Genomic DNA, 56,218 nt, shown 5'->3' with positions numbered 1-56,218 from the left:
TTGCTCAATCCCGCGGGGGACCGCAAGGTGGCGTGGATGGCCGGGAAGCGCAAGAGAGATGCGCTTCCGGCCCCCAATGTTTTGACGATTAACACCCTCGTCCTGCCCCGGCGCACGCTTTGGCGCACCGGGGGGCGGGGACGCTTTACTCCTGCAGTTGGCGCTTCAGCGTTTCGACCTCGTCCTGCAAGGCCACGTCCTTGCCGACCAGCGCCTCGATCTTGCGTACGGCATGCAGAACCGTCGTGTGATCGCGGCCACCGAAGCGGCGGCCGATTTCCGGCAGCGAGCGCAGCGTCAGGGTCTTGGCCAGATACATCGCAACCTGACGGGGGCGCACGACATTGGCGGTCCGGCGCGACGACAGGAGGTCGGACCGGCTGACATTGTACTGACGTGCGACGACACGCTGGATGTCCTCGATCTTGATCCGCTTCGGCTCCTGCGGACGGATCAGGTCGCGCACTTCGCGTTCGGCCATTTCCAACGTCACCGGCGTGGCGTTCAGCTTCGAGTGCGCCAGCAGGCGGTTGATTGCGCCTTCGAGATCGCGGCCATTATGGGTAATGGTGCGGGCCAGATAGTCGAGCACCGGATCCGGCACGTCGAACGAGGCGTGATGCGCGCGAGCGGCGGCAACGCGCGACTTCAGAATGCCCAGGCGCAGCTCTTCGCCGAGCGAGCTCATTTCGACGACGAGACCGCCGGCGAGGCGCGAACGCACGCGTTCGTCGAGGCTTTCCAGATCCGACGGCGGACGATCAGCGGCGATCACCACCTGGCGGCCGGCATCGATCAGCGCATTCAGTGTGTGACAGAATTCGGCCTGCGTGGTCTTGCCCTGCAGGAACTGCATGTCGTCGATCACCAGCACGTCGATGCCGCGTAGCGCTTCCTTGAAGGCGAGCGCCGTTTGCGTCTTCAGCGCAGCGACGAAGCCGTACATGAACTTCTCGGCGGTGAGATACAGCACCTTGCGGTCGGGGCCGGAATTGCCAGCCCAGGTCACGGCCTGCAACAGATGGGTTTTGCCGAGGCCAACGCCGGCATGGATGTAAAGCGGGTTGAACATCACCGGATCGCCGCGGCGACCTTCGGCGACCTGACGCGCGGCAGCATGGGCCAGCGTGTTGGCGCGGCCGAGCACGAAGCTCGCAAAAGTCAGGCGCGGATCGAGCGGCGAGCCGCCGAGTGCTTCATGGCTTGCGGACACCGGCGCGGTGGCCGTGGCACGGAGTTCGTGTGCGGGACGGTTGTTGAACGTCTCGGTGCGCCGCGCTTCGGTCGGCGCTGCGGCTTCCTTGTTGGCGGGCGCCACGTTGCGCATTGCGGAGCGCACGGTGAGGTCGACGCGGTGAACCTGCGGCATCTCGGCCTGCCAGGCGTTCAGCACGCGCTCGGCGTAGTGGGCCTGGATCCAGCTCTTCAGGAATCGGGTGGGTACCGAAAGATGGACGCTGTCGTCCTGCACGCTTTCGAGATCCATCCGCGCGAACCAGCTGGAGTAAACGTCTTCGCCAACCGTCGACCGCAGCCGACCTTTCACGCGAGACCAGTGATCCTGTTCCATATTAGCCATTGTCAGAGAACTTTTCAGATAGAGTGAGTGTCCGGCACAACGCTGCCGATGAATGTCCGCGTATGGAGACGCGGTGCGACCTCGTGTGACGCGTCGTCTTCGGGCACAGCTCCGCCAACGGCCATCCGGCCGAGGTCAGATCAGTGATGTCGAAGAGGACCTCGTCGCGAGGTCAGCGCGTACTGGAGGGTCTGTCGGGAACGTGGGCGGAGGTGTGGGTCGCCGTATCTGAACGAGACGCAGATCGCGGTCGCTGGAATGCTGTCGTGGTCGATTTGCGCATAAAGCCTCCCCCGCTCACCGCGGTCGCTCGCGGCAAGATGTCAGTTCACATGTGGTTCAAAGTCAGTCCGCAACGCTGAACATCGAAACTCGTTCAGTCGTATTCCCGTATCGTCGTCTTGCCCGCTCGCCTGCCCGCTTACTTCCGCACCGTCAGCTTTGCTGGTTGCGATTGGCCGGTGCGCATTTCTTTTTAAAGCATCCGAATGGATACCCGAGAAATTTCGACACAGAACAACCCTTCCCATATTGCTATGGGCTGCGATCCGATCAAAGCTTGGAAGGTGTCGCTAACCTGAAGACCGTCGCTGATCCTAAGGTCCGTCCTGGTTCTTAAATCGCTCTGATCTGAAGAACCGCGGGCGCCGCGAGTGATTAAAGAAATACAGCACGCCCGGTTTCTCGCAACGGAATCATTTTTCAGGTGCCCCGCAAAAGCCTCACTTGCGCAGCCCGGAACACGTCGTGATTTTTTTGACGATGCGTCAAGGTTTTGAATCAACGCGCTGAATCGTAATGTGACAGTGCCGTTGCAGATTCGATCCAGCGAAAAAAGAAATTCATAATTCATTTACGAATGAAGGGGCCGAGTCCGCGTTTTCAAACTGGTCCGCTTCGCTATGCCGATAAGTGATTAGAGCCGCGCGTTTTTTTCTGTGCGTTGAGTCAGGGTAACCCTAGACATCGGACTCGCGCTGGCGGCGTGGCGCTGTTGCTTTTTCAGAATCACGCTGACGCAAGCGATAACGCGGATTGGCACTCGGTGTGATGCGTTGTGCGTTCCGGCTGTGCCGTTGAAGAGACATGACGAGACGCGCATCGCGCAAGCGCGCGGCGGTCTTTGCGCTTCATCAGAATTTGTGACGCGATAGCGCGAACGCATTGCGGCATAAAAAAAGCCCGGCGTGAAGCCGGGCTTTTTGGAAAGAATGTTGTCGTCAGATTACTGCGCGAGCTTCGCGATCTGATGGACGAGACGCGAGACCTTGCGGCTTGCGAGATTCTTGTGAACGAGGTTGCGCTGAGCAGCCTTCATCAGTTCGGGTTCGGCGAGCTTCATCGCCTTCAGCGCCGCTTCGCGGTCGCCGCTCTTGATCGCCGCCTCTACGGTGCGGACTGCACCGCGCATCTGGGTGCGGCGAGATTTGTTGACGATGGTGCGGCGGGCAATCTTGCGCGTCGCCTTCTTGGCGGAGGTCGTATTGGCCATATCTCACTATCCTTCAGCAGCGTCCCGTCTCGGGCGCCGGGCTGATTGACGTCTGCCGCTCGACTGCGGCCAACGCTGATCTGTTTCCGGGGTGTTCCTGAAAATGCTATCCCCGGAGCGGCAAAGCTCACGCGTTTCGAAACTCACGGGGCGCGCCGCTCAAAGAACAGCGGCGGCGGGATTGCGCCCACCGCCATTGGCGCTCCTTATAGAGTGCCCGATTTCCACCGTCAACGCCTTCCGGCTGCGCCTTTAGACGAAAAACAGCCGCAGAGTGGCGGTTAAGTTGCTGATGAGGTTGAATTTCTCGGGTTTGCCCGGTATTGCCGGGGGTGAGAGCGATGAGGGGATTCGGATGATCCGCGGGTTTTTCCGCCTGATAGGGCTGTTATTGCTGGCCGGTGGGTTCGTGTTCCTGGTCTATGATGGGGCGCGTTCGATTGCCGATCAGGCGCTGCGGCTGACCCGGCTCGGGGAGTTCTGGAACGACATCAACCAGGCCAGCCAGCGTTCCTTCCAGGCGATGGTCGATGCCAATGCGCCGTTCCTCAGCGGGCTTCTCAAATTGCTGCTCAACCAGCCGGCCTGGGCCGTCATGGGCGTGCTCGGCATCGTGCTGATGCTGTTGTTTCGGCCAAGCAAGCCGTTGATCGGCTATTCGCGGAATTGAACGGCGCTCGACGACGTAACACACCTGCCGTTTCCCTCGTAGATACCTATATTGCCACCTGAGATACGCCGCGCGGCAGGAGTGAATCCGGTTCTGCCTCGCCGGTGCTGTTGGCCCCCAGATCTGCGCGTTCGTCCAGCGAACCGGAGTCCACTTCGTTCGCGAACGCGCCGGGAGATGATCCATGCTTTTCATGCGCAAGACCGCTGCATTGCCGACCGCCGCCGAAGCACTGCCCGGTCGCGATACGCCGATCCCCACTGCCAAGCATCACTTCGTCAATGGCAGCAACATCCAGCCGCCCTATCCAGAAGGAGTTGAGCGGGCGGTGTTCGGGCTCGGTTGCTTCTGGGGAGCCGAGCGCAAGTTCTGGGAGCTCGGCGACGGCATCTATACGACCGCGGTCGGCTATGCCGGTGGCTTCACGCCGAACCCGACCTATGAAGAGACCTGCTCGGGTCGCACCGGTCATACCGAAGCGGTGCTGGTGGTGTTCGATCCGAAGAAGATTTCTTATGAGCAGCTCCTGAAGACGTTCTGGGAAAGCCACGACCCAACCCAGGGCATGCGTCAGGGCAACGACATCGGCTCGCAATATCGTTCCGCGATCTACACCTTCAGCGATGCACAGCGCGATGCCGTCGCAGCGTCGAAGGCGGCGTATCAGAAGGCACTGTCCGCGAAGGGCCTCGGCGCCATCACCACCGAGATTGCGCCGGCCGGGAAGTTCTACTTCGCCGAGGACTATCACCAGCAGTATCTGGCAAAGAATCCTGGCGGCTATTGCGGTCTTGGCGGCACCGGTGTGTCGTGCCCGATCGGGGTCGGCGTCACGGCCTGAGCTGACCACGGCTAAGTGTAGATAAACAACGTCAAAAGCCCGCTTTCGGAGCTCCCGAAGGCGGGTTTTTTGCTGCCTGATGGAAGGCTATGACAACGGAATTTTAACCATAAGAGGCCAAAACCGAGGCTGCCTCTATGAGGGATATGTCCAGTGTCGTCTGCCCGCGCGTTTCGTCTGCCCATGATTGTCGCGGTTGCCGCGCTGGCTTTGTCCGGCTGCATGCGGAGACCGGGTCCTGTTGCAGTGGTTGCGCCGGCTGCCGATCTCGACACGCTCGCTTACGGTCGCCCGGGTTACGGGCCGGCAGCAGTGCCGGTTGCTTATGCTCCCCCGGTCTCGACCTATGATGCGCAGTACAAGCTCGATGCCGGCGACAAGCTGCGCGTCGTGGTTTACGGCCAGGAAGGTCTCACCAATTCCTACGCCATCGATGCCGGTGGCGCGATCACCATGCCGCTGATCGGCCGCGTGCCGGCGCGCGGCATGACGCCCGCTGGGCTGGCTGCGAGCATCACCGGCCGCCTGCGCAATGGCTTCATTCGCGAGCCGTCGGTGGCTGTCGAAATCGAAGCCTACCGTCCGTTCTTCATCCTCGGTGAAGTTGCCGCTCCTGGGCAGTATCCCTACGTGCCCAATATGAGCGTCGAGAGCGCGATCGCCATTGCCGGCGGCTTCTCGCCCCGCGCCAAGCGTGATGAAGTCACGCTGACCCATACCACCGTCGAGGGCTCGTACCGCGCCGTGGTGCCATTGGGCACGCCGATCAATCCCGGTGATACGGTGCTGGTCAGCGAGCGCTGGTTCTGATCGCACGCATCGATCGCGGTCATCACCTCACACGCGATTTTCTCCGCTTCACGGAATAGACGCGCTTTCCCGCGATGAAATTGGCTGCGATGTATCGGCGCATTGGCGTCAGGATACGCGTTGCTCTGTATCAGAATCGTCTCCCGCCCTGTAGCAATGATCAAGCGAGGCCAACTTGCTGAAATGCGCCGCCATGTCGCACATATGGATATCAGGGGGAGAAGAGATGAGGACCAGTCCGTCGGTCAACGTGATGCGCGGCGTCACTCTGGCAGCCATCGTGGCGCTGGGAGCGGCGCTGTCTTCGCAAGCATTTGCGTAGACCGCGCAATCCTATCCCGATCGGCGCATCACTTTCGTTGTGCCCTATGCGCCCGGCGGTGCCACCGATGTCGCGGCGCGCCTATTTGCGCAGAAGCTGCAGGAGTCCTGGAAGCAGGCCGTCACCGTCGAGAACAAGCCGGGCGCCGGTGGCGTGATCGGCAACGATTTCGCTGCCAAGGCTCCGGGCGATGGCTACACGGTGCTGATCGCAATCACGCAGATCATCCAGGCGCCGAGCCTGATGTCGAAACTGCCTTACGACGCGTTCAAGGATCTCGCGCCGGTGACGCAGGTCGTGATCTCGCCGATCGTGCTCGTCGTACCCGAAGCGCAGCCGATGAAGTCCGTGAAGGAACTGGTCGATCTTGCCAAATCCAGTCCCGGAAAATATCCGTACGGCACTTTTGGCAATGCCACGACGTCGCATCTTTATGGCGAGCTTCTGAAGAAGAACACCGGCATTGATATGACCCATGTGCCGTATCGTGGCGCGGCGCCGCTCTTGAACGACTTGCTCGGCAATCAGGTCACGGCGGCCTTCCTCGACTTCACCACGGCCGGTCCGCAGCTCGAAGCCGGCAAGACCCGTCCGCTCGCAGTGGACGGCGAGAAACGCAAGCCCAAGCTGCCGAACGTGCAGATCATGGCCGAACTCGGCTATCCCGGTTTCGAGGCTGAAGGCTGGGTCGGCGTCTTCGTGCCAGCAGCGACGCCGAAGGACATTGTGAGCAAGCTGTCGGCCGAGCTCGGTCGCATCATCAATTCGCCGGAGGGGACCGCCGGCCTGCAGGCGGTCAATCTCGTTCCGGTCGGAGACAGCCCCGAATCTTTCGAGAAGAGCCTGCGCCGCGATTTCGATCGCTGGGCGACGGTGGCAAAGACAGCGGGCGTGAAGGGCGAGTGATGTTCCAATCTCTCCCGACTGGCAGGGAAAGATCGAGGCTGCTCCCTCTCAGTCGTCATACCCGGGCTTGACCCGGGTATCCAGCTTTGCCCAAGCGCTTGTTGGTGCCGCAAAGGTGGATTGCGGGGTCAAGCCCGGCAATGACGTGGAGAGGGCGGCGGCTTACTTCAGATGCTTCGCGAGGAACGCGAGGCTCCGTTCTCTCGCAACATCCGCGCTGGCCTTATTATAGCTGGCGCGCTGATCGCAATTGAAGCCATGTTCGGCGCCGTCATAGACGAAAATCTCCACATCCGGGCGCTTGGCGCGAATGGTCTCGACGTCCGAGAGCGGAATGCCGTGATCCTTTTCGCCGAAATGCAGCTGTGTCGGCACGGTCGGCTTGTCGTCGGCAAAGCGCACCACGGCGCCGCCGTAATAGCCGATGGCGGCGCTGAGGCCGGTCAGTTTCGTGGCGGCGGCGAAGGCAACGCTGCCGCCAAGGCAAAAGCCGATGATACCGACATTGCCGATATCCCCAACTGAATCGATCGCGGCCTGGGTATCGCGCAGCATCGCGGGCCAATCCGGATTAGCAACGAACTTGCGCGCGATGGCGACTTCCTCGGGCGAATAGCCGGACTGGAAGTTGGGTTCGGTGCGATCGAAGATCGACGGCGCTACCGCTACATAGCCTTGTACAGCGAAGCGATCGCAGACCGTGCGGATGTGGTCGTTTACGCCGAAGATTTCCTGGATCACGACCATGGCGCCCTTGGGCTTGCCCTCAGGCTGGGTGCGGTAGGCGCCCAGCTTGAAGCCGTCAGATGCGGTCAGCGTGATGTCTTGTCCCACGAGGTATTCCATATCGTTGTTGAAGGCTGAGGTCTGTTTGGCGCGGACGGCAGCAGTGGTCTACTCACAAAGCGGCTACTGCCACATCCAGTTCCGGCCCCAGTCGCCCTTCCAGCCGGTCAGGCGTCCCTTGCGAAACTGGAGATAGAGGCGGTCGCGGCGGTCGAAGAAGCCGCTGCCGCCGAAGGTTCGGATCGCCAGATAGATCTCATGCCCCGGCCGGCCGCTGATGTAGGTCAGCGGCGTGCCTAGTGCGTGGGCGGCATCATCCGCCGCCATGCCGAAGGCCAGCGGCGTAGTGTTCGAAAGGGTTGCCGTGAATGGCAGATCGGGCGTCGTTCCGGCGGGCTGCCCGTGGGCTGGAACCGCGATGGCGAGGGCGGTCGCTACGCCGAGGATGAACCTGATGGTCTTCATGGCGCGATTGTTTTCCGGATCGGATTCCGGCGCAAGGCGGCATTGCTTAAAGTTTTTGCGAAAGCCCTAACCGACTGATAGTGCTATCCGCCGGAATGAAACCTTCCCGGGGGCGATCAGGAAGCATTAACAATACCCATTAAGCTTCAAGAACCCTGTTCCAAGGTATGTATGTCCTGCTTGCGGCCCGTTCGCCGCAATAGATCGAGGGCATATGACCGCTTCAGTCAAACAATCGCCGGCGCGCCGCCGACTGCTTCTGGCATCGGACCGCAGCGATAGCAGCAGCGAACTCGTCGACATCCTGCAGAAGGTCGGCGAAGTGGATGTTGTCCCAACGTCAGCCATTCCGGAGATGCCGCCCAGCGAGCTGTCGGGTATCGTGGTCGATATCAATCTGCGCTCGGCAGAGGCCGTGCAGCGCGTGCGCAACAAGCTGCGCCACAAATCCTATGAAGCGATACCGCGCCTGTTCGTGCTGGCCGACTCGCTGCATCACGGATCCATGCAGGCCTGGGCGCTCGGCGCCACCGATACGATCGCGCGGCCGTTCGATGCACGTGGCATCATGCAGCGTATTCGCGCCGCGTTTCCAAACCCGCATGACGAGGACTTCTCCGCACGCGGCAAGGCGCTGAATCGTGGTGTCGAGGCGGCGCACGCGGTAATGGTCAAGATCTTCGAGAAGCTGCCCGCCGGCGTTCCGCTCACCTTCAACGACGTGATGCAGGCGGAGAACCAGATTCTGAAGGCCATCAAGCGCACGTCGCTGCGCGAATGGCTGGCCGCCGTGGGCCGTCATCATAATCACAGCTATCGTCACTGCCTATTCGTGACGGGGTTCGCGGTGGCCTTTGCGCAGCATCTGGGCATGCGCGACGAAGATCAGCGCCGCCTCACGCGCGCAGCCCTCGTCCATGATGTGGGCAAGGCCTTCATCCCGGTCTCGATCCTGGACAAGCCGGGTAAGCTCACCGAGGACGAGACGCTCGAGATGCGCAAACATCCGCGTCTCGGCTTCGAAGCGCTGGTGGCGCAGGGCAGTTTTCCGCGCGAGATGCTCGACGTGGTGCTGCATCACCACGAATTCCTGGATGGCAGCGGCTACCCCGATGCGCTGGCCGGCGACCAGATCAGCGACATCGTTCGCCTTATGACCATCGTCGACATCCACGCGGCTCTGGTGGAGCGGCGTGCGTATCGCATGGCCTTCACGCATGCCAAGGCGTTCGAGATCATGGAGCAGATGGGCGACAAGATCGACCAGCAACTGCTACAGGTGTTCCGCCCGGTGGCGCTCGGCGCGTAAGCGCCGTTCGCCTCAGGCCAGTAGCTTGCGCAGCTCGGCCTTGGCGACCTTCTCCAGCGTCGAACGCGGCATCTCGTCCACGAAGTGGATTTCGCGCGGCACCTTGAAATCCGCCAGCCCGCTCTTGCAAGCCGCCATGACATTGTCATGCAGCGCCGGGGGCGCCTGGGCCACGCCGGCATGGGGAATGATGAAGACCACCGGCACTTCATCCAGCATGGGATGTTTCTTGCCGACGACGGCCGCCTCGCGAACGCCCGGCACAGTGATGACCACCTGCTCGATCTCGGACGCTGCGACGTTCTCGCCGCCGACCTTCAGCATGTCCTTGGCGCGATCGCCGAACTTGATATAGCCACGCTCCAGCAGCGTGACACGGTCGCCGGTGATGAAGAAGCCGTTGGTGTCGAAACTGTCTGAGGTCGCAGCTTCGTTGTGCAGATACTCCTTGAACAGCGACAGGCCGGGAATGCCCTTGATCGTGAGATTGCCAGTCTCACCCACAGCAGTCGGCGTGCCGTCGTCGTTGGTGACGCGGATGCCATATTCGGTTGCGGCGCGGCCGATGGCCATCGGCGTGTTGGGCTGATCGACCTCGCCGATGATGCCGTGAGTAATGGTTTCGGTCATACCCCACCAGCCGATGATCTTGACGCCGAATTTGGCGAAGGCCGGCGGATCGCAGAACGACGCACCCCACAGCCGGAAATGATGCTTCGGCACGTCGTGCTCGAGCAGCGCCTTCATGCAGAACGGGATGGTCGACAGCCAGGTGGCGCGATGTTCGAGCGCCACGTTCCAGAACCGGCGCGCGGAAAAACGCGGCTGAAGCACGAGGGAGGCACCGACCCACAACGTCGCCAGCATCGAATAGGCCAGTGCGTTGGTGTGGAACAGCGGCAGATAGGTCATATGCGTATCGAACGCATGCAGGTCCTGATGCGCAGCATTCACCTTGCCGCCCCACAGCGCATTGGCATGGGTCCACAGCACCGCTTTGGGCCGCGATGTGGTGCCTGACGTATACTGGACGCTACAATGCGCCCAAGGGTCGACCGGGCGTCGCGGACGATCGGCGCTGTCAGCGAACAGGGATTCGAACCGCTCAGCCTTGCCCACCGCATGGCCGTCGGCCGACGCGCCGGCGTTGTGCGACGTCACCGCGATCCAGCGCAGTTTGCGGCAATTTGCGACGACGAGCTCGGCATAGGATGGCTGGGTGATGGCGGCGACGGCGCCGCAATGATCGGCGAAATATTCGATCTCCGCAGCCGACGAGCGGGTATTCGTGGTGACGGCGATGGCGCCGAGTTCGACGCAGGCGAACCAGGCCAGCAGCATCTCGACGCAGTTGTCGAGATGGATCAGCACATAGTCACCCTGGACGATGCCGCGTTGGGCAAGGCCTGCGGAAAGTGCCCCGACGCGCTCGTGAAACTCGCCATAGGTCCATGGCCGCGCCGGCGCATCGAATGGCGACCAGATGATGAAAGGGCGATCGCGACGCGTCTCGGCGTGCATGCGCAGCAGCCACGGCACGTCCATGCCGTCGAACGGGCCGATCGAACCGGGAATCATGGCGGGATTCGTCACGGGGTGGGGCATGCATCCTCCGTCGAAAGCCGCCGGAGCGACCGCTTACGCGGGTGCGGCTTTCTTATTCTTGTTTTTACGGAAGATGTTGTGCCATCAGCGGCGGCGGTGCGCAAACCGCAACGCGTGCAGGATCAGCCTATTTCGTAAGACGAAATTTCAATCAGGCTGCCATCGGGATCCCGGCAATAGACCGAGCGCAAGGTGCCGCGCGCGCCCTGTTTGGCCACCGGGCCTTCCTCGATAGCAACATCGCAAGCGCCGAGATGCGCAACCACGGCGTCGGGCGGTGATGCAGTGAGAAAACAGAGGTCGTCGCTGCCGGCCATCTCATGATCCGCCGTGAACCACTCGACCTTATCGGCGCCGATCGGCCGCAGATTGATCTTTTGCGCGCCAAAACTCACCGATGTGCGCGGCAACTTGCCCGGACCGGGATCGAACACCTTCACCTCCATGCCCAGGACGCGTTGATACCAGGTGGCGGAGCGCCGGACGTCAGTGACATTCAGGACGAGATGGTCGAGGGCCGTGACGGTGAGGGACATGAAATGGTCCTTGGCGTTGCCTTGACGTTTCTTTGGGCTGGTGCCGCAGTAGTGTCGCACTGGTCGATAGTTGAATTGTTTGGTAGATACGGCCGTTGTCAATTCAACACACGCTGACCGCGCGCAAAGTTGCGGCAGCCGGAGGGAATAAAATATGGCTTCTCGTCGTGCCGCGATCAGTCTGATTGCGCTTGGCTTTTCTGCTTTCGTTTCGTCGGCTTTCGTTCCTGCCAGCTCGGCGCTTGCTCTGGATTATCCGACGCGGCCGGTGCGTTTCGTGGTTGGCTATCCGCCCGGCGGCGCCACCGATATTCTGGCCCGCCTGATCGGGCAGCGGCTGTCGGAAAAGCTCGGCCAGCAGTTCATCATCGAGAACAAGCCTGGCGCCGGCAACAATATCGCCACGGAATCGGTCATTAACGCCGAACCGGATGGCTACACTATTCTGCTGGTCAATCCGGCGAACTACATCAATGCCACGCTGTATCCGAAGCTGAACTTCAACGTAGTGCGTGACGTCGCGCCGGTCGCCGCCTTCCATCGCACGGCGAATGTGATGACCGTCAACAAGGACATCACCGCAAAGACCGTTGCCGAATTCATCGCCTATGTGAAGGCCAATCCGGGCAAGGTGAATCTGGCCTCGTCGGGCAACGGCACTTCGGTGCATCTCTCGGGTGAGATGTTCATGATGATGTCGGGCGCCAAGATGCAGCATGTGCCCTATCGCGGTGCCGCGCCAGCGATCACCGACATGATGGGCGGTCAGGTGCAGTTGATCTTCGACAATATGCCGTCGATCATTCAGCACATCCGTTCCGGCAATCTGCGTGCACTGGCGGTAACGACCACCGAGAAGTCGTCGCTGTTGCCCGATGTCCCGACCGTTGCGGAAACCGTGCCGGGTTATGAGGCCAGCGCCTTGTTCGGTGTGGGCGCGCCGAAGAAGACTCCGCCGGAGATCATCGCGAAGCTCAACACCGCGGTGAACGAGGTGTTGGCTGAGCCGGCAATCAAGGCGAAGCTGATTGATCTCGGCGGCGATCCGCTGATCGGGCCGCCGGAAGCGTTCGGCAAGATGATCGTCGCGGAGACCGAGAAGTGGGAGAAAGTGGTCAAGGCCGCCGGCCTTAAGGTCGAATGAACCCATGCGGCACTATGGTGTCTAACCCTTGTGATGACGCCAGCGTAAGCGCGTGATCACAAGACCGGGATGTACCGGAGCTTGCGGGAACGTTCATCCGCAGGCTCTGTTGCTTTCTGGGGATGTCACAGGACCGCTGCCGCGGAGGAGAAGACGTGATGCGCAATCTGATGCTGGCCGTGTTGGCTGTTGGTGGTGTTTCGGCCATGGCTTCCAGCCCTGCAGCTACCGCCCCGACCTATCCCTATTGCATCCAGTCGCAGGCTTTCGGGACCGATTGCTCCTATCCGAGCTATGAAGCGTGCCAAGCTACCGCATCCGGCCGCGGCGTCGACTGCATCGTCAATCCGCGTCTGGCGTTCAGCCCGCAGCCTTATGCCGAACCGCGCCGCAGTCGGCGTTCGATTGCCTATTAAGATCCATCTTCATGGCGGCGACGGCTATGTTTTTGGCTTCGTCGCCAGCCAGATGACATGACGGGCGCCGCCGCGTGTGCCGGTGGCGCGGATCTTGATTTCCTCGGCGTTGAAGCCTGCTTTGCCGAGGAGTGTAGTGAATTTGTCATATGGAAATGACGACCAGACGGCCAGCACGCCGCCCGGACTGAGCGCGGCCTGGGCCGCGCGCAGCCCTTTCAGGTCATAGAGCGCATCGTTCGATTTTCGCGTCAGGCCTTCGGGCCCGTTATCGACGTCGAGCAGGATCGCATCATATTTGCTGCGTGCACCAGCGATGGCTTTAACGACATCGCCCTCGACAATCTCCACGCGCTCATCACTCAGGCTGTCGCCAGACAGCTCGGCCATTGGGCCACGCGCCCAGGCGACGATCGCGGGCACCAGTTCGACCACGGTGATCTTCGCCTTCGGGCCGAGCACCTTTAGCGCAGCGCGCAATGTAAAGCCCATGCCATAGCCGCCGATCAAAAGCCGCGGCGCCTTCATGTCCTTGAGGCGAAAGCAGGTGAGCGTCGCCAGCGCTTCCTCGGAGCCGAACAGCCGACTGCTCATCAACTCGTTCTGGCCGAGCTTGATGGTGAACTCTTGCCCGCGCTGCATCAGGCGCAGCGGTACGCCGCCGCCGGGGACTTCGGTCGTATCGATCAGTTTCCAGGGAAGCACAGGTGTCTTTCGTCAAGCGATTGCACGGCGGCCGGTGGTAGCGCGAGAACCGAGCTCCACGCAACTCGGCTATCATGCAAAGGCCTTACAGCAACTGAAGTCGTTCGTGTCGCAGCACTTCGAGCGGGATCAGATGTAGGGTTCCAGTCTCTGGAACAGCTCCAACACGTCGCTGCAGCTTTGTTTAAAGAGAACTACACTGATGACGTACTTCGCTCGGCAGCTCCGTTCGCCGTTCTTAACGGGCGGATAACTAACCGAACGGGTTGTGCCGGTGCATTGATAGAACGGAATTGCAAACGGTATCTGGTGCCTCTAAGCAGAATGAAGACCAACGCATCTTCGGGTTGCGCATCGCGCGGCAAGGCGAAGACGCTTTCGTCGGGGCCGAGTGATCTTCAACTCATCGAGAGGAATAGAATGACCAAAATTCTGCAGATGATGGCGGCATGTCTCGTCGCCATGTTCATCGTCTCGACGCAGGCAAGTGCTGCGCCGATGATGGGCCAGAGCATCGCCGTCGAAGCGCACGTGATCCCGGTTGCGGGGGGCTGCGGTCCGAACGGCTGGCGCGGTCCTTATGGTGGCTGCCGCTATACGCCCTATTACGGCCCGCTCCCGGGTGGCTACTATCAGGAAGCTCCCGTGATGGGGAACGGCTGCCCTCCCGGTTACTGGCGCGGTCCGTGGGGCCACTGCCGCAACACGCCCTATCACGGCAATCTGCCGGGCGGCGGCTGGAAGCCATAAGCCAAACGTGACGCTGCGTCGCACGTCGCAGCCCACGGTCTGACTGTCGATCAGCTGAAAGGCCAGCCGCAAGGCTGGCCTTTTTGTTGCACGCAAACATTGAAGCGCAGCGTTGGATGTGTTGCCTTGGGCCGTCTACAGGATGGCTTGGAGTTACTTTTATGACGATGCGGTTCACACCGGGTGCGGTGACGCTGGCAGACTGGCGGTCGATCTATCGGGGGGCAGTACCAGTTCTCGATGAGAGCTGTGTTCCCCGCATCAATGCCAGTGTTGAGGCAGTTGCCCGGATCGTCGACAAGGGCGAACCCGTCTATGGCATCAATACCGGCTTCGGAAAGCTTGCTCATGTCGGCATAGAAGCCGAAAGCATCACGGCCCTGCAGAAAAACATCGTGCTGTCGCATTGCGTGGGCGTCGGCGACCCGGCGCCGGCGCCGGTGGTGCGGCTGATGATGTGCCTCAAGCTTGCGAGCCTGGCGCAGGGTTTCTCCGGCGTCCGCATGGAGACAGTCCAGTTGCTTAGCGCCATGATCGCGCATGACATCACGCCCATCGTGCCCGCGCAGGGATCGGTCGGCGCCTCGGGCGATCTGGCCCCGCTCGCGCATATGGCGTCGGTCATGATCGGCGTCGGCGAGGCGCTGACGACGTCCGGGCGACTGCCGGCGACGGAGGCGCTCGCCAGTGCGGGTCTGCAGCCGATCGAGCTGCAGGCCAAGGAAGGGCTGGCGCTGCTGAATGGCACGCAGTTCTCGACGGCCTATGCTTTGGCAGCATTGTTCGAGGCTGAAATTCTTTTCAAGACCGCACTCGTCAGTGGTGCCTTGTCTACCGACGCCGCGCGTGGCTCGGATACGCCGTTCGATCCGCGCATCCATCAACTGCGCAAGCATGAAGGGCAGATCGTCTCGGCCCAGGCATTGAAGGAACTTCTCGTCGGCAGCGCGATTCGCGAGTCGCACCGCACCGGCGACGTCCGTGTTCAGGATCCTTATTGCCTCCGCTGTCAGCCGCAGGTGATGGGCGCAGCGCTGGACGTTTTGCGACAGGTGGCCACCACGCTTCTCACCGAAGCGAATGGCGTCTCTGACAATCCTCTGGTCTTTGCCGACGACGATATCGCGATCTCCGGCGGTAACTTCCATGCGGCACCGGTTGCTTTTGCTGCAGATATGATGGCGCTTGCGATCTGCGAGATCGGATCGATCTCTGAGCGCCGGATCGCCATGCTGGTGGATCCGGTGCTATCCGGTGTGCCCGCGTTCCTGACACCGAAGCCGGGGCTCAATTCCGGCTTCATGATCGCGCAAGTGACGGCCGCGGCGCTGGTGTCTGAGAACAAGCAGCGGGCTTATCCGGCCAGCGTCGATTCGATCCCGACATCGGCCAATCAGGAAGACCACGTTTCGATGGCGGCGCATGCGGCACGGCGGCTGTTGCCGATGATCGAGAATGCGATGGCCGTCATTGCCATCGAGCTCCTGGCGGGTGCTCAAGGTTGCGATTTTCATGCGCCGCTGAAGTCCAGCGATCGTCTGGAAAGCGTTCGAGCACGGATCCGGGCAGACGTCGCCCATCTCGACGAAGATCGATATTTTCACGACGACATTCAGAAGTCGCTGCGTCTCGTGCGATCTGGTGCGATCGTCGCGGCAGCGAATCTCGACACGATCCCGGGCGTCTAGAGCGCAGTTAGCCGATTGCGGTCTTGATCACGCTCAGCAATTCCTGGAATGGCTCGGCGCAGGACGGGTCGGTTGGATGTTGTTGCAGCACGTCATAGATCTTGGGCACGAGCTGGACGGCCTGATCGAGTTCACTGTCGCGGCCGGGCTGATAGCCGCCCATCAGGCGAAGGTCGCGGGTGTCCTCAAAGCGGGCGATCATGGCGCGCAGCTTGCGCACCAGGTTGGCTTCTTCCGGCGACCACACATGCTGGCCGAGGCGCGACACCGATGACAGCACATTGACGGCCGGATAGCGGCCCTGATCGGCGACGTCGCGATCGAGCATGATGTGCCCGTCCAGTGTACCACGCACCGTATCCGCCACGGGCTCGTTGTGATCGTCACCATCGACCAGCACGGCAAAGACGCCGGTAATGGAGCCCTGGCCTTCGAGGCCCGGTCCCGAACGCTCCAGCAGTCGCGGAAGTTCGCTGAAGACACTCGGCGCATAGCCGCGTGCGATCGCCGGCTCGCCGGTAGCGAGCGCGACTTCACGGGATGCGTGGGCGAAGCGCGTTACCGAATCGACGATCAACAGCACCGATTCGCCGCGATCGCGGAAATATTCGGCGATGGTCATCGCCGTCTTCGGCGCCAGTCGACGCATCATCGGGCTTTCGTCGCTCGTCGAGACGACTGTGATCGCGCGGGTCTTGTGATGGACCAGCGATTCTTCGAGAAATTCACGTACTTCTCGTCCACGCTCGCCGACCAGTGCAGTGACTACCGTGTCGAAGCCGGCGCTGCGTGCCAGCATCGAAAGAAGGGTGGTCTTGCCGACGCCGGAACCGGCGAAAATGCCGATGCGCTGGCCGATACAGAGCGGTGTGAAGAGATCCACGACGCGGACGCCGGTGCGGAGCGGCTTGCTCACGCGGGAGCGGCTCATCGCCGGTGGGGGATTGGCATCCGTTTGCATCTCGCGCTCGCCGACCGGCATGTCGCCGGCGCCATCCAGTGGCTCACCAAGCGCATTGATGACGCGACCTTTCCAGGCCGGATGTGGAGACAGCGTCTTGGGAGGCATTCGGAAGGCGGGAACGCCGAGGCCGGCAGCAAAGTGGGAATCGAACGGTTTGGCCGTTACGCCGTCAGTATCGATCCGCACGACCTCACCGAGATGAACCTGCTTGTCGATTTCCAGTCCGATCAATTCACCGAGCCTGACATAGCGCGACAGGCCGGAGACGCGAAAATGCGTCGGCGTCACCTCGGACACCATGCCACCGACACGAACCGTGGGCACGTCCCGGCGCAGGGTTGCGATGGTCGATTCGAGTTTTTCAAGCGCGTTCATCGAGCTCTCCCGCCGGTCACATCAGGCATCAGGCTTTTGGATCGCCCAGCGTGCGAATGGCGTTCTGCATGGTACTTTCGGAATTGTCGATCAATGAGCTGACGCTCTGGAAAGTGCGCTGTGCGGTCATCATCTGCGTGAGTTCTGTCAGAGGATCGACATTCGATCCTTCCACATAGCCCTGCTGAAAGCCGACCGTGACAAAATCGAGCGCGGTGGTCGCCGGCTTGCTCGGAATCACGCCCGACGTTCCGAATCGTTCCAGCTTTGCGTCCGGAGCGATGTCAAACAGGCCAAGCTGACCGACCTGGATTCGGCCCTGCGAAATGGTGCCGTCGCGCACGATCGTCAGCGGACCGGCATCGGGATCGACGATGATCGGCGTGCCGCCTGAATCGAGGATTGGATAGCCGGTGAGGGTCTGAAGCTGCCCGTTGATGTCGATCTGCATGCGGCCATCGCGCGTATAAACGGGGCCGTTCGGGCCGGCAAACGCCATCCACGTCGTGTTGCCGGGATCGGGGCCGCCGGGGTAGGCGGCCATGCTGTTTCCGGTGACCGCGACGTCCAGCGTGTTGCCGGTCTGGGTAATAGCGCCTTCCTTGCGCGAGATGAAGTTTTCGCCGGGCGAGGAGAACGCGACCGCCTGCGTTGCTGCGCGCGACATTGCAGTCTCGAACTTCACCGCGTCGGCGCGGAACGCGGCGGTTTTCATATTGGCCATGTTGTTGGCAATGGTTTCGAGTCGCTTCTCGAGCGAGACCTGGGCCGAGAGGCTGACATAGAGCGCTGATTGCATTTTATCGTCCGATTTTCAGGTTCTGCAGGGTGGTCAGCACATCCGTGCTGAGGCCCATTTCGAGCGGCTGCGTGATGAGGGTACTTGAAGCCGACTGGGCGGTGGACGTTCCGTTCTCCATCTCCCACATCACCGAAAAACGCTGCAGGAACTTCTGCAGCTTTTCGGGGGTCTGGAAATCCGCGATGTCGACTTTCGCGCTGAGCATATTCGCCTGTTTGTCGACATCCGCCATCGAGGTCATCGGTGAGATGCCAAGCGTGATCTGGGCGACCTTGATCAACGCCGGATCAGCGAGAATCTGATAGATGCTGGTGATCTTGGGCGCCTTGCGCTCGAAATAGAGTGCCAGACGAACGCCTTCATTCTGCGATCCGGCGTCTTCCTCGAGTTGTTGCCGGACGTATTTCTCGACGGTGCCGACCTGCGCGGCGGTCGTGCTCGTCGCCTGGTCACCCAGCTTCGCGAAGTCGAATGCGGTGGCGAATTCGCGGTAGCGGGCGTCGGAAAGCTTGTTGGCGAACGTGGTCGAGCTGGCAACGCCTTCCGTGAGAACCTTGCGCATGAACGCCTTGGCATAGGTCATGTCGCTCAACCCGTAAGCCTTCATGGCATAGCTGAACAACCGATAGTCGCCGATGAATTCGTCGATCGTCTTCACATCGCGGATGTGTGACAGGTAGTATTCCGTGTCCTTCGACACGTCCGGCTTCTCCATCGTCTGCTGCAACGATTTGACAATATTCTTGGAGATCAGCTGGTAGCTTGCGATTGTCGAGACCATCGGCAGTGGGTTCCCAGTCTGCGGGCGCATGCGGCGAGACTGGCCTCAAACTCCCCGCACAAGCTTGCGCGGGGCTGGCCGCTGCAGGCCGATGTCAGCCTCGTGCAAGCATCGTTGCCTAAGTGAATCGTATCCTCAATTTGGAGCGGTGCGCTTGAGCATTCTCTTTGGCGTCATTATCACACTCGCCAGTCTGATCGGCGGCTTCACCGCGATGGGCGGGCATCTCAGCGTGATATGGCAGCCCTGGGAGTTCGTCATCATCATGGGGATGTCGCTGGGCACCTATGTCATTGCGAATCCCTGGAAAACCGTGGTCGACACCGGCCGCGCCACCGTGCAGGCGTTGACGGTCGCGGTGCCAAAACAGCGTCACTACCTTGATCTGTTGGGGCTTCTGCATTCGCTGATGCGCGAAGTGCGGAACAAGGGCCGCAACGAGGTGGAGGCCCATATCGACGATCCATCATCGTCAGAAATATTCACCGCCTTCCCGACCGTTCTCGCCAATGAGCCGCTTCTGCACTTCATCTGCGACTACTTCCGCCTGATCATCATGGGCAGCGCGCGGCCGCATGAGATCGAGGCGCTGATGGACGAGGAAATCGAAACCATCATTCGCAGCAAGATGAAGCCGTATGGCTCGTTGATGATGGTCGCCGAAGGACTTCCGGCGCTCGGTATCGTCGCCGCGGTGCTCGGCGTCATCAAGGCGATGGGCGCTCTCGACCAATCCCCGAAACTGCTCGGCGGCTTCATCGGCGCGGCTCTGGTCGGCACATTCGCCGGCATTTTCTTGTCCTACGGTCTTGTCGCGCCGCTGGCCCACAAGATCAAGCTGGTGCGCGAGCAGCGCGCGCGGATGTATGTGATCGTCAAGCAGTCACTGCTCGCCTTCATGAATGGGGCTCTGCCGCAGATCGCGATCGAACACGGCCGCAAGATGATCGGCCCCGGTGAACGCCCGTCGATCGATGTCGTCGAAAGCGAAACCATCTCCGGCGGGTCTGCAAAAGCAGCACCTGCTGAACCCTCGGCGAAAGCGGGAGCACGGGCCTGATGTCAGAAGTAAAGTCAGGCCGCGTAGATCAAGGATCAGATCAACTTTTAGGGGCTGCCGGAATTTCCGTCGAGCGCATGCCGATGCTGCATGTGATTTTCGACCAGATGACGAATCTTTGCGCCGAAAGCCTGCGATCCATGTCGCCCTCGCAGTCGTATTTCTCGCTAAGCAGCGTGGGCAGTGATCGCCTCTCCGATATCCTCGATCGCTATGAGGGCGAAGCCATTGCCGCGGTTTTCTATGCACAAGCATGGGACGCCCGTATCCTGATCGGGTTTGATCGCGATTTCGTCTACACGATGATCGAGCTCCTGTTCGGCGCCGACGGTGCGGAGCCGCCACTGGACATGCCGCGGGTATTCTCGAATGTGGAGCTGCATGTCGCGCAATCGCTGTTCGAGCGCTTTGGCAAGGCGTTGCAGGCATCATTCGATCGTGCTTCCGACGTGACGTTCAACCTGGAACGTGTCGAGACGCGCATGGACTATCTCGCGATCGGGCGCCTTAACAATATGGCTGTATGCGCGAAGATTCTGTTGCAGGGTCTCGATCGCGGCGGCGAGATGTTCATCGTCATTCCGCACGCAGCGCTCAATCCGATCCGGCAGGCGCTGTCGCAGATCGTATCCGGTGAGTCGGCATCCACCGATCCGAACTGGAGCCGTCAGTTGCACAGCGAGATCAAGCGGACCGAAGTGGTGCTGAAGGCGGTTCTCGAAGAGCGACAGTTTACTCTCGGCGAGGTCGCGAAATTTCACGTCGGCCAGGTGCTCAAGCTCAACGCCACGCCGGACACGATGGTTCGCCTCGAATGCAATGATCAGCGCCTGTTCTGGTGCCAGCTCGGCCAGATGAATGGCGTCTATTCACTGCAGGTCAAGGAATCGGCCGACCAAAAACGGGAATTTATCGATGGTATCCTCGCTCGTTGACATCATCCTTTTTGCGGCTCTGCTCTTCACGAGCATCCGCGTTACCAAGATGCATCGTGAACTCGTGAAGTTGCGCGCACATCAAGGGGAGTTCACTGCGGTGGTCGGCAAGACCAATGAGACGGTGGACGACATGGTATTGATGGTACGCGAATTCAGTTCGGACGGACGGCAAATGGTTCAGGCGCTTGGCGACAAAATAGATGAGGCGCGCAAGGCTATCGCGGAAATCGATACTCGCACTGCGGCACAAAATCCGGCTTAGGCCACGATCTGAGTTTTCAAGAAGGCAGGGGATATGAAGCAACCATTCGATATCGATCCAGTAAGCGCAGCGACCGCTACAGGTGTAGACCCGCTCAAGGCTGACGGCGCGTCGTTCGGCAAACTGGCAGATCTCGCGGCTCGCGCTGCCGAGGAAACCAGCCGACTGACAAATCTTGAACCTATCCTGCGCATCCCGGTCACGGTGCAGGTGCTGCTCGGCTCAGCCACCATGCCGGTCGCCGATCTGATGAAGCTTGGCCGCGGCGCAGTGATCCCGCTCGATCACCGTGTGGGTGAACCTGTCGAAGTCGTCGTCAACGGGCGCATCGTTGCGCGCGGTGCGGTCGTGGTCGTGGAAGACGAAAATTCGCGTTTCGGTGTATCGCTGACGGAAATCGTCGGAGGAGCGGCCGGGGATCCGGACGCTTAAAGAGATTTTCCCAAAGAGATATTCCTAATGGCATTCAATGCACCTGCTAAGCGCGCCGGCACCAGCATCAAACCGCTGGGTGGCACCGAGAAGGCGGCGGCTCTTTTGCTGGCCATGGGGCGTGAGCTCTCGGGCGGCCTGCTTCGGGAGTTCGATCCCGAAGAGATCAAACTGGTCACGCGCGCGGCGGCCGAGCTCAAGCCCATCTCGGGGCCTGAGCTCGAGGCGATCATCGAGGAATTCGCGCAGAATTTCTCGGAAGGTCCGAATATCTTCGGCACCGTCGGTGAGCTGGAGAAGCTGCTGAATGGCGTGCTGCCGCCGGAACAGATTACTGACATTATCTCCGAAGTTCTGGGCAACAAGACGAAGTCGGTGTGGGAACGCATCTCACTCGTGTCCGAAAGCCTGCTCGCCAACTATCTCCTCAAGGAGCATCCGCAAACGGCTGCACTCATTCTCTCGCGGGTGAAGCCGGCATGTGCTGCCCGCGTGATGAGTCATCTTCCGCCGGATATCCGGCACGACTTGATGCGGCGTATGCTCAGCCTCAAGCCTGTTGTCGAGGATGCCATGGGCATTATCGAGAAAACGATGCACGAAGACTTCATGATCAACTTCGCTCGGAACCTGGCATCCGACACCTATCCGCGCATGGCTGACATCATTAACAAGATGGAGCGGACGCAGATGGAGGAATCGCTGAAGAACCTCACCGAATCGCGGCCGAAGTCGGCCGAGATTCTGAAGGGCATGCTGTTTACCTTCGACGACATCGTGAACCTGACCGCCAAGGCACGCATGCTGATCTTCGATCAGGTGCCGACGGACCGTGTGGTGATGGCGCTCAAGGGGTCGGATACAACATTCCGCGAGCTCATTCTGTCGTCGCTCGCCTCGCGCACCCGCCGTCTGGTGGACCACGAACTGGCAAACGGTATTCCTGCGAATCAGCGTGAGATCCTGGACGCGCGGCGCGCCATTACCGACCTTGCGCTCGATATGGCCGGACGCGGCGAAATCGAACTCAATCCCGATCAAGAAGATCAGCCGGTATTCACCTGAAGATAGAGCATTGTGTCTGACGAACCCGATAAGGACAGTAAAACCGAAGAGGCGACAGAGAAGAAGGTTCGTGATTCCGTAGAGAAGGGCCAAATCCCGGTCTCACGCGAAGCGCCGATTTTCGCCTCGATGCTCGCGCTATTGATTATTCAAAGCTTTCTGACCACCGACAACGTGAGAAAGCTGACATTCACTTTAGCCCGATTGATCGACGATCCGTCGGGCATCCGCATCCGTAATGGAACGGATGCTATCGAGTTGCTCTCCGCGGTCGGTATGAGTGCGGCGGGACTGGTTATTCCGATTGTTATCGTCCTGATGCTGGCCGGGCTGGCGTCATCTTTTCTGCAGAACGCACCGCGAATTGTGTTCGATCGCATCCAGCCGGAAGCCTCGCGCATCTCAATAGCGAAGGGGTGGGGCAGAATCTTCGGTGCGCAGGGACGTGTGGAATTCGGAAAGTCGGTCTTCAAGTTCGTCGCTATCAGTCTGGTCGTGATGATCGTCCTGCGGGCTGAGGAGGCCGTGGCCGTGAATGCATTATTTAGCGATCCGGCGGCCGTTCCGGAACTGGTGCTGACTACCGCAATGCGGCTTGTCTCAGCCATCAGCATCGCGACCATTGTCCTGGTATCGCTCGATCTCGTCTGGGCACGCTTCCATTGGCGCCGCGAACTGCGCATGACGAAGCAGGAGATCAAGGACGAGTTCAAGCAGGCCGAAGGCGATCCGATCGTCAAATCACGGTTGCGTTCGTTGGCGCGCGATCGCGCTCGCAAGTCGATGCTGGCGGCCGTACCGCGCGCCACGCTGGTGATCGCGAACCCCACGCATTACGCGATTGCGCTGAAGTACAAGCAGGGCGAAGACGCTGCGCCGACGGTGCTTGCAAAGGGGCAGGACCTGATCGCGCTGAAGATCAGGGAAATCGCCGAGAAGAATGGTGTCCCAGTGGTGGAAGACAAGATGCTGGCGCGCTCGATGTATGATGTCGCATACATCGACAAGATGATTCCGTCGGAGTTTTTCCGCCCTGTCGCGGAAATCATCTACTTCCTGCATTCGCGAAAGCAGAAGACGAACGCGTAAGCGCTCCGCACATGTCGTGATGCGCATCTCCAGCCTCGGACAAGTTTCCATTTGTAAACCATGATCAAGGAATCATGTTTGCTGGGGGATAAGTGGGACCCGTCTATCTCTTCGATGTCGCCTCGTCGCATGAGCGATGGCTATCGCTGCGGCAGTCCGCAATCTCGGCGAATGTCGCCAATGCGAACACGCCGGGCTATCGCGCGCAGGACATTGAACCGTTCAACAAGATTCTCGATTCGAAAGTCGTGCCTGTGACGGTGACGTCGCCGGCGCATATCACGACCGGCTCTTCGGTTGAGGCACAGGGCATGCGCAAGGAAAAGAGCTGGGAGACCGTTCACTCCGGCAACTCCGTCAGCCTTGAGCAGGAAATGCTGAAGGCCGGCGATATCAATCGCGACTATTCACTGAATACGGCGATCGTCAAATCGTTTCATCGCATGTTCATGACAAGCATGAAGACCTGAGGGAAATGACGATGATTGATCCGTTGCAAGCATCTGTTCAGATAGCGAGTTCCGGCCTTGAAGCGCAGTCGACCCGCTTGCGTGTCGTGTCGGAGAACCTTGCTAACGCCAATTCGACCGGTCGTACGCCAGGCTCGGATCCGTATCGCCGCAAGACCACGACCTTCACGGCCGAGATGGACCGTGCCGCCGGCGTGCGCATGGTCAAGGTGAAGGATGTCGGAACCGATCAGGCGCCGTTCCGCGTGGACTATGAGCCAGGCCACCCGGCTGCCGATCCAACCGGTTACGTAAAGCTGCCCAATGTGAACTCGTTGATTGAAATGGGCGACATGCGGGAAACCAACCGGTCCTTCGAGGCCAACCTACAGGTCATCAAACAAGTGAGATCCATGGTGTCGATGACCATCGATCTCTTGAGGAGCTAACCATGCTTGAAGCGGTATCCTCAGTCATCAGCAGTGCTGGTGAGCTCGCCAAAACCAGCGAAGTCATCAATTCCGCGACACCCGCGGTGCAGCCCGGTGCGGCCACCGTCGGTTTCAACAACGTCCTCGAACAGGTCGCAGCCGATGCCATCGGTTCAATCAAGGCCGGCGAAGCCGCGTCAATCCAGTCCATCCACGGCAAGCTCTCGGCACAGAAGGTGGTCGAGGCGGTCATGTCTGCCGAACGGTCATTGCAGATGGCTGTCGCCGTCCGCGACAAGGTCGTTCAGGCGTATCAAGAAGTCAGCCGAATGGCGATTTGAGGTTTAATCATGAGAGCTCTGGCCATTGCTGCCACCGGTATGGGCGCGCAGCAGCTTAATGTCGAAGTGATCGCGAATAATATCGCGAATATCAACACGACCTCGTACAAACGATCCCGCGCGGAATTCACGGATCTGTTCTATCAGATCGACCGTGCGCAGGGCGTGCCCAACCGAAGCGGTGAGGGCGCAGTGCCTGAAGGCGCAAAGCTCGGTCTCGGCGTGCGTTCGGCTGCTGTGCGCAAGCTGCATCTGCAGGGCGCAATGGCGCAGACCGGCAACACTTATGACATGGCTATCAATGGCCGCGGCTGGTTCCAGATCGCCGGTCCGAATGGTGAGACGCTCTACACGCGCGCCGGTGCATTCAACCTGAATGAAAACCGCCAGCTCGTGACGCCGGACGGCTATCTGGTGACGCCTGCGATCATTGTCCCGCAGAATGCTGTGGATGTCACTGTCAACGAGTCCGGCCAGGTCTTCGCGAAGGTCGACGGGACCGTTGCGCCTGTTCAGCTCGGGCAACTCTCGCTCGCGAACTTCTCCAATGAAGCCGGTCTGGACCCACTCGGCGGAAATCTCTATCGCGAGACGGTTTCATCCGGCGTGCCCGTTGTGGGCTTCGCAGGCGACATTGGCTACGGCAAGCTGCATCAACACTATCTCGAGAGTTCGAACGTCGATCCGGTGAAGGAAATTACCGAGCTGATCTCGGCGCAGCGTTCCTATGAAATGAACTCAAAAGTCATCCAGGCGGCTGACGAGATGGCATCAACCATCTCGAAGGGCATGCGGTAATCCACAGAACGGGATCTCGGCCTGATGCGCGCAGTTACCATCATTACCCGCTGGGTCGTGAGCCTCGTGCTCGCGGCCGGCATCACGGGCGTCGCAAATGCTGCGGAAGATGCCGTTCGCTATCCCGTGCCGGCCACAACGATCTATCCCGGGGATGTCATCAGGGATGAAATGATCATGGACCGCAACTTTGCGCCCAATATTCAGGGCGCAAGCGCGTTCATTAACGATCGTGCGTCGCTCGTTGGCCGCATTGCACGTCGTACTCTGTTGGCGGGGTACCTGATCCCCATCAATGGGCTCGAGGATCTCAAGGCGGTCACCCGCGGCGCTGTGGTGAAGGTGCTCGTCGAGGACGATGGGCTCATTATCGTCACCTATGCAACGTCCCTGCAGTCCGGCAGCGCTGGGATGATGGTGCAGCTTCGCAACCTCGATACCGGCGTTACGATCCGGGGCATCGTCCAGCAGGATGGATCAGTGCGGATTCAAAACGGATGATGCTGCGTCTCCTTTGCGGTCTCCTGCTTTCGCTTTCGCTTTCGACAGCAGATGCCGCTGTGCGTGTGAAGGACATCGCCAATCTCAAGGGCGTGCGCGAGAATCAGATTCTCGGCTATGGCCTAGTGATCGGCCTTAAGGGCACCGGTGACACGTTGCGCAACGCGCCGTTCACCGAACAATCGTTGCAATCGATGCTCGACAATATGGGCATCAATATCCGTGGCACCTCGTTGCGCACGCGCAACGTGGCAGCAGTAGTCGTAACGGCCGATCTGCCGCCGTTCGTCGCGGGTGGTTCACGAATTGACGTCGCAATTTCGTCGCTGGGCGACGCGTCATCCTTGCTTGGCGGAACGTTGGTGATGACGCAATTGCGCGGCGCCGATGGTGAAACCTATGCCGTCGCGCAAGGCGCTATCGCCGTAGGCGGCTACAACGTCGAAGGCGCCGCACAAACGCTCAGCCAGGGTGTGGCCACTGCTGGCCGCATCCCAAATGGCGCGCTGATCGAACGTGAGGTCAAGGGGCGTTTCAGCGAGATGGAATCGCTCATCCTTGAGCTAAAGAATCCGGATTTCGTCACCGCAACGCGTATCATGGACGCGATCAACGCACATAGCAGCGGCCGTTACCAGAAGGTCGTGGCCTTCGAGCGCGATTATCGCACCATCGTGCTGTCGCGCCCGCGCTCGACCGCGCCGGTGCGGTTTATCGCCGAAATCGAGGAGTTGCTGGTCGAGCCGGATTCGCCGGCGCGGGTGGTGGTCGACGAACGCACGGGAACGGTGGTCATCGGCCGGAACGTACAGATCTCAACGGTGGCGGTGACCCATGGTAATCTGTCCGTGAGAATCACCGAGGCGCCGATCGTATCGCAGCCGTCGCCGTTTGCGCGGCGCGGCGAGACCGTGGTGGTGCCGCAGACCTTCATCGAAGCGAATGAGCCGGGCGCCAAAATCGCCATTCTGCGCGGCGCCGATCTGCAGCGACTGGTGCGTGGTCTCAATCAGATCGGGCTGAAACCGCAGGGGATCATCGCGATCTTGCAGGCGATCAAGGCGGCTGGTGCGCTTCAGGCGGAACTCGTCATCCAGTAAGGCGCGGGTCAGCGTCACGCAAGCCAAAGCGTGCAACGCTCGCTCAGCTGAATCACGAGAACACGAATGGCGCGCGTCGCAAATCGATCGATCAAGTTTCTCATGCTGGTCGGTATGGTGCTGTCCACACAGGCATCGGCCGAACCCGAGCAGAAGCTCTCAAAGCCGCTGAACCTCGGTGAATTCGCAAAGACGCCGCAAGTCGCGCGCCCCCGTCCGGCTGCCAACAAGCAGGACCCGGTGGTGCGTCCGCCTGCCGATGCGGCGCTGATCACGGGCGCAATCGACAAGAAGGATAGCGCAGCCGCGAACTCCCAGGAATCCGACGTCGCGCGCTTTTGCAGCAACATCGCAGACCAGGCGCTCGATGCCCGTGTGGCGTGGCAGCAGAAAGAGCTCGAAGCGACAGAATCCAAGCTGAAGCTACGCATTGCCGAACTTGAGGCCAAACGGGCCGAATATGAAGAATGGCTGAAGCTGCGTGAAGAATTTCTCAAAAAGGCGGAAGACAGCGTCGTTGAAATCTATTCGCGCATGAACCCCGAAGCCGCGGCGCAGCAGATTGCCAGTATGGCTGATGACACGGCAGCTGCTGTTCTCGCCAAGCTGCGCGTTCGCGTCGCCAGCGCGATCCTCAATGAAATGGAACCGGCACGTGGCGCACACCTGGCCGACACGCTCGCCGGGATGCGTCGCACTGACGACGGGAAAGCCAAGAAATGATGTGGTTGAGAGTGATTCTGATTCCGGTCGCACTGTCGTGCCTGACCGGTTGCGCCAGCAATCTCGCCGAGGTTGGTCAGGCGCCCTACATGTCGCCGATCGGCAACGGCATGCAGGTCGATGCTCGCGCAATTCCGATCGAGAGGCGCGCCTATCGCAGCGCAGGCCCTCACTCGATCTGGAATGACCGCAAGGACCTCTATCGCGATTCGCGGGCGACGCGGGTCGGAGATATTCTGACCGTGAATATTCTGATGAACGACAAGGCGATCCTCGACAACAAGACGGATCGGTCGCGCGACTCGCAGATCAAGGTTGAGTCCGATTACTCGGCCAATATCGCCAAATGGCTTTCTGCCGGAAACTTCGACACCAACGTCAAATCCCAATCATCGAACAAGGGCGCTGGCAAGATCGACCGGAACGAAGAAGTGCGTTTCTCAGTGGCTGCCGTCGTTGTCGACGTGCTGCCGAACGGCAATCTGCTGGTCAGCGGCTCGCAGGAGATGCGCGTCAATTACGAGATGCGCATCGTTAATGTCGGCGGCATTGTGCGACCGATCGATATCAGCCGCAACAACACCATCGCCTACGAGAAGATTGCTGAAGCCCGCATTTCGTATGGCGGGCGCGGCCGGTCCATGGAAGTGCAGCAGCCGAACTGGGGTCAACAGGTCTACGATCAGGTCGCGCCGTTCTGATGGGAATCGATCATGGCCGATAACACAGCGAATGAAGGCCAGCGCCCCGGGATTATGCAGTGGCTTGGCGCCCTGCTGCTCGTCACCGCGCTGTCGGTTGGAGCAGGAGCCCTTGCAAGCCTTCAGTTGATGTCGACGTTCCAGCGTATCAGCGAGAACCAGAAGGAGGCGCCTGAAAAACCGATCTCGTCGGCCTTCAATGCCAATGATCGCCTGCGCAAGATCACGCCGGTCGTGACCAATCTGGCGGCGCCACCAAATGCCTGGATCCGCATGGAGGCATCGATCGTCACCGATAAATTGACCGAGGAGGAGGCGAGTATCGTGGTCGCTCGCATCGGCGAGGATGTTGCAGCCTATCTGCGCACGCTCACACCCGCGCAAATCGAGGGTGCCCGCGGCCTGCAATATCTGCGGGAAGACCTGAATGAGCGTGCGCTTACGCGCTCAAGCGGCAAGGTTCGTGAGCTGATTATCGAGACGCTGGTGGTGCAATGAAGCGTATCATTCCGATCCTGCTCCTGGCGCTTCTGCCGACGGCTGCAGTGGCGCAGGTTCCGGATCTGTCGACCCTGCTTCCGCAGGGCGAAGGCAGTGCCAGCGGCCGAATCATCCAGATGGTCGCGCTGCTGACGGTGCTGTCACTGGCACCGGGCCTGCTCATCATGGTGACGAGCTTCACGCGATTCGTCGTCGCACTCTCATTCCTGCGCACGGGGCTTGGCCTGCAGACCACGCCGGCCAATATCGTAATGATCAGCCTCGCGCTGTTTCTCACATTCTACGTGATGGCGCCGACTTTCGATCGCGCGTGGGTGAACGGCCTTCAGCCACTGATGAAGAACGAGATCACCGAGCAGGAAGCCTATTCGCGGGTCACCGATCCGTTCCGCGATTTCATGCTGCAGCATGTGCGTGAGAAGGATCTGCAGACCTTCGAGAATCTCGCTGCCGAGAGCATGAAGATCAAACTCGAAGGTCAGCGGATCGATCTGCGAATCATCATCCCGGCTTTCATGGTGTCGGAGCTGCGCCGCGCATTCGAGATCGGTTTTCTTGTCGTCATGCCGTTCCTGGTGATCGACATGATCGTCGCAACACTAACGATGTCGATGGGCATGATGATGATGCCGCCCACGGTGTTCGCGCTACCGTTCAAGGTACTATTCTTCGTGTTGATCGACGGCTGGAATTTGCTCGCAGTCGGTCTTGTGAAGTCGTTTCTCTAGATCATTTGATTCATCACAAGGTAAGTGACGAATCAAATGATCGCTGTTAACTATACGAGCCGCCGCTCCCTTCAGCTTTGGGTAAGGTTTGGCGGCTAGCTTGCAATTCACGACAGGTTGGGTCGATCAGATATCGACATCCCAAAGGCATGATGCCGCCCTCTCGTACCGGTGAAAGTCCGGTATGTCCCCAGCAAATCAATCAAATTAAAGGGACATACGATGTCTAGCTTGATGACCAACTCCCAGGCCATGACCGCGCTGCAGACCCTGCGCTCGGTCGATGCCAACCTCTCCACCACGATGAACCGCATCTCGACCGGCTATCGCGTGTCGACCGCTTCGGACAATGCCGCTTACTGGTCGATCGCCACCACGATGCGTTCGGACGTTCAGGCTCTGGGCGCCGTACAGGACGCTCTCGGTCTCGGCGCTGCGACCATCGACACCATGTATACCGGCCTGAGCGCCACGGTTGACGTCGTGTCGTCGATCAAGGCCAAGCTGGTTGCTGCCCGTACGCCGGGCGTTGACCGCGCGAAGATCCAGAGCGAAATCACCGAACTGCAGAAGCAGCTGAAGAACACCGCCGACAGCGCGGTTTTCAACGGTGAGAACTGGATCTCGGGTGATTCGAGCAGCGCCAGCTACAACGCGACCAAGAGCGTCGTGTCGTCGTTCTCCCGCGCCGGCGGCGCCGTCCAGATTGACACGCTCTCGGTCGACCTCAATGCGATCAAGCTCTACGACGCGAATGTTGACACGGCCTATATTGCCCAGACGTTCCCGACGGGTACCAGCACGGCCTATGCTGCTGCCACCGACGTCGGCGGCAACATCACGGTGACCGTCGGTGCCGCTGCGGCGATCAACGTCTCGATCGCCAAGGGGTCGTCGATCAATGACGTTGCCGCGGCGATCAACTCGCTCGGCATCGATGGTCTCACGGTCGGTATCGCGGGCAATGGCACGCAGCTCGCATTCAAGAGCCGCAACGACGCCAACGTTGTGATCGATGCCAGCGTTGCCGGCTTCGGCGCCGCTGTCACACTGACCGCGCTTGCCGCGCCCCTCGACTCCAAGAAGGGCGTTCTCGACGGCACCATGGACGCCTATACCGGCACTGCCTGGGAAACCTTCAGTGTTTCGTCGATGGACATCTCGAAGCTCACCGACAACGCGGCGGACCTCGCCAAGCTCGAGACCTACATTGCGGGTACCGACAAGGCACTGGCCAAGATCACTGACTCCGCCACCAACCTCGGCGCCATCAAGAACCGCATCGGCCTGCAGCAGAACTTCGTGAAAACCCTGACCGACTCGCTCGATCGCGGTATTGGCCAACTCGTCGACGCAGATATGAACGCCGAATCGACCCGCCTCCAGGCCTTGCAGACGCAGCAACAGCTGGGCATTCAGGCGCTGTCGATCGCCAACGCCGGCAGCCAGAGCATCCTCTCGCTGTTCCGCGGCTAATCGCTCTCGTATCGTGAATAGGAATGGCCGCGACCAATCAAGGTCGCGGCCATTTCGCTTTCCGGCTCTCCGTAACCCTCGGACAAGCTTCACAATCGATGATCGATTCGGAAGTGGGCAGGGGTATTTATGGTCAATCGTGAGCACGCGCAGAAGCTCTGGAACAATCTGCTTGAGCTGGGTACGAAGCGTCTCATTCTGCTCGCGGTGGTCGGCGCTGCTGTATTCGGCGGTGTTGGCGGCGGCGCATACTATATCAGCCGGCCGGAATACAATGTTCTCTATTCGGGTCTCAGCCGTGAAGACGTGACGCGTGTCAGCTCGGTGCTGCGCGACGCCAACGTCGCTTTCGATCTGAATACGGCGGGCGATACCGTCTATGTTCGTCCCGGACAGACGGCGCAGGCGCGTACGCTGCTGGCCGACAAGGGCCTGCCCAGCGTCACTGGCGGCGGTTATGAGCTGTTCGACAAGATCGGCTCGCTCGGCCTGACGTCGTTCATGCAGGAAATCACGCGTGTGCGCGCGCTCGAGGGTGAGATTGCGCGGACGATCCAGGTTCTCAAAGGGGTCAAGGCTGCGCGCGTCCATATCGTGATGCCTGCGCGTGGCTCGTTCCGGCGCGAGCAGTCACCGCCATCGGCTTCGGTCGTATTGCGAACGGATGGTCCGGCGGATGCACGCACAGCACGTTCGGTGCGCCATCTCGTGGCTGCGGCCGTGCCGGGGATGACCGCGGACAAGGTCACCGTGCTCGACAGCGACGGGTCGCTGCTCTCGGATGATGACGGCAGCGGCAGCGTCGGGGCAACGCCAACCACGATGGCGAACTTGCAGAAGGTTGTGAGCCGCTCGATCCAGGAGAATGTCAGCCGGGCACTGACGCCCTATCTGGGGCTGGATAATTTCGAGGTCAGCGTTGCAACCCAGCTGTCGACCGACAAGAAACAGACCAACGAGACGGTCTACGATCCGGATTCGCGGGTGCAGCGTTCTGTGCGCGCTGTGCGAGAGAAGGAAACGTCGCAAAGCCTCGATCGTCAGCAGCCGACGACCGTTCAGCAGAATCTGCCAGATCAGCAGGTCAATGCGACCGGCGCCAAGAATCAGAATGACGAGAAGCAGCGCCGCGAAGACATCACCAATTACGAAGTGTCGTCGAAGACGGTGACGACCACGAGCGATGGTTTCGTGGTGAACAAGATGTTCCTTGCCGTTCTGGTCAACCGGCCGCGTCTCATTGCGAGCCTTGGCGACAAGGTGAGCGATGCTGCGATCGAAGCCAAGGTCGCGGAGATCTCGCAGATTGCTGCGACCGCAGCTGGCATCGATCGCCCGCGAGGCGACCAGATTCAGGTTTCGGCGGTCGAATTCATGGAAGGTGCGCGCGATCTCGCGCCGGTGCCGTCGATCACCTTCACAGAGGTGATGATGCGCCAAGCGGGCAGTCTCGTGAGTGCCATCACCATTCTAGCCGTGGCCGGCATGCTGATCTGGTTCGGTCTGCGCCCCGCGATCAATACGATCCTGGCCAGCGCGAAGACTGACGAGACAACGCAGTTCCAGGCGGAGACGAATGCGCTGCTCAGTGGCGGCAGCACGATGGCGACCGCGGCGCTGTCAGGAGGCGAGGCTCCGCCCAATCTTATCCAGGATGTCTCGAGCAGTATGCAGAATACGCCACAGAAGCGGCTGGAACAGATCATCCAGCTTGATGAGAAGCAGGCGGCAGCGATTCTGAAACAATGGATCAGACAAGAGGAAGCGGTATGAGCGCAGAGCAAGTCGCACGTCTGATCGCCGATTTCGATCGACCGGAGCCGCCGAAAACACGCAGCCGCGTCGTTCCGTTCGACCATCTGCATCACTCCAGCGTGCAGCCGCAACATCAGCCGCTTCTGCAGAAGGCAAAGCAGCAACCGTCGTTTCAACCGCAGCCGCAGATGCAGCCAAAGCCGCCTCTCGTGCAGGAGGAGGATGGCTATGAGCGCGGTCGCGCCGAAGGCTATGCGAGTGCACTCGCCGAGTTCGAACGGCGCATTGAGCAGGAGAAGCAGGCACTTGCGGCACAGGCCGCCGAAGAACGGCAGCAACTGCTCAACGAGACCGCGGCTAAGCTCGCCGGCGATATCGCCGAAATGGGCGACCAGTTGCAGGGAAGAATCGCCGGCGTAGCCGCTCGGCTCCTCGAGCCGCTCATCAGTAACGCCGTGCAGAAACAGGCAGTTACGTCATTCATCGAGCATCTGTCGTCGATTACAACCGATAGCCGCCGCCCGGTCCTGCGCATCACAGGCCCATCGGAGTTGCTCGAACTGATCCGCAGCAAGCTCGGCGTCCGCGCAATCGCATCGGAATTGCGTGCCGGCCCCGAGGCGGAAGCGTCGATTGTCGTTGATCAGATCGTGCTCGAGACTCAGCTCAAGGTCTGGACCGAACGACTGAAGATGGCGGTCCAGAGCTGAGATGGCCGATCCGCTTCCGCCAGAAATAGTGATCATCCGCCGTCGCAGTTCGCTCGAGAGCGGCGAGACGAAGAACAGTGTCTGGAAAATCGCCTATGCCGACTTCATGACGGCGATGATGGCGTTCTTTCTGGTGATGTGGCTGATTAATGCCACCAATCAGGAAACACGTGAGAGCGTTGCCACCTATTTCAATCCGATCAAGCTGACGGACTCAACACCGGATCGCAAGGGCATCAATGACGCCCGGAGGGTTGACCCCGGCAAGGCCGTGGAAGGCGAGAGCAAGTGGCCGCATCCGGAGCCAGGTCAGCCGACCGATGCGCTTGCGCGTCCGCAGCCTCCACAACCGCGCTATGGCGAGGCGACGTTGTTTCGCGATCCTTATGCGGTGCTGTCTGAGATTGCCGGCGGTCCTCCGCGTCCGGGACAGACCAGCGCGGCGCTCGACCCGAATCGTAAGGAAGGACTGAAGGGCGGAGAGGCCTATCGAGACCCCTTCGATCCGATCAACTGGCCGATGGCGTCGATCTCGTCGCTTGAGAAGAAGCTCTCGGGGCGCAAGGACGCCGGCAGCCTTCCATTCGGTGAGGACGTCGCTGCCGCGGCGAGCGAGGGTCAGGAGCCGCGCCCGCTCGATGCCAAGCCTGATGCCACCGGCACCCCGGGTCAGGAAATGTCCGGATCGAATTTAACTCCCGCGAAACCCGACAAGCAGGAGGCACCGAAGCCCGCCGGGTTGTTTGCCGACGATGGCGACAAGTCCAATCCGGCAGCGGGTCGCCCGCAACCGGCGCAGGCTGACAAGACCGCAGCACCGGCCGACAAATCCCAAGCGCAGCCTGACAAGGCGCCCGCCCAGGCCGAAAAGGCCCAGCCGATGGACGCCGCCAAGCTCCAGGCCGCGATCTCGGCGGCGCTGGCCGCCATTGGACCGGCGCGTCCGGTGGCCGAAGTGAGGGAAACCCCCGAAGGACTTCTGATCAATCTGACAGACGACGTGAATTACGGAATGTTTGCCAATGGCTCGGCCGAGCCCACGCCCGGTCTCGTTCGTGCGCTCGACAAGATCACGCCGATGATCGCGCAGAACCGCGGCCAGGTCATCGTGCGCGGTCACACCGATAGCCGCGTCTATCGGACGTCGGAATATGACAATTGGCGGCTTTCGACCGCGCGTGCGCATATGGCGTATCACATGCTGGTGCGCGGCGGCCTCGACGCCGCGCGGGTCGAGCGCATTGAGGGCTATGCGGACCGTCGGCCGAAAATTCAGAACGACCCGCTTGCCGCGCAGAACCGGCGGATCGAGCTTCTGATCCGTGCTCCCGTGCTATGACCAGCGCCCGGATCATTGCAGTAACGTTTTTAGTCTGTCTCGGCAGTGCACATGCGCAGCCGGCCGATGACCAAATGCGCGAGCCGTATCAGATGGTTCGTTCATTGCAGATGCTGCAAGATCAGATCGCGCGCGGCGATCTCGACGCTCACAATTCGCAACCCGCCCTGCTGAAACGCCTGGGTGAGAACTTCCTGAAAGCCGATGCTGCCGTTTGGAAGGAGCCGCGCAATTCGCGCGCAGCTGTCACCTTCCTTCTGAGTGGCGGGTCTCCGCAAGTGGTCGCGAGCCTTCGCTCTCGCAACGTGCTGAATATTGACGAGGCCATTGTCGACGGCGCCATCGCCTATGTCGAAGGGCGCACAGACGAAGCGAAATCGAAGCTCGCCAATATCAAGCCACGTAGTCTGCCTGCGGCGCTCGGCGCGGAGATTGCGCTGGTGCAATCGGCACTGGTTGCGCAGGACGACCTGAAGGTCGCGATCGCATTGCTTGACGAGGTGCGGCTGATGATGCCGGGCACGCTGGTCGAGGAAGCAGCACTGCGCCGGGAGATTTTCATCGTCGGACAGGACGACGACTTCGACAAGTTTGAAGCCCTCGCGGTGCGCTACTTTCGCCGATATCGGCATTCCATCTATGCGGGAAATTTCCGTCAGCGCTTTGCGCTCTCTGTGGCACGCTTCAGCTTCGTACAGCGCCCCGATCGTTTCCCGCGTCTTGTCGCCGTGCTCGATCATCTCGATCGGGCGAGCCAGCGTGCGCTCTATCTTCTGATTGCAAGAACGGCACTGGTGCGTGGCAAGACCGAAATGACGGTGCTCGCCGCGGACCGTGTATTCGCATTGTCCGATGATGACAGCGCCGAGCGTGTGCGCGCGCGCCTGTATCGCGCCGCGGCACGCGTTGCCACATCGGCACACAGTGCGGCAATCGCCGAGCTTGAGCAGATCGACAAGGCAAAACTGTCCGAACGTGACGTCGAACTACAAACCGCGGCGCTTGCCATCGGACTGAATGTTCGAAAGGCGCTGCCGGAGGCAAAGGCCAAGAGCGACGGAAGCAGCGAAGCGAAGACGGCCATGCGGCCGCGCATCGATTTCAGCCGCTCCCTTGCCGCCGTCGATCGCGCGCAAAAGCTGCTCGATGCGTCGCAGGAGCAATTAAAGGAGAAGGTCCGATGAACAATGCTGATCTCCTGATGGCAACGCTTCGCCAGACAGCGGCGGGAAAGGCCGGGGCGAAAGGCGGATTGAACGGCGGTGCCCATGCCAAGGACGGCAAGGAGAAGGCCGATCACTTTCGCGAGCAGCTCCGTTTGGTCTCAAAGGAGACCAAAACAGTCACGCCGCATGTCGCCAAGATAGCTGATGACGCGAAAATCGTTGACGCAAAGCCGATGCTTGATGCGGCATCCGTCCTCGCGGAATTGACGGGTGAAGTCGCGCAAAAGCCAAACGCCAGCGACGATCAAGCCGATGATGACGATTCAAAGGCCACGAAGGGCGACGAGGGCGCGACAAAATCTGCACCCTGGCGCGGACCGGATCCTGCGCTCAGCGCGGTAATGGCCAAACTCGATCACGCACACTCACCTTTGCCAAGCGATGACAAGGCGGCGTCTCGCATCTCGGTACCGGACGTGAAGACCGATGATGCTCCGCGCGATCCCGCGAAGCTCATTCAGGTCGCAACGGCCGACGTGCCTGACGCCGATGCGGCTGCCACGCAACGATTTACGTTGGCGGTCGAGACGACGGATACCAAGCCGCTTCCGGTTGCGAAGGCGGTCGTCCGTGAGCAAGAGACGCATTTCGAACCCGTGCAACAGGTGACGACGCTGCAGAAGATCGTCGATCGGATGGCGACCGATCTGGTGACCGTCGCATCACCTGAAGGGGCTCGCGCGGCTGACGCGCCGGGGCTCGAAACGAACAAAGCTGCGGATAGCCGGCCGGTGCGCATGATGACGCTCGAACTCGATCCACCCAATCTCGGTTCCGTCACCGTGAAGATGCGGCTTGCCGGCGATTCCGTGGAGATTCATCTCACTGCGGATCGCTACGAGACCACGCAGATGTTGCGGCAGGAGCGCGGCGTGCTCACCGACGCCATGCAGTCGGCTGGTTACACGTTTGACATCGCGGCGATCGATCATACCCGCACCCCTGACGCAAATCTGAACAACGGTCAGCAGCAACAGCAAGCGCCGTCCGATCAACGTTCTTCGCTGCCGTCGCCGGGCGGATCGCAGGCGGATGGTGGTTCTTCGGGCCGGTCGTCCGGGGATGGGCAGAGCGGCGCACGGCATAACAGGCAGGATCATGAGCAATCGCCAAGGCCGTCAGAGCGGCAGCAGGATCAGAACAGCAATCGGGTTCGCAGCAGCACTGTGTATATCTAGCGCTGCGACTGACGCTCGCGCGGAGGGACCGTGCGAACGGGAGATGGCGCGCGCGGCACGCCGCCACAATGTGCCACTCGGCGTTCTCTTTGCGGTCGGTCTCAGCGAGACCGGGCGCAAGGGCGTGCTGAATCCCTATGCGCTCAATGTCGATGGCAGGACTGTGCTGGCCACCGACCTGCGCAATGCCGTTGCGCGCTTCGCCGAGGAGAAAAGCAAGGGCGCCAAATTGGTCGACCTCGGCTGCATGCAGATCAATCATCGCTATCACGGCGAGAAGTTTCCCAGCGTGGAGGCGATGTTCGATCCGGCGCGCAATGTCGACTACGCCGCACGATTTCTGAAAGATCTGCGTGAGCGCGAGGGAAACTGGACCATGGCCGTCGCGCGCTACAATGCCGGGCCGACCAATGTCGTCGGCCAGAAACGCTACATCTGCAGCGTCATTGGTAGCTTGGTCGCGAGCGGATTTGGGTCATGGACGAGCAAGGCCCGCGACTTCTGCGCGGAACGCACTGCGTCACGATGACCCTGTGGATAACCATCAGCCTCGCACAAGCAACTTCAATTCTAATACCTCACACGTGAAACGGAGGATAATCGATGAGTCTGTATGGGGTGATGCGCACAGGCGGCTCCGGCATGAACGCGCAGTCGAACAAACTGGCGACGGTCGCTGACAATATCGCGAACGTGAATACCACGGGCTACAAGCGCGCCTCGACGGAATTCTCCTCCCTTATCCTTCGCAGCGGAACCGGAAACTACAATTCCGGTAGTGTCGAGACGCAGGTTCGTTACGCGATCTCTGATCCCGGTACGATGAATTACACGACGTCCGCGACCGATTTGGCGATCCAGGGCAACGGATTCTTTGTTGTCAGCGACGCAGGAGGCACGCCTTACCTCACGCGCGCTGGCTCTTTCGTTCCGGATGGCCAGGGGAATCTCTACAATACCGGTGGCTACTATCTGATGGGCTACAACATCAAGAATGGTGCACAGCCGAACGTCGTTGCCAACGGCCTCGGCAATCTCGAGATCGTAAACATCGCGCAACAGTCCTTGTTGGGAAATCCGACGACCCAGGCAGGTATCAGTAGCGCCAACCTGGATTCCAATGCTGCGATCAGCGCCGGACCGCCGAACTTTACGTCGAAAACGTCGGTCATCACCTACGATAATATTGGAAATGCGGTGAAACTTGACATGTACATGTTCAAGACAGCCGCCAATACATGGGATGTGCAGATCTACAACAGCGCAGGCGCGGCAGCAGGCGGCGGCTTCCCTTATGCAGCCGGGTCGCAGCTGGGCACCACCCAGACATTTACCTTCGACGTTAGCGCCACCGGCAAGGGCCGCCTCGCTGCCGCAAGCCCGACCTCGATTGCCTTCACAATCCCGGGCGGCTCGCCCGTCACTTTCGATATGTCGAGTATGACGCAGGTCGCGGACGAGTTCCAGTTCAAGGCCACGACCAACGGCAACGCGCCGAGCGCGCTCGACCGTGTGGAGGTGAGCTCAGACGGCACCATGTATTCGATCTTCGACGACGGCACGCGAATCGCGAGCTACAAGATCCCGCTGGCGACGGTACCGAGTCCCGACAATCTCTCGCCCGAAGTCGGGAATGTCTATTCGATCAGCACCAACTCCGGCAACATCCAGGTCGATTTCGCGGGCAATAGCGGTCTCGGTACCATCAAGCCGGAGGCGCTCGAAGCATCCAACGTCGATCTGGCCAACGAGCTTACGGCGATGATCGAGTCGCAGCGTGGCTACACCGCGAATTCCAAGGTGTTCCAGACCGGCGCAGACCTGCTCGACGTACTCGTCAACCTGAAGCGCTAGCGCACAGCGCGGATCACTGACGGGAGTCTCCAATGTCACTTACGGTCGCACTCAATTCGGCCCGCTCGTCGCTTATGGCGTCGGGCGTCCAGTCTTCCGTCATCTCGCGCAACGTCGCCGGCCTGCATCAGGACGGCTACTCCCGCAAGAATGCTCTGATCGTTTCCCAGCCGGGCAGCGGTGTCTATGTCAGTGGTATTCAGCGGGCGGCCAGCGCCGGTCTGTTCAACAATGTCGTCAAGGCGGTATCGAACACCGCACAGCAGGATGCCCTTTATAACGGTCTGCAGAAGGTTGCGGCTGTCACCATCGACGACCCCGAGCTCGATCAGTCTGCCGCGGCGCAACTGGCCAAGCTGAAAAGCGCCCTGCAGCAATATGCATCGGCGCCGGATAACGTAACGTTCGCGAATTCCGCCGTCACGGCGGCCAAAAATGTTGCCGCATCGCTGAACGATTCGACCAACACCGTGCAGACTGTTCGCGCGGATGCCGACGCCGAAATGGCGACGTCGGTCGGGAATATCAATCAGCTTCTGGCGCAATTCGAGACGGTCAATACGGCGATCATCAAGGGAACGATCTCCGGCTCCGACGTCACCGACTACCTTGATACGCGCGATAGTATCCTGTCAAAGCTGTCCCAGGAGGTTGGGATCACGTTTGCCACCCGCGCGAACAATGACATGGTTGTCTATACGGATTCCGGGGTCACGTTGTTCGAGCGTACCGCTCGCTCCGTAACCTTCGCTCCGACAAATTCCTACACGGCCGCCACAACGGGTAACGCTGTGGTCATCGATGGCGTTCCCGTTACCGGCGCTAACGCGATCATGCCGATCGGCTCCGGCAAGCTCGCTGGTCTCGCGACGCTTCGCGACGACAAGATGGTGACCTATCAGAATCAGCTCGACGAAGTTGCGCGCGCCGTGATCGAGATTTTTGCCGAGAAGGATCAGAGTGCTGCCGCTGGACCAGACCAAACCGGCCTCTTCACCTATGCCGGTGGACCCGGAATGCCGACCACGGGCGTGATCAATACCGGACTCGCCGGCACGATCAAGGTGACGGCCCTGGTCGATCAGGCCCTTGGCGGCAATCCGAGCCTGATCCGCGATGGTGGGATCAATGGCGTTAATTACGTCTACAATGCCGGCGGTGAGGCGGGTTTCTTCGCCCGCATTCAAGGCGTCGTCGATGGCATGGCGGCATCCCGAACCTATGATCCGGCCGCGCTCGGCAAGCCTAGCGGCAGCCTCGTCGACTTTGCCGGCTCCTCGGTGAGTTGGCTGGAATCGCAACGCAAGAGCGTCGGCGACGACGCCACCTATAGCCAGACGCTCCTGGAGCGCAGCGCCGATGCGTTGTCGAACGTCAATGGCGTCAACATGGATGATGAGATGACCTTCATGTTGCAGGTCGAACGCACTTTCTCGGCATCGTCGAAGCTGATCTCAACGATTGACGACATGCTGAAAGAACTTCTGATGGCGGTGGGGTAATCGATATGGCTACAAATTTCATTTCATCGAACTCGATCTCGACCACCCTGCGCATCTCTGCGTCGAAAAGCCAGGTGGCGATCTCAAAGGCCACCAAGGAGGCGACGACAGGAAGGCTCGCTGACGTCGGGGGGAGTCTCGGTGCACTCACGGGTCGCGACGTGACCCTGCGTGCGGAGCTTCTCGATATGGAGAAAATCGTCGATACCAATGCACTCGTGAGTGCCCGCCTGGACGTCACGCAGGAGCGTGTTTCGCAATTGATCGAGACGGCACAGTCCTTCCAGAAGGATCTGCTGGCGGCGCGCAATTCGGCAAATGGCGGCGTCATCATCGCCCAGCCGGCAGCGTCGAACCTCCAGTCGCTTCTCACGACGCTCAATGTTTCGATGGACGGACAGTATCTGTTCGCCGGCATCAACACGGCGCAACAGCCGATGACGCCTTATCAGACCGGTTCGGCCAGCAAGACGGCGATCGATGCGGCTTTTACTGCCGCTTTTGGTTTTCCGCCCGGTGACGTGGCTGCCGTAAATATCACCCCCGCCGCCATGAATAACTTCCTCGACAATGCGTTCGCGACCGAATTCGACGATCCGGCCTGGGGAACGAACTGGTCTTCGGCATCCGATCAGGTCATGCGCAGTCGCATCTCTACGACACAAACCGTCGATTCCTCCGCCAGCGCCAATGACAAGGCATTCCGCAACCTGGCGATGGCCTACACGATGCTCAGCGGGCTTGGTCTGGAAGCTCTGAATCAGAGTGCGTTCCAGGCCGTTACCGACAAGGCGCTGCTGCTGGTCGGCGGTTCGGTGTCCGACCTTGCGAGTGTCGGCGCACGCCTCGGCACCGCGCAGGAACAGACAACAAATGCTACCAGTCGTCTCAAGGTGCAGACCGACATCGTCAACAAGCAGATCAACGCGATGGAAGTGGTCGATCCGGAAGAGGCATCCGTCCGGGTCAACTCTCTGAAAAATCAGTTGGAGATGTCGCATGCGCTGACCGCGCAAATTCAGAACCTCAGCATCCTCAATTATCTCTGATAGGTGGGCTGATCTATGAAGCAACAGGTTATCGATTGAAATGACACTGGCAGGTTACGACGCGGAAATCGAGGATAGCGGCCGCGAGGCGCGATCCAGGGAACAACAAGCGCTGAATCACGGAATTAAACTACTTCAGAAAATCCAGAGCGGAGCGCTTGCTTCATCCGAAGAAACAGACGCCTTACTCTATATTCGTAATCTCTGGACCTTCTTCATACAAGATCTGTCGAATCCACGAAACGGCCTGCCGGAGCAGTTGCGAGCGCAGCTGATTTCGATTGGTCTCTGGGTCATCAAGGAAGCCGAGCGCCTCCGGGAAGGGCAGTTGTCGGACGTGAGCGATCTCGTTGCGATCAATATCGTCATCCGGGATTCGCTGGCATGAAGAAGCCAATGTGCATATCGCTGCGATCGGGCGAGAAAATCTATATTAACGGCGCAGTTTTGCGGGTCGACCGCAAGGTGACACTGGAACTGATCAACGACGTGACTTTCCTGCTGGAAAGCCAGGTCATGCAGGTCGCCGATGCGACAACGCCGCTTCGGCAGCTCTATTTCGTCGTGCAACTGATGTTGATGAGCCCGAGCGATATCGAACAGGCGCGTGCGGTCTTTGGACATCAGCGCTGCGCGATCTACGCGGCGGCCGACAACAAGGAATTGTTGCAGGGCCTCGATGCGATCGAGGAGCTCGTCGAGGCGAAGCGCTATTACGAGGCGTTGCGGAAGATACGGGCTCTGTTCGAAGTCGAACAGGCGATCCTGAGCGGCGCCGACATGCTGCTGCCGGTCGTAGCCTAACCAAGGGAGAGCGAGATGATCGTCAACGGCGTAGATACCGCGAAATCCACAACAAACACGACGTCGACGACGTCGTCGACCAACATGATCGACTACAATGGCTTCCTGCAGCTTCTGATCGCGCAGATGCGCAACCAGGATCCCACCAATCCGACCGATTCAACCGAATATATGAGCCAGCTTGCACAGCTGTCGTCGGTCGAGCAAGCGGTTCAGACCAATGCAAAGCTCGACACGCTGTTGTCGACCAGCGCGATTACCCAGGCAGAAGGCCTGATCGGCCGCACCGCTTCATTCACGGATGAAAGCGGAACGAGCACGACCGGCAAGATCAAAGAAGTCTATATCATCCAGGGCGGTGCGGTCGCGACGCTCGAAAACGGCACGAAGGTCCAGCTCGGGCCCGGCATTACCATTAGCTGAACCATGAACGAGCGCGACGCCCTCGATATCGCCCAGCAGGCGATCTGGACCATCATCGTTGCCGCCGGCCCGGCGGTCGGTTCCGCGATGTTCGTCGGCATTGTCATTGCCCTCCTGCAGGCGCTGACCCAGGTACAGGAAATGACGCTGACCTTCATCCCCAAGATCGTGGTGATGTTAATCGTGGTCGCTGTCACCGGCTCCTTCATGGGAGCCCACATCTTTGCCTTCACCGAAGTGCTCTACGGCCGGATCGAACGCGGCTTCTAGCCGCCATCGTCTCCACCATCTTCACGCAAGGTCGGCGCTGCACAGTGCGGCCATGATATTCGCGCGAGAATTGCCATGGCCGACGTAACGATTTCAGCCCTGCCGGCCGAACGGCGGGCCGGTACGGACGTCGCCTTTGCATTCGGCATCGTCACCATTCTGGTGATGCTGGTGCTCCCGGTTCCGACGATCTTGATCGACCTCGGCCTAGCCTTCTCGATCGCGTTGTCCGCGCTGATCCTGATGGTGTCGCTATGGATTCAGCGGCCGCTGGATTTCTCGGCATTTCCCACCGTGCTGCTGATCGCGACCATCCTGCGTTTGGCGCTCAACGTCGCGACCACACGCGTGATCCTGTCGCATGGCGGTGAGGGAGAACACGCCGCCGGCTATGTCGTCGCCGGCTTCGCCAAATTCGTGATGGGCGGTGATTTCGTCATCGGTCTGATCATCTTTGCAATTCTCGTTACCGTGAATTTCGTGGTGATCACCAAGGGTGCGACGCGTATCGCCGAAGTCGGCGCTCGTTTTTCACTTGACGCCATTCCGGGCAAGCAAATGGCGATCGACGCCGACCTGTCGGCCGGTCTGATCGATGACAAGGAAGCGCAGCGTCGGCGCCACGAGCTGGAGGAGGAGAGTTCGTTCTTCGGCGCCATGGACGGTGCCTCGAAGTTCGTGCGCGGCGACGCTATTGCCGGCCTGATTATCACCGCCATCAACATCTTTGGCGGCATCATCATCGGCGTCACTCATCATGGCATGGAGCTGTCACGCGCCGCCGATGTCTTCACCAAGCTTTCGGTTGGTGACGGTCTGGTTTCGCAGATCCCCGCGCTGATCGTGTCGCTCTCGGCCGGCCTGCTCGTTTCCAAGGGAGGTACGCGTGGCTCTGCCGAGCAGATGGTGCTGAAACAGCTCGGCAAGTATCCGCGTGCCCAGTCAGTTGCTGCGATGATGATGTTCGCGCTCGGTCTGCTTCCCGGCTTGCCATTCCTGCCCTTCGCGCTGCTTGGCAGCGCCATGGCCTTCATGAGCTTTACGCTGCCGCGCCAGCAGGCTGCCCGCGCGAAGGTCGAGCAGGCGCGCATCGCGCAGGTTCAGGAAAAAGCGCAGATCGAGAACAGGGACTCCGTCAAGGAGTTGCTCAAGACCTCCGATGTCGAGCTCTGCGTCGGTAGCCAGCTTGCGATCCAGATGCTCAATGCTCATGGCGAACTGGCGCATCGTGTTGCCAAGGTTCGGCGGCGTTTCGCTGCCCAATATGGCTTCGTTATTCCCGAGATCAAGCTGACCGACGACCTCTCCATCGGGCCCAAGTCGTATCGTATCAAGATCTACGGCACCGTCGTGGCCCATCACGAATTGCGTATTGGCGAATCCCTCGTGCTGTTTGACGGCGACCGGAAGCCCGATGTTCCGGGTGATGAGACGATCGAGCCCGCTTTCGGCATGAAGGCGATGTGGGTTCCGGAGACGTTTATCGACGAGGTCAAACAGGACGGCTTCAAGATCGCGGACAATATCTCGGTGCTCCTCACGCACCTCAGCGAGGTCGTCCGTAACAATCTGTCCCAGCTCCTTACTTATAAGGACACCCGTGCACTGATCGATCGGCTCGATCCCGAATACAAGCGGCTGATCGAGGATATGGTGCCATCGCAGATTTCCTATTCCGGGCTGCAGGCGGTGTTCAAGCTACTGCTCGCCGAGCGGATCTCGATCCGCAATCTGCATCTCATTCTGGAAGCCATCGCCGAGATCGCGCCGCATGTGCGTCGGTCCGAGCATGTGGCCGAGCATGTGCGGATGCGCATTGCGCAGCAGATCTGCGGCGATTTCGCCGACAACGGCGTGCTCAAGGTGCTCCGCCTTGGCAATCGCTGGGACCTCGCCTTTCATCAAAGCATCAAGCGCGACGGCAAGGGTGAGATCGTGGAATTCGACGCCGATCCGCGGCTGGTCGAGCAATTTGCGGATGACGTGTCGGTTGCGGTCCGCAAGGCGGCTGCCAATGGCGACACTGCGGTGTTGGTGGCGCCGCCCGATGTCCGCCCCTATGTGCGCATGATCACCGAACGTATGTTCCCCACGCTGCCGGTGCTGTCGCATGTGGAGATCGCACGGGGGGCCGAGGTGATGTCGCTCGGAGCTGTGTCTTGATCGCAAGCAGCTCCGTCTCCATTCTGGCCACGTTCCTGATCTTTTGCCGCATCGGAACTTGCATGATGGTGGCGCCGGGCTATTCCCGCGTCAATATCCCGACACAGATCCGGTTGTTCCTCGCCATTAGCGTCACCTTGATGCTCACACCTCTGCTGGAGTCCACGGTCCGGCCGGCTGTGGAAGCGGCGACGGCGCCGGATCTCCTCCGCCTGATCATGTCCGAGCTGATGGTGGGCCTGGTCATTGGACTCACTGCACGCATGTTCTTCGCGGCGCTGGAAACGATGGCTACATTCGTCGCGTCGGGGATCGGTCTGACCCTCCCTGGTGTCGCCGACGATGGCGAGCATGTGCCGGCGCTGGTGCCGCTGATCACGCTGACTGCAACGGTCGTATTCTTTCTGACCGACCAGCATTGGGAATTGTTGCGCGGTCTGGTTGGCTCCTACCAGATCTGGCTGCCGGCGACCGGAATCAGTGCCGAGGGCGGGCTAACGCAACTCGTAGATCATCTCTCCATGGCCTTTACGCTGGCACTCCGGGTCGCCAGTCCCTTCGTCGTCTATGCTGTCATCGTCAATTTCGCGGTTGGTCTCGCCAACAAACTGACGCCGAGTATCCCGGTCTATTTCATCTCGATTCCATTCGTGCTCACCGGTGGCTTGTTGTTGCTCTATCTCACGGGTCGCGAAATGGTGCTGCAATTCAGCATCGCTTTCGCGTCCTGGCTGTCCGGGTAACGAACCATGCAGAAGCGCGACCGCAAGATCCGCCGTATCGCCGCCGTGCAGGCCAGGCTGCACCGGATTGCCGAGTGGCAGCTGATGGAATGCCAGGCACGGGAGAACCAGCTCGAGGAGAAACAGCGCCTCATTCTGGAAGGGTTCAATGATGAGAGCAAGCTTCCGGACCTCGCCGTGCAGACGGCGAGCCAGAGTCTGCGCGCCGCCAGCATCGAGCAAGGCGTCGTAGCCAAGACCAGGGAAAGACTGGCGGCGCATGCACGCGACGAAGGCCGCAAGCTGAAACATGCGCTGAAGATGGTGAAGTCGGCGGTCGGACGCACGGTTCGGGCCGATGAAAAGCGGGTTCTGGAAGATGAAGTCGACAAGGCCGTCCGGCGGTCGATCGAGGGAGCGTAGACCGATGAGAAATCTCGCAATTGTGGGGAGCGTGGCATGACAGTCGCGCCGGTATCGAACGATCTAATTGCGGATGTCATGAAGGCGGCGGATCCGGCCGCTCAACGTGTCGCGGCAACGAGGCTCGAGCGTATGGCGCCGGCGGGCGAGGCGAACTTCGCATCTGCGGTCGCCGACGAGTTTGCCGCAGGGCAGGCCGCCCAGAGCGCGAAGTCTGCCCCCGTCAGCGGCGGAGAGATAACGTCAACGCCGATCATCCGGAAGGCCGAGGGAAGCAATCCGGTCTACCGCAAGTTCGAAGCCTTCGTGCTGCAGATGTTCGTGGAAACGATGCTGCCGAAGGACGCCGAGGACGTATTCGGCAAGGGTACTGCCGGCAATATCTGGCGTTCGATGCTCGCCGAGCAGATCGGCAATGAAATGGCCAAGGGCAACGGCGTCGGCATCGCCAAGCAACTGGCCAAATCGCGCCCGACATCGGCTCCAACTTCCGAAGGCTAACGGCCGAATCCGGCCATGACAGTAGAGATCGACATGGAACAGATCGAACAGCAGACCTCAATCATCACCGTCGAAGCGCAGGCTCTGGCCCTGCCTGAGAATGACCTTCCTGAATCGGCGGCGCAGGAAGCCCCGATTTTCGGCGAGGCGGACGATGTGCCTGGCCAATGGCTCGGCACCCAAAGCAGCGCGCTGAGCGCGATCGATCGGCTGAAAGCGACCATCGACGAGGAGACGGAGAAGCTTGAGGTTCGCGCGGTAGTGGATTTCGACGGCTTCAGCCAGCGCAAGAACCGTGGCCTGCTCGAGCTGACTCGGGCAATGCGGCTGACTCAGGACATCAAGAATGATCCGCGCGTCACGCCGCAACTCACACTGTTGCGTGCGAGCCTGATCCGTAATCAAGCTGCGTTGCAGATCCATCTCGATGCAGTGCGTGAGGTCTCGGCCATCATCGCGCGTTCGATCCAGGAGGTGGAATCGGACGGCACCTACTCACTGGCGATCGCAGGCAAGCGCAAATGATGAAGCTGCTGATCACGGGCATTTGGGCCTGCCTCGTCACTGTGGGTACCAGTTTCGGGATCTCCTACTGGAAGGAGACTGCGGCTGCATTGCCCGCGAAGCAGGACCAACCTGAAGGTCTGGTCTATGAAAAGGTCAAGGTGATCAATGTGCCGATGATCGCCGACGGCAGCGTTCAGGGCTATATCGTCACCCAGCTCGTCTTCACTGCTAACGCCAAAGTCCTGCGTCAGCTTCCGGTGCCGCCGGAGCCGTTCGTCGTCGATGAAGCATTCCGTATGATCTATGGCGACCAGAAGCTCGATTTCAAGAATCTCGGTCGTTACGACCTCACACAATTCGCGCAGACGGTGCGCGCGCAGGTCAACAAGCGTCTGCAGACGGAGGCGCTGCAGGAAGTCCTGGTGCAGGATTTCAATTATGTGTCGAAGGATCAGATTCGCCGCTGAGACTACAACGGGTGGTCATCGCTGTGGTACGGTGATGCTCGATGATCTAGCGTGGTGGACGTGTGGTACTTCGCGTTGCGCGAGAAGCTCTGTGTCTTGCACAGCAGTTCGAGGAGGCGGTGGACGCCAACGCCGTGGTCGGCGTCCTCTTGCGCGTAAGGCGTGAGCCTTAGTTCGCCTTTGAAACAGGCGCTTCGTTAGCGGGACGAGACTTCAGATCGTCCAATCGGTAACCCATATAACGCTTCGATTCGATCGGGTCGAAGCCGAGATGATCGCGTAGCTTCTTGCGCAGCTTGCTCACATGGCTCTCGATCACATTCTCATCGAAGCTCGCATCGAACAGACCGTAGATGGCGTTGAAGAGCTGGGTCTTCGTCAGCCATTTGCCCTGATGCCCGACCAGGTGTTCGAGAATGCGTAGTTCGCGTCGTGGCAGGACCAAAGTGCGACCGGCAACCTCTGGGTCGCGGCCATCGAGAAAGACACGAATGACGCTCGTTTGTGCCGGTTCGTGCTGATCGATGGTACGGCGGCGAATAACTGCCGTTCGTGCCATGATCTCGCGCACGTGGACCGGTGCGTGAACGACGTCATCGACGCCAGCTTCGAACAACTCAATGGTCTGCTTGAGGTGCTTCAGGCTGTTGAGCGCAATGATCGGCGCCCGTGACCTGTTGCGGATACTGGATGGGATGCTCGTCCGATCCGGACAATCGCCCAGCAGAAAGGCCCGAATGACAGTTAAATCATTACCAACGGCACATTCCAGCCAATCGCGAAAGTCCGTAGACGTGAAGCCAATCGATACAACCCCTTCGCGATCAAACCCGGCCGCATAGCCTTGTGTGACGCCCTCTCGGTCATCGATTACAACAAACATTTTAATCCCCTGCGTGTTCGCCTTGATATCGTTATGGGGTCGAATTAGGCGCACTCGCCCCATTTTTGTCTTGAAGACGCAACACAACAGTTACTTGAGCGGATGGATGGGCCCTTGAGCGATTCGCTGACTTGCAAATGGGAGGCCCGGTCGCTTTTTACGGGATACCCAATGCTGTGATGCGGTCAGCTCACATTCTCCGGCTTGCATTCATCCGTAGTTTCAGAGAGCTCCCTCTCGCTATGTGAACACGACATGACATCTCATGGTCGTGCACGGTCGGTGGCAGAACCGAACCAGCGCTAATGTCAAAACGGGGGAAGTGGTCGATCGCGTGCCGTATCGTCGATATCTGGCGCTTTGATCGGCTGGACTTGCCCGAGTTGTCACACACGCGAATCGGCATACTGGTCATCAAGATGATACCGCATCATCAAGTAGTCGAGGTGCACAAATTTGCAAAGAGTCGTGCATGCAAACCATGCAGTTGAAGCAAACTAACAAGTGGATAATTCATGAAGGACGACGATTTTTCGGATCCTTTTTGCATCGAACTATCTCACAGCGTGTCGTCACAGATGCAATCGCGACTTCACCGGTTTGAACCAGTGCAGTACCACACGGAAAAACGCATTGATTGTCGTGCGCGGGCATATGGAGCGAGAGTCTGTTCGTCATGTGCGGGGCAGCAACATGCGATTGCGTGGGTCCGATATCAGTCGGCATCGGCCAATACTGATATCCGCTCTCAAGAGCGTGCCATTTAGGGCGCTCGGATCGCTCGATACGAATCCGAAGTTGCCGATCTTGTCGGCGTCGTCCTTGGTAGTCATCCAGCGTGTCACGAGCATCCTGCCTGTGCGTGGCCGTTAGTATCGATCAATCAGATCGAGGCATCAATTCAGCGACCTGAAAGGATGACGCCTCTGCTGGTCAGAACCTGCCAGCGGTTGTTTTCGTTCTTGATTTCCTGGATCCGCCCGAGAGCAGGGACATCCTGCCCCGGCACGACCTCAATCACGCCGGTCTTCCCCTCGAGCACTGCGACGCCATCATAGGCGCGGCGCACGTGCCAGCCGGGAATAACTTCGCGTGACGTACTTGCTGGCCGTTGCGCCTGAGGCTGCACCGTGCCGGTGATATCGGCAGTATTCGCCAGCGTGGCTGCGACCTGTACCGCTTGTGCCTTCTCATCGGCAATGCGTGCAAATTTCGCAGCCAGAGCCGTTTGTTCGCGGTCAGCGCGATCTTCTGCGCGGCTTGCCTGTTCGGCGGCCTGCGTACGGGCGGCTTCAACGGCAGCGCGACTGCTAGCCACATCGCCGGTCATCTCCGCGACTTGCCGTCGTAGCTGCGTGACGGAATCGCGAATGCTGCGGAGATCCGCATCAGATACGGCTGAAGATGTCATCGGCCGCAGGAACAGATAGGCAATCGCGCCAGCGGAAACGAGCGTTGACAGACCGACGACCATTGCCAAGGAGAAGAATGGAGCTTTCCATGCCGGCGATTGTAACGGTCTTGCGACAATACGGGCGGGCGGCACAGTGAAGCGCACCTTTGCCTTGATCGGCTCTTCGCGGGTGGAAATGCGAGCGCGTTGCATATTCGCCCGCGCTTCGCTGGCCAGAAGCTCGTCGATCGCAGCGGCAGCAGCGATATGAGGTTTTGGCGTGGAGTGTGAATTCGGTGATTGCTCACGAAACAGGCTGCCGTTTTCCACAGCGGTCGACTGTGAATCCGACGGTTTTTTGGACATCGTCATGCTGATCTTTGCATTGGTCATGACTGTCTGCAGTGGCAATCAAATCGTAAGAGCGGCGTAACAAGCGAAGCTTGCGCGAAGCCGTCGAGATAGATGTGTGCGCAAACGGTCAACCGACGGTCGATCTTCATCGCACGACGATGCAGATCGTTCGAACGATGATCGGGGTGCCGTCCGCACCGATATGTCGTGCACAAGAGCGCATAGGAGTTGTGTAGTTATCGGTGTGGTCTTCGTGTGGTCACGAGATGCTAGCCGCTCATCTCACGATCGTCACGGGGTGGCGATTTGATCGAAGAATGGAGAATGGCGCACGCACGATCAATGAGATGCGAGACAATCAAATTAAAGTCGACCCGAAGAATATTGAAATTGATTCGTAAAAATATAGATGAGTCGAGCTGCCTCACTCCAAAGTCTATCAGATCAAATCGGTAAATCCGCGCATTGAGTTAAATGCCGTAAATCTTGATAATAGATCGATAGGGGCTATTCATCGGTTGATGAAGTGGCGTTTTAAGAAACCGACACTATTGCCGTGGCCATGGATATCGATCTCAAAAGCCTTCGCGATTACGTGAAATTGTTGAAAGCCGAGCGGCAGGATTCGCCGATCGGCAAGATCAAATCCGGCGCGACTGAAATTATTCGAAAGAACCTTCGGGAACTGGAGCGGATGCACCGTGAAGACGGCGCAACGTGGACCGAAATTGCTGCGGGCCTTGCTGCGCAGGGCGTTACCCAGGGTGATGGTCAGCCCATCACTGGCCGTCGCCTCACAGCTCTGATGCATAATATCAGGGTGCAGGAAGAACGGAGTCTCGCCCGGGGAAAGGCGCTTGGTGATGCGCCTGATCAGGACCCGCCCGAGCCACAAGGTACTGCCGACTGAGTCACGTTGCGAATTGTCAAATTCGATCCATTCAAAAGGAGTCCCTTGTTGACGACCTTCTGTCACCAAGGTCGTTGGAGTGGATCGATTTGAAAGAGGACCGGCATGGTGCTCCCGCCGCATTGCGGCATGGGCTCTGCCTTTGGCATTCGCTCGACGTTGATTGTCTTGTGCGGCGCCTGTCCTTCAGCACTGACCGTTCGGACGATCATCTGACGTGTCGACACTCGGCCTTGTCCACCCTGATATGTGATCAGCTTCATGACAAACCAGATATGGATCCAGTCCGCCGCGCGCTCAGGATGTCATGCTTCATCATGTCCTGTAGAGGATGTGGCTGCAGCGCGTGGTGCACCCAGTTGACGACATGGAATATGGGTGGTGGCGCGAGGGTCGCTCATCGACTGATCCTGCCGCGTCAGCGGTCGCGGTGCGGAAAGTGAAAATTGGAATGCCCGCCGACCTTCAACAGGTTGAGCAGCGGTCCCCGCCGAGTGCTGTGGAAGCTGCAGCCGGTGCAGCAAGCGAACAGCCGGTGTCCGATCGCAGGTAGCTCTGGGAGAGGCTAAAAGGCGCCTTGAGGGCAGCTCGCCAAAAACGCTTGCAAACGGGCATGTTGCAGCCTTCTTCGCCCTCGTCAGACGCGCTTTTTTGTTGCATTCATGTCGTGTCGCGCATCAATCCATGATGGCGATACCCGTTCTATTGCAACTCCTGTGAGCTGGCCTCGTCTGTTAAGGAATTCCATCGGTGAGTGCGACGGCAGAAAGCCCAAATAGGACCAGACCGAGAATCCTCGAATTGGGCTCCTGGCACTACTGCAAGGATATCTATCCGGAAGAGACGGATGTGCTCTGGACGGGGGAACGTCCGATCCCTCGCGGGCGAGCGGCGAAAGGCTTCGCCGACTGCACGCCCTGGCGATTCATCAAGGCGATGCGTGAGGCGCGACGCGGGGCATACGACCTGATCATCGTCTATATGCCACTACGCCCGGCGTGGCATCCGCGCTACTGGCTACGCGCTTTCTTCCGGCAACCGCTTCGCCCGCTATCCGCGATGACAAGAGTGTTCGGCGTCTCCTGGGTACGATTCGTGAAGCCTCCCGTGCCGATCGCCGTTCTGGATATGAACGACGCCTTCATCGTCGGCTCGCATAACTTTTTTCTGCTCGACAAGGCTACCGCGGCTTTTAAACGCGAGCTTCCCGTCGATCGGTGGCACATTCTCTGCCACTCGGCCCATCCGGCACTTCCGACGCGGCGAATACGGCGCAATCGGCGCTGGAACGAACGTCTGGCGAAGATCCGCCCCGTTTCGCTTCCTGCAGCAAGGATCGATACCGATAGCGAACCTCCGGAAAAGACATCTGACGTGTTTTTCGTTGGCGAGGTCGCGGAAAATTCGTGGGTGCGCCGTGTCGGTCTTTCAGAACTCGAGGCGTTGAGAAGCAAGGGTCTCAAGGTCGATATTCCGCATGAAAGGCTACCGCATGACGAGTTCCTGCGGCGGCTTTCGAGCGCATGGCTGGCGTGGTCACCGTCGGGCTATAGCTGGGAGTGCTATCGAACCGCCGAGGCGGCGCAATGTCTGACCGTGCCGGTTCTCAACTATCCGACGGTCGAGCGTCACGCGCCCGTTCGAGAACACGAGCATGTCCTGCTGTACGACGTAACGCCGGGCAGTCTGTCGGCCGTGATCGAGCGCGGACTGAGCAACAAGCCGCGTCTGCGCCAGATGGCATTGGATCTGCGCGAGCATGTTCGCAAATATCATCTGCAGGACGCGATGGTCGATTATGTCATCGACGAGACGCTGCGTGCTGATGGTCGAACGGCTTAACGGAAGCAAAGCTCTGAGGCGCAATCCGTTGGGCTTGACCCCGCCGCGCATGCCGCCATGCCGTCTGGCGCGGCGCAGCAAGATCTGGCGCACCCGACACGATTCGAACGTGTGACCTTTGCCTTCGGAGGGCAACGCTCTATCCAGCTGAGCTACGGGTGCTTCGAGGGTCCATTTAGCCGATTGGCCGGGCGGCGGCAACGGCCTTAGGGGGCTGGGGAGGGGTAGGAGCAAGGCCCCAAAGGCAAAGGTCACACGTTCGAATCGTGTCGGGTGCGCCAGAAAGCGGCCGCGTGCTGCGCCGCGGCTGTGGCGCGTCACCCGAGGGTAAAGCTTTCAGCCTGCCCCTTTCGGTTGTCCGCCGGGTGAACCGGCGGTCAATGCGAAAGGCGCGGTCAGGCGTCATAATTGGAAAATTTCTGCTTGAGGCGGTCGACCGTGGACCTCCATTTGGGGGTCTTAGGTTTGCAAACGGTGTTCTGGTTTCCGAACATCCCGACTTCTTGAACCGCTTGTTCGATCGGGACCGTCTGTAGCCATTCGACGGGCACAAAGTATTCGGATCGGTCGGGATCATCTTGGAATTGTCGGTGATAGTTGCCTTGCAATAGGTCCAGAGCTGGTTTGTCTCCGTCGGGAGACGGAAGCTTGAATTCTGATGCCGGGACAGATTTTCCCTTAACCCGGCCGACGCCGACAAATCCGTAGCCCGGCGCCTTTACCCAGATGCGGTCCCCGACGTTGAGCAAGTTCAGCGAGTTGCTATACCAAGCGCCACCGCCTGCAGATATGAATCCGTGGTCACGCGCTTCCGGCCACAACCGCCCTTGGTCATGCCCAAAGGAGGCGTAGACCTCTCCATTCCAGGGCTCCTTTTCGCGATTTGCGGTGACCGTTGCGTTTGTCTGGGTTTCGGCAGGATCAATCAGCCATGCGCGGCTTAACAGCTTCTCGTCGCCATCCGCGAAAACTTGAAAGCAGAGAATATTGACCGCGATATCGCGCTCGTTCAGGTAGCGAACGATGCGCGTTGTGCTGGCGTCGATAGCTGCGGCGACCACGACGATCTGGTGGCTTTCGTTGAGGGTCTCCTCATCCAGCGGCAGCCCAAAACGGGCTTGGAAATCCGCGGCAAGGTTTCGCCCTGGCGCAAAATCATCATAGATTCTTGCGATCTGGTCAGACTCCAATGTTTCGACGAAAGTGGCGTAATCAATCGCTTGCGCGACCACCTCGCGCGGAGTTTTGTTTCGTTTGAGCTCGATCAGGATCAGTGCCCCGTCCGGCGCTATGGCAAGCAGGTCGATACGTCCGCCGAAGCCCGTGTCTTGCTGTCGACCGATAAGCATCCACTGATCGTGTAAAATCTCTGGTGCTGCGACGATCATATCCTCAAGCTGTTGTTCGCTGACGAGCGAGGAGGACGAGAGGCTCGCAGGCTTTGGGCCCACTTTCCAGATTGCATGGCGGATCGTCATCGTCAGGCCTTCGGTTCAAGAGCCGGCTAGTTGAGATTGCTGGGCGGATCGATTTGTTCTGGATCTTATTAAGGTGCGAGCCCTTAAGCCACTGCGCTCGCGTTAATCGCAGCTATCTTGGAGAAAATCTGCGTTACTCGCGCTTCGTCAAAAAGCTGCTCCGGCCCTGTGGGCGCAATATCCCGGAATGGTGGTTCATAGAGTAGCGCCGGATCCATGACGCCCTGGTGCGTCAGGTGCTCGATGATCATGTCAATGAAAGCGATCTGGGCTGCTGACGCTGTGCCGCTTGCTAAAAACTCGCCAAAGGCTTCGCTGACTGCGGCGCGATCGAGGCCGACCAGCGAGCGGACAAAGCGACCGAACCCCTGACTTGCCGCCCGCGCCCGCTCGATGTCGCCCAATTCGCCGACTCCGGCGTCCAGTAGCATCTTTTCGAGTTCGCTCAGGTCGGTTGGTGTCAGCGGCAGGCCCTGCCGCAGCTTGTGCAGCACGATATGGTCTTCGTGCTTCTTCAAAAAATGCCGGGCCTTGGCCTTGAACCGCGCGAAGTCTGCCTCACCGACCTGTGGCAGCTCGTGTTCGATGCCTTCGCCGATCTCGTCCGCGAAATTGGAGTAGACCACCGCCTTCTTCGATTTTTCGATGTGCTGGACCAGGTCGCGCAAGCGCAGCCGGACGAGCTCTAGCAAGGGGACGGTGACACCCTCCCACCAGTGGTCGGTTTGAATCTCCTCCAGCAGCACCGCCTGATGGGCGATGGAGGGAATGCCGGTCTGCTCTTCCAGCGCCGAGGCGATTTCGATCAGTTGCTTGCGAAGAGCATCAAAACGTTTCGATCCGTTGAGAAGCGCAAGCTCCAGCGAGAACATCAGGATGTCGAAGCGCTTGGCTTCCTCAGTTCCGAAGCCGCGCGCGGAGGGT

At 59.8% G+C, this 56,218-nt stretch carries 61 protein-coding genes and 1 tRNA gene (1 of these 62 running past the window's edge); 47 read left to right on the top strand and 15 right to left on the bottom strand.

Annotation, left to right across the window (positions count from 1 at the left end):
• Positions 1-145: 145 nt before the first annotated feature.
• Together dnaA and rpsT are read right to left on the bottom strand one after the other, a co-directional pair.
• Positions 146-1,579 (bottom strand): chromosomal replication initiator protein DnaA, encoded by a 1,434-nt coding sequence (gene dnaA / locus SFY93_RS02655; protein WP_320445967.1) that lies wholly within the window; start codon positions 1,577-1,579, stop codon positions 146-148.
• 1,225 nt (positions 1,580-2,804) lie between these two features.
• Positions 2,805-3,071 (bottom strand): 30S ribosomal protein S20, encoded by a 267-nt coding sequence (rpsT, locus tag SFY93_RS02650; protein WP_068729934.1) that lies wholly within the window; start codon positions 3,069-3,071, stop codon positions 2,805-2,807.
• A gap of 355 nt (positions 3,072-3,426) precedes the next feature.
• On the opposite strand from rpsT, the gene SFY93_RS02645 reads away from it, so the two are divergent.
• From SFY93_RS02645 to SFY93_RS02630, 4 genes are all read left to right on the top strand, one after another.
• Positions 3,427-3,741 carry a hypothetical protein gene (locus SFY93_RS02645; RefSeq protein ID WP_068729932.1) on the top strand — a complete coding sequence of 105 codons (315 nt, stop codon included), beginning with the start codon at positions 3,427-3,429 and terminating at the stop codon, positions 3,739-3,741.
• Between the two features lie 184 nt (positions 3,742-3,925).
• Positions 3,926-4,582 carry a peptide-methionine (S)-S-oxide reductase MsrA gene (gene msrA / locus SFY93_RS02640; protein WP_120287555.1) on the top strand — a complete coding sequence of 219 codons (657 nt, stop codon included), beginning with the start codon at positions 3,926-3,928 and terminating at the stop codon, positions 4,580-4,582.
• A gap of 183 nt (positions 4,583-4,765) precedes the next feature.
• The gene (locus SFY93_RS02635; RefSeq protein ID WP_089263414.1) at positions 4,766-5,392 is read left to right on the top strand and encodes a polysaccharide biosynthesis/export family protein; all 627 of its coding nucleotides are present in this window, start codon (positions 4,766-4,768) and stop codon (positions 5,390-5,392) included.
• Positions 5,393-5,753: 361 nt separating this feature from the next.
• Positions 5,754-6,620 carry a tripartite tricarboxylate transporter substrate binding protein gene (locus tag SFY93_RS02630; protein ID WP_320445966.1) on the top strand — a complete coding sequence of 289 codons (867 nt, stop codon included), beginning with the start codon at positions 5,754-5,756 and terminating at the stop codon, positions 6,618-6,620.
• Positions 6,621-6,782: 162 nt separating this feature from the next.
• Here the strand turns inward: SFY93_RS02630 and SFY93_RS02625 are convergent, their stop codons facing one another.
• Positions 6,783-7,454, bottom strand: a complete 672-nt coding sequence (locus SFY93_RS02625) for a dienelactone hydrolase family protein (protein WP_320445965.1) — start codon at positions 7,452-7,454, stop codon at positions 6,783-6,785.
• A 75-nt stretch (positions 7,455-7,529) separates the two neighbouring features.
• A complete protein-coding gene (locus SFY93_RS02620) occupies positions 7,530-7,871 on the bottom strand; it encodes a hypothetical protein (RefSeq protein ID WP_320445964.1) in 342 nt (113 codons plus the stop codon).
• Positions 7,872-8,085: 214 nt separating this feature from the next.
• On the opposite strand from SFY93_RS02620, the gene SFY93_RS02615 reads away from it, so the two are divergent.
• Positions 8,086-9,180 carry an HD-GYP domain-containing protein gene (locus tag SFY93_RS02615; protein WP_320445963.1) on the top strand — a complete coding sequence of 365 codons (1,095 nt, stop codon included), beginning with the start codon at positions 8,086-8,088 and terminating at the stop codon, positions 9,178-9,180.
• Positions 9,181-9,192: 12 nt separating this feature from the next.
• On the opposite strand, the gene SFY93_RS02610 is transcribed toward SFY93_RS02615, so the two are convergent.
• Complete coding sequence (locus SFY93_RS02610) at positions 9,193-10,785, bottom strand: AMP-binding protein (protein ID WP_320445962.1); 1,593 nt, start codon at positions 10,783-10,785, stop codon at positions 9,193-9,195.
• A gap of 122 nt (positions 10,786-10,907) precedes the next feature.
• Positions 10,908-11,321, bottom strand: coding sequence for a VOC family protein (locus tag SFY93_RS02605; RefSeq protein WP_320445961.1), 414 nt, complete (start codon positions 11,319-11,321; stop codon positions 10,908-10,910).
• A 154-nt stretch (positions 11,322-11,475) separates the two neighbouring features.
• On the opposite strand from SFY93_RS02605, the gene SFY93_RS02600 reads away from it, so the two are divergent.
• Entirely contained in the window at positions 11,476-12,465 is a 990-nt protein-coding gene (locus SFY93_RS02600) for a Bug family tripartite tricarboxylate transporter substrate binding protein (protein ID WP_320445960.1), read from the top strand.
• A gap of 158 nt (positions 12,466-12,623) precedes the next feature.
• Positions 12,624-12,881, top strand: coding sequence for a DUF3551 domain-containing protein (locus SFY93_RS02595; protein WP_320445959.1), 258 nt, complete (start codon positions 12,624-12,626; stop codon positions 12,879-12,881).
• A gap of 24 nt (positions 12,882-12,905) precedes the next feature.
• Here SFY93_RS02595 and SFY93_RS02590 read toward each other — a convergent pair whose 3' ends face one another.
• Positions 12,906-13,586 (bottom strand): spermidine synthase, encoded by a 681-nt coding sequence (locus tag SFY93_RS02590; protein ID WP_320445958.1) that lies wholly within the window; start codon positions 13,584-13,586, stop codon positions 12,906-12,908.
• A 420-nt stretch (positions 13,587-14,006) separates the two neighbouring features.
• On the opposite strand from SFY93_RS02590, the gene SFY93_RS02585 reads away from it, so the two are divergent.
• Positions 14,007-14,336 (top strand): GCG_CRPN prefix-to-repeats domain-containing protein, encoded by a 330-nt coding sequence (locus SFY93_RS02585; RefSeq protein ID WP_320445957.1) that lies wholly within the window; start codon positions 14,007-14,009, stop codon positions 14,334-14,336.
• A 161-nt stretch (positions 14,337-14,497) separates the two neighbouring features.
• Positions 14,498-16,024, top strand: coding sequence for a histidine ammonia-lyase (gene hutH, locus SFY93_RS02580; RefSeq protein WP_320445956.1), 1,527 nt, complete (start codon positions 14,498-14,500; stop codon positions 16,022-16,024).
• Positions 16,025-16,031: 7 nt separating this feature from the next.
• On the opposite strand, the gene fliI is transcribed toward hutH, so the two are convergent.
• The 3 genes from fliI to SFY93_RS02565 are packed head-to-tail and all read right to left on the bottom strand — an operon-like array spanning position 16,032 to position 18,946.
• Positions 16,032-17,363, bottom strand: a complete 1,332-nt coding sequence (gene fliI / locus SFY93_RS02575) for a flagellar protein export ATPase FliI (RefSeq protein WP_089263423.1) — start codon at positions 17,361-17,363, stop codon at positions 16,032-16,034.
• Positions 17,364-17,391: 28 nt separating this feature from the next.
• A complete protein-coding gene (gene flgF / locus SFY93_RS02570) occupies positions 17,392-18,162 on the bottom strand; it encodes a flagellar basal-body rod protein FlgF (RefSeq protein ID WP_320445955.1) in 771 nt (256 codons plus the stop codon).
• A 1-nt stretch (position 18,163) separates the two neighbouring features.
• Positions 18,164-18,946 carry a DUF1217 domain-containing protein gene (locus SFY93_RS02565; protein WP_320445954.1) on the bottom strand — a complete coding sequence of 261 codons (783 nt, stop codon included), beginning with the start codon at positions 18,944-18,946 and terminating at the stop codon, positions 18,164-18,166.
• Positions 18,947-19,100: 154 nt separating this feature from the next.
• Between SFY93_RS02565 and motA the strand changes: the two genes are divergently transcribed.
• The 36 genes from motA (at position 19,101) to SFY93_RS02385 (ending at position 48,434) form a co-directional block, all read left to right on the top strand.
• Positions 19,101-20,006 (top strand): flagellar motor stator protein MotA, encoded by a 906-nt coding sequence (gene motA / locus SFY93_RS02560; protein WP_320445953.1) that lies wholly within the window; start codon positions 19,101-19,103, stop codon positions 20,004-20,006.
• On the top strand, positions 20,006-20,941 hold the full coding sequence (locus SFY93_RS02555; protein ID WP_068729903.1) for a FliM/FliN family flagellar motor switch protein: 936 nt from the start codon (positions 20,006-20,008) through the stop codon (positions 20,939-20,941). Before motA ends, SFY93_RS02555 begins: the two co-directional genes overlap by 1 nt.
• A complete protein-coding gene (locus SFY93_RS02550; RefSeq protein WP_093757678.1) occupies positions 20,922-21,206 on the top strand; it encodes a hypothetical protein in 285 nt (94 codons plus the stop codon). Before SFY93_RS02555 ends, SFY93_RS02550 begins: the two co-directional genes overlap by 20 nt.
• 33 nt (positions 21,207-21,239) lie before the next feature.
• Positions 21,240-21,638 (top strand): flagellar motor switch protein FliN, encoded by a 399-nt coding sequence (gene fliN, locus SFY93_RS02545; RefSeq protein WP_231078754.1) that lies wholly within the window; start codon positions 21,240-21,242, stop codon positions 21,636-21,638.
• Between the two features lie 27 nt (positions 21,639-21,665).
• Positions 21,666-22,703: a flagellar motor switch protein FliG gene (locus SFY93_RS02540; RefSeq protein WP_093757676.1), complete on the top strand. Its 1,038-nt coding sequence runs from the start codon at positions 21,666-21,668 to the stop codon at positions 22,701-22,703.
• Positions 22,704-22,715: 12 nt separating this feature from the next.
• Positions 22,716-23,792: a flagellar biosynthesis protein FlhB gene (flhB, locus tag SFY93_RS02535; RefSeq protein ID WP_089263430.1), complete on the top strand. Its 1,077-nt coding sequence runs from the start codon at positions 22,716-22,718 to the stop codon at positions 23,790-23,792.
• 92 nt (positions 23,793-23,884) lie between these two features.
• On the top strand, positions 23,885-24,262 hold the full coding sequence (gene flgB / locus SFY93_RS02530) for a flagellar basal body rod protein FlgB (protein ID WP_089263431.1): 378 nt from the start codon (positions 23,885-23,887) through the stop codon (positions 24,260-24,262).
• Positions 24,263-24,273: 11 nt separating this feature from the next.
• Positions 24,274-24,690 (top strand): flagellar basal body rod protein FlgC, encoded by a 417-nt coding sequence (gene flgC / locus SFY93_RS02525; protein ID WP_089263697.1) that lies wholly within the window; start codon positions 24,274-24,276, stop codon positions 24,688-24,690.
• 2 nt (positions 24,691-24,692) lie between these two features.
• A complete protein-coding gene (locus SFY93_RS02520) occupies positions 24,693-25,013 on the top strand; it encodes a flagellar hook-basal body complex protein FliE (RefSeq protein WP_068729891.1) in 321 nt (106 codons plus the stop codon).
• 9 nt (positions 25,014-25,022) lie between these two features.
• Entirely contained in the window at positions 25,023-25,811 is a 789-nt protein-coding gene (gene flgG / locus SFY93_RS02515) for a flagellar basal-body rod protein FlgG (protein ID WP_089263432.1), read from the top strand.
• A gap of 24 nt (positions 25,812-25,835) precedes the next feature.
• A complete protein-coding gene (gene flgA, locus SFY93_RS02510; protein WP_320445952.1) occupies positions 25,836-26,312 on the top strand; it encodes a flagellar basal body P-ring formation chaperone FlgA in 477 nt (158 codons plus the stop codon).
• Positions 26,312-27,412, top strand: coding sequence for a flagellar basal body P-ring protein FlgI (gene flgI / locus SFY93_RS02505; protein ID WP_320447674.1), 1,101 nt, complete (start codon positions 26,312-26,314; stop codon positions 27,410-27,412). Before flgA ends, flgI begins: the two co-directional genes overlap by 1 nt.
• Positions 27,413-27,478: 66 nt before the next feature.
• Positions 27,479-28,135, top strand: a complete 657-nt coding sequence (locus SFY93_RS02500) for a MotE family protein (RefSeq protein ID WP_320445951.1) — start codon at positions 27,479-27,481, stop codon at positions 28,133-28,135.
• Between the two features lie 5 nt (positions 28,136-28,140).
• Complete coding sequence (gene flgH / locus SFY93_RS02495) at positions 28,141-28,836, top strand: flagellar basal body L-ring protein FlgH (RefSeq protein ID WP_320447673.1); 696 nt, start codon at positions 28,141-28,143, stop codon at positions 28,834-28,836.
• Between the two features lie 12 nt (positions 28,837-28,848).
• Positions 28,849-29,334 (top strand): flagellar basal body-associated FliL family protein, encoded by a 486-nt coding sequence (locus tag SFY93_RS02490; protein WP_246297918.1) that lies wholly within the window; start codon positions 28,849-28,851, stop codon positions 29,332-29,334.
• Entirely contained in the window at positions 29,331-30,065 is a 735-nt protein-coding gene (gene fliP / locus SFY93_RS02485) for a flagellar type III secretion system pore protein FliP (RefSeq protein ID WP_320445950.1), read from the top strand. The genes SFY93_RS02490 and fliP overlap by 4 nt, the downstream gene beginning before the upstream one ends.
• Positions 30,066-30,299: 234 nt before the next feature.
• Positions 30,300-31,541, top strand: a complete 1,242-nt coding sequence (locus tag SFY93_RS02480) for a flagellin N-terminal helical domain-containing protein (protein ID WP_320445949.1) — start codon at positions 30,300-30,302, stop codon at positions 31,539-31,541.
• Positions 31,542-31,670: 129 nt separating this feature from the next.
• Entirely contained in the window at positions 31,671-33,314 is a 1,644-nt protein-coding gene (fliF, locus tag SFY93_RS02475; protein WP_320445948.1) for a flagellar basal-body MS-ring/collar protein FliF, read from the top strand.
• On the top strand, positions 33,311-34,006 hold the full coding sequence (locus SFY93_RS02470; protein ID WP_320445947.1) for a hypothetical protein: 696 nt from the start codon (positions 33,311-33,313) through the stop codon (positions 34,004-34,006). The genes fliF and SFY93_RS02470 overlap by 4 nt, the downstream gene beginning before the upstream one ends.
• A gap of 1 nt (position 34,007) precedes the next feature.
• Complete coding sequence (locus SFY93_RS02465; RefSeq protein WP_320445946.1) at positions 34,008-35,345, top strand: MotB family protein; 1,338 nt, start codon at positions 34,008-34,010, stop codon at positions 35,343-35,345.
• Positions 35,342-36,529, top strand: a complete 1,188-nt coding sequence (locus SFY93_RS02460) for a chemotaxis protein (protein WP_320445945.1) — start codon at positions 35,342-35,344, stop codon at positions 36,527-36,529. Before SFY93_RS02465 ends, SFY93_RS02460 begins: the two co-directional genes overlap by 4 nt.
• Positions 36,526-37,749 carry a flagellar hook-length control protein FliK gene (locus tag SFY93_RS02455; RefSeq protein ID WP_320445944.1) on the top strand — a complete coding sequence of 408 codons (1,224 nt, stop codon included), beginning with the start codon at positions 36,526-36,528 and terminating at the stop codon, positions 37,747-37,749. The genes SFY93_RS02460 and SFY93_RS02455 overlap by 4 nt, the downstream gene beginning before the upstream one ends.
• Before the next feature lie 43 nt (positions 37,750-37,792).
• Positions 37,793-38,278, top strand: coding sequence for a transglycosylase SLT domain-containing protein (locus tag SFY93_RS02450; protein WP_093757664.1), 486 nt, complete (start codon positions 37,793-37,795; stop codon positions 38,276-38,278).
• Between the two features lie 74 nt (positions 38,279-38,352).
• The gene (locus tag SFY93_RS02445; RefSeq protein WP_320445943.1) at positions 38,353-39,603 is read left to right on the top strand and encodes a flagellar hook protein FlgE; all 1,251 of its coding nucleotides are present in this window, start codon (positions 38,353-38,355) and stop codon (positions 39,601-39,603) included.
• 32 nt (positions 39,604-39,635) lie between these two features.
• Complete coding sequence (gene flgK, locus SFY93_RS02440; protein WP_320445942.1) at positions 39,636-41,105, top strand: flagellar hook-associated protein FlgK; 1,470 nt, start codon at positions 39,636-39,638, stop codon at positions 41,103-41,105.
• A gap of 5 nt (positions 41,106-41,110) precedes the next feature.
• Positions 41,111-42,154, top strand: a complete 1,044-nt coding sequence (locus SFY93_RS02435) for a flagellar hook-associated family protein (RefSeq protein ID WP_320445941.1) — start codon at positions 41,111-41,113, stop codon at positions 42,152-42,154.
• A gap of 40 nt (positions 42,155-42,194) precedes the next feature.
• Positions 42,195-42,542 (top strand): flagellar biosynthesis regulator FlaF, encoded by a 348-nt coding sequence (gene flaF, locus SFY93_RS02430; protein ID WP_068729866.1) that lies wholly within the window; start codon positions 42,195-42,197, stop codon positions 42,540-42,542.
• Positions 42,543-42,550: 8 nt separating this feature from the next.
• On the top strand, positions 42,551-42,958 hold the full coding sequence (flbT, locus tag SFY93_RS02425) for a flagellar biosynthesis repressor FlbT (protein ID WP_120288068.1): 408 nt from the start codon (positions 42,551-42,553) through the stop codon (positions 42,956-42,958).
• 15 nt (positions 42,959-42,973) lie between these two features.
• Positions 42,974-43,381 carry a flagellar hook assembly protein FlgD gene (gene flgD / locus SFY93_RS02420; protein ID WP_089263447.1) on the top strand — a complete coding sequence of 136 codons (408 nt, stop codon included), beginning with the start codon at positions 42,974-42,976 and terminating at the stop codon, positions 43,379-43,381.
• 3 nt (positions 43,382-43,384) lie between these two features.
• Positions 43,385-43,651, top strand: coding sequence for a flagellar biosynthesis protein FliQ (gene fliQ, locus SFY93_RS02415; RefSeq protein WP_089263448.1), 267 nt, complete (start codon positions 43,385-43,387; stop codon positions 43,649-43,651).
• Between the two features lie 75 nt (positions 43,652-43,726).
• Positions 43,727-45,814 (top strand): flagellar biosynthesis protein FlhA, encoded by a 2,088-nt coding sequence (gene flhA / locus SFY93_RS02410; RefSeq protein WP_320445940.1) that lies wholly within the window; start codon positions 43,727-43,729, stop codon positions 45,812-45,814.
• Positions 45,811-46,557 carry a flagellar biosynthesis protein FliR gene (gene fliR / locus SFY93_RS02405; RefSeq protein WP_320445939.1) on the top strand — a complete coding sequence of 249 codons (747 nt, stop codon included), beginning with the start codon at positions 45,811-45,813 and terminating at the stop codon, positions 46,555-46,557. Before flhA ends, fliR begins: the two co-directional genes overlap by 4 nt.
• A gap of 6 nt (positions 46,558-46,563) precedes the next feature.
• On the top strand, positions 46,564-46,959 hold the full coding sequence (locus SFY93_RS02400) for a hypothetical protein (RefSeq protein ID WP_320445938.1): 396 nt from the start codon (positions 46,564-46,566) through the stop codon (positions 46,957-46,959).
• 36 nt (positions 46,960-46,995) lie between these two features.
• Positions 46,996-47,460 carry a rod-binding protein gene (locus SFY93_RS02395; protein ID WP_093757656.1) on the top strand — a complete coding sequence of 155 codons (465 nt, stop codon included), beginning with the start codon at positions 46,996-46,998 and terminating at the stop codon, positions 47,458-47,460.
• Between the two features lie 33 nt (positions 47,461-47,493).
• On the top strand, positions 47,494-47,985 hold the full coding sequence (locus SFY93_RS02390; protein WP_320445937.1) for a hypothetical protein: 492 nt from the start codon (positions 47,494-47,496) through the stop codon (positions 47,983-47,985).
• Positions 47,982-48,434 (top strand): hypothetical protein, encoded by a 453-nt coding sequence (locus tag SFY93_RS02385; protein WP_089263453.1) that lies wholly within the window; start codon positions 47,982-47,984, stop codon positions 48,432-48,434. Before SFY93_RS02390 ends, SFY93_RS02385 begins: the two co-directional genes overlap by 4 nt.
• 169 nt (positions 48,435-48,603) lie before the next feature.
• Here the strand turns inward: SFY93_RS02385 and SFY93_RS02380 are convergent, their stop codons facing one another.
• Together SFY93_RS02380 and SFY93_RS02375 are read right to left on the bottom strand one after the other, a co-directional pair.
• Positions 48,604-49,317: a response regulator transcription factor gene (locus SFY93_RS02380; protein ID WP_116659879.1), complete on the bottom strand. Its 714-nt coding sequence runs from the start codon at positions 49,315-49,317 to the stop codon at positions 48,604-48,606.
• A gap of 901 nt (positions 49,318-50,218) precedes the next feature.
• The gene (locus tag SFY93_RS02375) at positions 50,219-51,103 is read right to left on the bottom strand and encodes a hypothetical protein (RefSeq protein WP_320445936.1); all 885 of its coding nucleotides are present in this window, start codon (positions 51,101-51,103) and stop codon (positions 50,219-50,221) included.
• A gap of 523 nt (positions 51,104-51,626) precedes the next feature.
• Between SFY93_RS02375 and SFY93_RS02370 the strand changes: the two genes are divergently transcribed.
• Entirely contained in the window at positions 51,627-51,974 is a 348-nt protein-coding gene (locus SFY93_RS02370; RefSeq protein ID WP_175369203.1) for a hypothetical protein, read from the top strand.
• Between the two features lie 750 nt (positions 51,975-52,724).
• Positions 52,725-53,816: a glycosyltransferase family 1 protein gene (locus SFY93_RS02365; protein ID WP_320445935.1), complete on the top strand. Its 1,092-nt coding sequence runs from the start codon at positions 52,725-52,727 to the stop codon at positions 53,814-53,816.
• 85 nt (positions 53,817-53,901) lie between these two features.
• On the opposite strand, the gene SFY93_RS02360 is transcribed toward SFY93_RS02365, so the two are convergent.
• From SFY93_RS02360 to SFY93_RS02350, 3 genes are all read right to left on the bottom strand, one after another.
• Positions 53,902-53,978 (bottom strand) — tRNA-Arg (locus SFY93_RS02360).
• Between the two features lie 233 nt (positions 53,979-54,211).
• Complete coding sequence (locus SFY93_RS02355; protein ID WP_320445934.1) at positions 54,212-55,294, bottom strand: endonuclease NucS domain-containing protein; 1,083 nt, start codon at positions 55,292-55,294, stop codon at positions 54,212-54,214.
• Positions 55,295-55,377: 83 nt separating this feature from the next.
• Positions 55,378-56,218: the final stretch of a DEAD/DEAH box helicase family protein gene (locus tag SFY93_RS02350; RefSeq protein ID WP_320445933.1), read on the bottom strand. It continues 2,579 nt past the right edge of the window; only the last 841 of its 3,420 coding nucleotides appear in the window; its start codon lies beyond the right edge, outside the window; it ends in the stop codon at positions 55,378-55,380.

The organism is Tardiphaga sp. 42S5 (genome assembly GCF_034044155.1).
In the GTDB taxonomy this organism is placed as follows: domain Bacteria; phylum Pseudomonadota; class Alphaproteobacteria; order Rhizobiales; family Xanthobacteraceae; genus Tardiphaga; species Tardiphaga robiniae.
Note: the sequence above shows the minus strand (reverse complement) of the source record. Positions and strands in the feature narration are given on the sequence as shown.

Bases quoted from the DNA above. Each gene is read 5' to 3' on its own strand.
- dnaA (WP_320445967.1), bottom strand. From the start codon at position 1,579: ATGGCTAATATGGAACAGGATCACTGGTCTCGCGTGAAAGGTCGGCTG.
- rpsT (WP_068729934.1), bottom strand. From the start codon at position 3,071: ATGGCCAATACGACCTCCGCCAAGAAGGCGACGCGCAAGATTGCCCGC.
- SFY93_RS02645 (WP_068729932.1), top strand. From the start codon at position 3,427: ATGATCCGCGGGTTTTTCCGCCTGATAGGGCTGTTATTGCTGGCCGGT.
- msrA (WP_120287555.1), top strand. From the start codon at position 3,926: ATGCTTTTCATGCGCAAGACCGCTGCATTGCCGACCGCCGCCGAAGCA.
- SFY93_RS02635 (WP_089263414.1), top strand. From the start codon at position 4,766: ATGATTGTCGCGGTTGCCGCGCTGGCTTTGTCCGGCTGCATGCGGAGA.
- SFY93_RS02620 (WP_320445964.1), bottom strand. From the start codon at position 7,871: ATGAAGACCATCAGGTTCATCCTCGGCGTAGCGACCGCCCTCGCCATC.
- SFY93_RS02615 (WP_320445963.1), top strand. From the start codon at position 8,086: ATGACCGCTTCAGTCAAACAATCGCCGGCGCGCCGCCGACTGCTTCTG.
- SFY93_RS02610 (WP_320445962.1), bottom strand. From the start codon at position 10,785: ATGCCCCACCCCGTGACGAATCCCGCCATGATTCCCGGTTCGATCGGC.
- SFY93_RS02605 (WP_320445961.1), bottom strand. From the start codon at position 11,321: ATGTCCCTCACCGTCACGGCCCTCGACCATCTCGTCCTGAATGTCACT.
- SFY93_RS02600 (WP_320445960.1), top strand. From the start codon at position 11,476: ATGGCTTCTCGTCGTGCCGCGATCAGTCTGATTGCGCTTGGCTTTTCT.
- SFY93_RS02595 (WP_320445959.1), top strand. From the start codon at position 12,624: ATGCGCAATCTGATGCTGGCCGTGTTGGCTGTTGGTGGTGTTTCGGCC.
- SFY93_RS02585 (WP_320445957.1), top strand. From the start codon at position 14,007: ATGACCAAAATTCTGCAGATGATGGCGGCATGTCTCGTCGCCATGTTC.
- hutH (WP_320445956.1), top strand. From the start codon at position 14,498: ATGACGATGCGGTTCACACCGGGTGCGGTGACGCTGGCAGACTGGCGG.
- fliI (WP_089263423.1), bottom strand. From the start codon at position 17,363: ATGAACGCGCTTGAAAAACTCGAATCGACCATCGCAACCCTGCGCCGG.
- flgF (WP_320445955.1), bottom strand. From the start codon at position 18,162: ATGCAATCAGCGCTCTATGTCAGCCTCTCGGCCCAGGTCTCGCTCGAG.
- SFY93_RS02565 (WP_320445954.1), bottom strand. From the start codon at position 18,946: ATGGTCTCGACAATCGCAAGCTACCAGCTGATCTCCAAGAATATTGTC.
- SFY93_RS02555 (WP_068729903.1), top strand. From the start codon at position 20,006: ATGTCAGAAGTAAAGTCAGGCCGCGTAGATCAAGGATCAGATCAACTT.
- SFY93_RS02550 (WP_093757678.1), top strand. From the start codon at position 20,922: ATGGTATCCTCGCTCGTTGACATCATCCTTTTTGCGGCTCTGCTCTTC.
- fliN (WP_231078754.1), top strand. From the start codon at position 21,240: ATGAAGCAACCATTCGATATCGATCCAGTAAGCGCAGCGACCGCTACA.
- SFY93_RS02540 (WP_093757676.1), top strand. From the start codon at position 21,666: ATGGCATTCAATGCACCTGCTAAGCGCGCCGGCACCAGCATCAAACCG.
- flgC (WP_089263697.1), top strand. From the start codon at position 24,274: ATGATTGATCCGTTGCAAGCATCTGTTCAGATAGCGAGTTCCGGCCTT.
- SFY93_RS02520 (WP_068729891.1), top strand. From the start codon at position 24,693: ATGCTTGAAGCGGTATCCTCAGTCATCAGCAGTGCTGGTGAGCTCGCC.
- flgG (WP_089263432.1), top strand. From the start codon at position 25,023: ATGAGAGCTCTGGCCATTGCTGCCACCGGTATGGGCGCGCAGCAGCTT.
- flgA (WP_320445952.1), top strand. From the start codon at position 25,836: ATGCGCGCAGTTACCATCATTACCCGCTGGGTCGTGAGCCTCGTGCTC.
- flgI (WP_320447674.1), top strand. From the start codon at position 26,312: ATGCTGCGTCTCCTTTGCGGTCTCCTGCTTTCGCTTTCGCTTTCGACA.
- SFY93_RS02500 (WP_320445951.1), top strand. From the start codon at position 27,479: ATGGCGCGCGTCGCAAATCGATCGATCAAGTTTCTCATGCTGGTCGGT.
- SFY93_RS02490 (WP_246297918.1), top strand. From the start codon at position 28,849: ATGGCCGATAACACAGCGAATGAAGGCCAGCGCCCCGGGATTATGCAG.
- fliP (WP_320445950.1), top strand. From the start codon at position 29,331: ATGAAGCGTATCATTCCGATCCTGCTCCTGGCGCTTCTGCCGACGGCT.
- SFY93_RS02480 (WP_320445949.1), top strand. From the start codon at position 30,300: ATGACCAACTCCCAGGCCATGACCGCGCTGCAGACCCTGCGCTCGGTC.
- fliF (WP_320445948.1), top strand. From the start codon at position 31,671: ATGGTCAATCGTGAGCACGCGCAGAAGCTCTGGAACAATCTGCTTGAG.
- SFY93_RS02470 (WP_320445947.1), top strand. From the start codon at position 33,311: ATGAGCGCAGAGCAAGTCGCACGTCTGATCGCCGATTTCGATCGACCG.
- SFY93_RS02465 (WP_320445946.1), top strand. From the start codon at position 34,008: ATGGCCGATCCGCTTCCGCCAGAAATAGTGATCATCCGCCGTCGCAGT.
- SFY93_RS02460 (WP_320445945.1), top strand. From the start codon at position 35,342: ATGACCAGCGCCCGGATCATTGCAGTAACGTTTTTAGTCTGTCTCGGC.
- SFY93_RS02455 (WP_320445944.1), top strand. From the start codon at position 36,526: ATGAACAATGCTGATCTCCTGATGGCAACGCTTCGCCAGACAGCGGCG.
- SFY93_RS02450 (WP_093757664.1), top strand. From the start codon at position 37,793: ATGGCGCGCGCGGCACGCCGCCACAATGTGCCACTCGGCGTTCTCTTT.
- SFY93_RS02445 (WP_320445943.1), top strand. From the start codon at position 38,353: ATGAGTCTGTATGGGGTGATGCGCACAGGCGGCTCCGGCATGAACGCG.
- flgK (WP_320445942.1), top strand. From the start codon at position 39,636: ATGTCACTTACGGTCGCACTCAATTCGGCCCGCTCGTCGCTTATGGCG.
- SFY93_RS02435 (WP_320445941.1), top strand. From the start codon at position 41,111: ATGGCTACAAATTTCATTTCATCGAACTCGATCTCGACCACCCTGCGC.
- flaF (WP_068729866.1), top strand. From the start codon at position 42,195: ATGACACTGGCAGGTTACGACGCGGAAATCGAGGATAGCGGCCGCGAG.
- flbT (WP_120288068.1), top strand. From the start codon at position 42,551: ATGTGCATATCGCTGCGATCGGGCGAGAAAATCTATATTAACGGCGCA.
- flgD (WP_089263447.1), top strand. From the start codon at position 42,974: ATGATCGTCAACGGCGTAGATACCGCGAAATCCACAACAAACACGACG.
- fliQ (WP_089263448.1), top strand. From the start codon at position 43,385: ATGAACGAGCGCGACGCCCTCGATATCGCCCAGCAGGCGATCTGGACC.
- flhA (WP_320445940.1), top strand. From the start codon at position 43,727: ATGGCCGACGTAACGATTTCAGCCCTGCCGGCCGAACGGCGGGCCGGT.
- SFY93_RS02400 (WP_320445938.1), top strand. From the start codon at position 46,564: ATGCAGAAGCGCGACCGCAAGATCCGCCGTATCGCCGCCGTGCAGGCC.
- SFY93_RS02395 (WP_093757656.1), top strand. From the start codon at position 46,996: ATGACAGTCGCGCCGGTATCGAACGATCTAATTGCGGATGTCATGAAG.
- SFY93_RS02390 (WP_320445937.1), top strand. From the start codon at position 47,494: ATGGAACAGATCGAACAGCAGACCTCAATCATCACCGTCGAAGCGCAG.
- SFY93_RS02385 (WP_089263453.1), top strand. From the start codon at position 47,982: ATGATGAAGCTGCTGATCACGGGCATTTGGGCCTGCCTCGTCACTGTG.
- SFY93_RS02380 (WP_116659879.1), bottom strand. From the start codon at position 49,317: ATGTTTGTTGTAATCGATGACCGAGAGGGCGTCACACAAGGCTATGCG.
- SFY93_RS02375 (WP_320445936.1), bottom strand. From the start codon at position 51,103: ATGACCAATGCAAAGATCAGCATGACGATGTCCAAAAAACCGTCGGAT.
- SFY93_RS02370 (WP_175369203.1), top strand. From the start codon at position 51,627: ATGGATATCGATCTCAAAAGCCTTCGCGATTACGTGAAATTGTTGAAA.
- SFY93_RS02355 (WP_320445934.1), bottom strand. From the start codon at position 55,294: ATGACGATCCGCCATGCAATCTGGAAAGTGGGCCCAAAGCCTGCGAGC.